General features: G+C 69.0%; 50 protein-coding genes (1 of these 50 running past the window's edge). 8 read left to right on the top strand and 42 right to left on the bottom strand.

Features of this window, described 5'->3' with window-relative positions:
- The 7 genes from AB1634_00990 to AB1634_00960 form a co-directional block, all read right to left on the bottom strand.
- A protein-coding gene (locus AB1634_00990) for a response regulator (GenBank protein ID MEW6218095.1) crosses the window boundary here: on the bottom strand, positions 1-1,345 show its 5' portion. Its footprint begins 1,082 nt before the window's first position; the window shows 1,345 of its 2,427 coding nt (coding positions 1-1,345); it begins with the start codon at positions 1,343-1,345; its stop codon lies off the left edge, out of view.
- Between the two features lie 11 nt (positions 1,346-1,356).
- Positions 1,357-1,830, bottom strand: coding sequence for a response regulator (locus AB1634_00985; GenBank protein ID MEW6218094.1), 474 nt, complete (start codon positions 1,828-1,830; stop codon positions 1,357-1,359).
- Entirely contained in the window at positions 1,827-3,821 is a 1,995-nt protein-coding gene (locus tag AB1634_00980) for an ATP-binding protein (GenBank protein MEW6218093.1), read from the bottom strand. Before AB1634_00980 ends, AB1634_00985 begins: the two co-directional genes overlap by 4 nt.
- Before the next feature lie 166 nt (positions 3,822-3,987).
- Positions 3,988-5,379 (bottom strand): class I SAM-dependent RNA methyltransferase, encoded by a 1,392-nt coding sequence (locus AB1634_00975; protein ID MEW6218092.1) that lies wholly within the window; start codon positions 5,377-5,379, stop codon positions 3,988-3,990.
- A gap of 3 nt (positions 5,380-5,382) precedes the next feature.
- Complete coding sequence (locus AB1634_00970; GenBank protein MEW6218091.1) at positions 5,383-5,904, bottom strand: O-acetyl-ADP-ribose deacetylase; 522 nt, start codon at positions 5,902-5,904, stop codon at positions 5,383-5,385.
- Between the two features lie 16 nt (positions 5,905-5,920).
- Positions 5,921-6,442, bottom strand: a complete 522-nt coding sequence (locus AB1634_00965; protein MEW6218090.1) for a 3-isopropylmalate dehydratase small subunit — start codon at positions 6,440-6,442, stop codon at positions 5,921-5,923.
- On the bottom strand, positions 6,439-7,743 hold the full coding sequence (locus tag AB1634_00960) for a 3-isopropylmalate dehydratase large subunit (GenBank protein ID MEW6218089.1): 1,305 nt from the start codon (positions 7,741-7,743) through the stop codon (positions 6,439-6,441). Before AB1634_00960 ends, AB1634_00965 begins: the two co-directional genes overlap by 4 nt.
- Positions 7,744-8,026: 283 nt before the next feature.
- On the opposite strand from AB1634_00960, the gene AB1634_00955 reads away from it, so the two are divergent.
- The gene (locus AB1634_00955; GenBank protein ID MEW6218088.1) at positions 8,027-9,511 is read left to right on the top strand and encodes a hypothetical protein; all 1,485 of its coding nucleotides are present in this window, start codon (positions 8,027-8,029) and stop codon (positions 9,509-9,511) included.
- A 37-nt stretch (positions 9,512-9,548) separates the two neighbouring features.
- Here the strand turns inward: AB1634_00955 and AB1634_00950 are convergent, their stop codons facing one another.
- From AB1634_00950 to AB1634_00880, 15 genes are all read right to left on the bottom strand, one after another.
- Positions 9,549-11,687: an ATP-binding protein gene (locus AB1634_00950; protein MEW6218087.1), complete on the bottom strand. Its 2,139-nt coding sequence runs from the start codon at positions 11,685-11,687 to the stop codon at positions 9,549-9,551.
- A gap of 69 nt (positions 11,688-11,756) precedes the next feature.
- On the bottom strand, positions 11,757-11,957 hold the full coding sequence (locus AB1634_00945; GenBank protein ID MEW6218086.1) for a hypothetical protein: 201 nt from the start codon (positions 11,955-11,957) through the stop codon (positions 11,757-11,759).
- Positions 11,944-12,762 carry an AAA family ATPase gene (locus AB1634_00940; GenBank protein MEW6218085.1) on the bottom strand — a complete coding sequence of 273 codons (819 nt, stop codon included), beginning with the start codon at positions 12,760-12,762 and terminating at the stop codon, positions 11,944-11,946. The genes AB1634_00945 and AB1634_00940 overlap by 14 nt, the downstream gene beginning before the upstream one ends.
- Positions 12,759-13,814, bottom strand: coding sequence for an AAA family ATPase (locus AB1634_00935; GenBank protein ID MEW6218084.1), 1,056 nt, complete (start codon positions 13,812-13,814; stop codon positions 12,759-12,761). Before AB1634_00935 ends, AB1634_00940 begins: the two co-directional genes overlap by 4 nt.
- Positions 13,815-13,824: 10 nt before the next feature.
- On the bottom strand, positions 13,825-16,545 hold the full coding sequence (locus AB1634_00930; protein MEW6218083.1) for an HDOD domain-containing protein: 2,721 nt from the start codon (positions 16,543-16,545) through the stop codon (positions 13,825-13,827).
- Between the two features lie 211 nt (positions 16,546-16,756).
- The gene (locus tag AB1634_00925; GenBank protein MEW6218082.1) at positions 16,757-17,176 is read right to left on the bottom strand and encodes a PIN domain-containing protein; all 420 of its coding nucleotides are present in this window, start codon (positions 17,174-17,176) and stop codon (positions 16,757-16,759) included.
- On the bottom strand, positions 17,169-17,426 hold the full coding sequence (locus AB1634_00920) for a hypothetical protein (GenBank protein ID MEW6218081.1): 258 nt from the start codon (positions 17,424-17,426) through the stop codon (positions 17,169-17,171). The genes AB1634_00925 and AB1634_00920 overlap by 8 nt, the downstream gene beginning before the upstream one ends.
- 68 nt (positions 17,427-17,494) lie before the next feature.
- Entirely contained in the window at positions 17,495-19,423 is a 1,929-nt protein-coding gene (locus AB1634_00915; GenBank protein ID MEW6218080.1) for a molybdopterin biosynthesis protein, read from the bottom strand.
- Between the two features lie 116 nt (positions 19,424-19,539).
- Positions 19,540-20,826, bottom strand: a complete 1,287-nt coding sequence (gene glp, locus AB1634_00910) for a gephyrin-like molybdotransferase Glp (GenBank protein MEW6218079.1) — start codon at positions 20,824-20,826, stop codon at positions 19,540-19,542.
- 10 nt (positions 20,827-20,836) lie between these two features.
- Complete coding sequence (locus AB1634_00905) at positions 20,837-22,201, bottom strand: hypothetical protein (protein MEW6218078.1); 1,365 nt, start codon at positions 22,199-22,201, stop codon at positions 20,837-20,839.
- Positions 22,198-22,935 (bottom strand): ABC transporter ATP-binding protein, encoded by a 738-nt coding sequence (locus AB1634_00900; GenBank protein MEW6218077.1) that lies wholly within the window; start codon positions 22,933-22,935, stop codon positions 22,198-22,200. Before AB1634_00900 ends, AB1634_00905 begins: the two co-directional genes overlap by 4 nt.
- Positions 22,932-23,726: an ABC transporter ATP-binding protein gene (locus AB1634_00895; protein ID MEW6218076.1), complete on the bottom strand. Its 795-nt coding sequence runs from the start codon at positions 23,724-23,726 to the stop codon at positions 22,932-22,934. The genes AB1634_00900 and AB1634_00895 overlap by 4 nt, the downstream gene beginning before the upstream one ends.
- A complete protein-coding gene (livM, locus tag AB1634_00890) occupies positions 23,723-25,063 on the bottom strand; it encodes a high-affinity branched-chain amino acid ABC transporter permease LivM (GenBank protein MEW6218075.1) in 1,341 nt (446 codons plus the stop codon). The genes AB1634_00895 and livM overlap by 4 nt, the downstream gene beginning before the upstream one ends.
- Positions 25,063-25,977, bottom strand: coding sequence for a branched-chain amino acid ABC transporter permease LivH (locus tag AB1634_00885; GenBank protein ID MEW6218074.1), 915 nt, complete (start codon positions 25,975-25,977; stop codon positions 25,063-25,065). Before AB1634_00885 ends, livM begins: the two co-directional genes overlap by 1 nt.
- A gap of 120 nt (positions 25,978-26,097) precedes the next feature.
- A complete protein-coding gene (locus AB1634_00880) occupies positions 26,098-27,228 on the bottom strand; it encodes a branched-chain amino acid ABC transporter substrate-binding protein (GenBank protein ID MEW6218073.1) in 1,131 nt (376 codons plus the stop codon).
- A 288-nt stretch (positions 27,229-27,516) separates the two neighbouring features.
- On the opposite strand from AB1634_00880, the gene AB1634_00875 reads away from it, so the two are divergent.
- The 3 genes from AB1634_00875 (at position 27,517) to lpxB (ending at position 30,405) form a co-directional block, all read left to right on the top strand.
- Entirely contained in the window at positions 27,517-28,170 is a 654-nt protein-coding gene (locus AB1634_00875) for a PEP-CTERM sorting domain-containing protein (GenBank protein ID MEW6218072.1), read from the top strand.
- A 116-nt stretch (positions 28,171-28,286) separates the two neighbouring features.
- Positions 28,287-29,264, top strand: coding sequence for a Gfo/Idh/MocA family oxidoreductase (locus AB1634_00870; protein ID MEW6218071.1), 978 nt, complete (start codon positions 28,287-28,289; stop codon positions 29,262-29,264).
- On the top strand, positions 29,254-30,405 hold the full coding sequence (lpxB, locus tag AB1634_00865; protein ID MEW6218070.1) for a lipid-A-disaccharide synthase: 1,152 nt from the start codon (positions 29,254-29,256) through the stop codon (positions 30,403-30,405). The genes AB1634_00870 and lpxB overlap by 11 nt, the downstream gene beginning before the upstream one ends.
- On the opposite strand, the gene AB1634_00860 is transcribed toward lpxB, so the two are convergent.
- Positions 30,361-30,879 carry a tRNA (cytidine(34)-2'-O)-methyltransferase gene (locus AB1634_00860; protein ID MEW6218069.1) on the bottom strand — a complete coding sequence of 173 codons (519 nt, stop codon included), beginning with the start codon at positions 30,877-30,879 and terminating at the stop codon, positions 30,361-30,363. The genes lpxB and AB1634_00860 overlap by 45 nt on opposite strands.
- 40 nt (positions 30,880-30,919) lie before the next feature.
- A complete protein-coding gene (locus tag AB1634_00855) occupies positions 30,920-32,275 on the bottom strand; it encodes a M23 family metallopeptidase (protein ID MEW6218068.1) in 1,356 nt (451 codons plus the stop codon).
- A 415-nt stretch (positions 32,276-32,690) separates the two neighbouring features.
- Between AB1634_00855 and AB1634_00850 the strand changes: the two genes are divergently transcribed.
- The 3 genes from AB1634_00850 to AB1634_00840 are packed head-to-tail and all read left to right on the top strand — an operon-like array spanning position 32,691 to position 35,944.
- The gene (locus AB1634_00850) at positions 32,691-33,932 is read left to right on the top strand and encodes an aspartate kinase (protein ID MEW6218067.1); all 1,242 of its coding nucleotides are present in this window, start codon (positions 32,691-32,693) and stop codon (positions 33,930-33,932) included.
- Positions 33,933-33,969: 37 nt separating this feature from the next.
- Positions 33,970-35,580: a citramalate synthase gene (cimA, locus tag AB1634_00845; protein ID MEW6218066.1), complete on the top strand. Its 1,611-nt coding sequence runs from the start codon at positions 33,970-33,972 to the stop codon at positions 35,578-35,580.
- 34 nt (positions 35,581-35,614) lie between these two features.
- The gene (locus AB1634_00840; protein MEW6218065.1) at positions 35,615-35,944 is read left to right on the top strand and encodes a helix-hairpin-helix domain-containing protein; all 330 of its coding nucleotides are present in this window, start codon (positions 35,615-35,617) and stop codon (positions 35,942-35,944) included.
- 403 nt (positions 35,945-36,347) lie between these two features.
- Here the strand turns inward: AB1634_00840 and AB1634_00835 are convergent, their stop codons facing one another.
- From AB1634_00835 to AB1634_00765, 15 genes are all read right to left on the bottom strand, one after another.
- A complete protein-coding gene (locus AB1634_00835) occupies positions 36,348-36,908 on the bottom strand; it encodes a PEP-CTERM sorting domain-containing protein (protein ID MEW6218064.1) in 561 nt (186 codons plus the stop codon).
- 61 nt (positions 36,909-36,969) lie between these two features.
- Positions 36,970-37,524: a VPLPA-CTERM sorting domain-containing protein gene (locus AB1634_00830; GenBank protein MEW6218063.1), complete on the bottom strand. Its 555-nt coding sequence runs from the start codon at positions 37,522-37,524 to the stop codon at positions 36,970-36,972.
- A gap of 221 nt (positions 37,525-37,745) precedes the next feature.
- Positions 37,746-40,814: a S8 family serine peptidase gene (locus tag AB1634_00825; GenBank protein ID MEW6218062.1), complete on the bottom strand. Its 3,069-nt coding sequence runs from the start codon at positions 40,812-40,814 to the stop codon at positions 37,746-37,748.
- Between the two features lie 1,070 nt (positions 40,815-41,884).
- Positions 41,885-42,529: a histidinol phosphate phosphatase domain-containing protein gene (locus AB1634_00820; GenBank protein MEW6218061.1), complete on the bottom strand. Its 645-nt coding sequence runs from the start codon at positions 42,527-42,529 to the stop codon at positions 41,885-41,887.
- Between the two features lie 23 nt (positions 42,530-42,552).
- On the bottom strand, positions 42,553-43,047 hold the full coding sequence (locus AB1634_00815) for a bifunctional nuclease family protein (GenBank protein ID MEW6218060.1): 495 nt from the start codon (positions 43,045-43,047) through the stop codon (positions 42,553-42,555).
- A gap of 14 nt (positions 43,048-43,061) precedes the next feature.
- Positions 43,062-44,399, bottom strand: a complete 1,338-nt coding sequence (miaB, locus tag AB1634_00810; GenBank protein MEW6218059.1) for a tRNA (N6-isopentenyl adenosine(37)-C2)-methylthiotransferase MiaB — start codon at positions 44,397-44,399, stop codon at positions 43,062-43,064.
- Positions 44,396-45,610 carry a TolC family protein gene (locus AB1634_00805; GenBank protein MEW6218058.1) on the bottom strand — a complete coding sequence of 405 codons (1,215 nt, stop codon included), beginning with the start codon at positions 45,608-45,610 and terminating at the stop codon, positions 44,396-44,398. The genes miaB and AB1634_00805 overlap by 4 nt, the downstream gene beginning before the upstream one ends.
- A 105-nt stretch (positions 45,611-45,715) precedes the next feature.
- Positions 45,716-45,943 (bottom strand): DUF4911 domain-containing protein, encoded by a 228-nt coding sequence (locus AB1634_00800; GenBank protein MEW6218057.1) that lies wholly within the window; start codon positions 45,941-45,943, stop codon positions 45,716-45,718.
- Between the two features lie 80 nt (positions 45,944-46,023).
- The gene (gene purB, locus AB1634_00795; GenBank protein MEW6218056.1) at positions 46,024-47,466 is read right to left on the bottom strand and encodes an adenylosuccinate lyase; all 1,443 of its coding nucleotides are present in this window, start codon (positions 47,464-47,466) and stop codon (positions 46,024-46,026) included.
- A 178-nt stretch (positions 47,467-47,644) separates the two neighbouring features.
- Positions 47,645-49,381, bottom strand: a complete 1,737-nt coding sequence (gene recJ / locus AB1634_00790) for a single-stranded-DNA-specific exonuclease RecJ (protein MEW6218055.1) — start codon at positions 49,379-49,381, stop codon at positions 47,645-47,647.
- Positions 49,359-49,943, bottom strand: a complete 585-nt coding sequence (gene amrA, locus AB1634_00785; protein ID MEW6218054.1) for an AmmeMemoRadiSam system protein A — start codon at positions 49,941-49,943, stop codon at positions 49,359-49,361. The genes recJ and amrA overlap by 23 nt, the downstream gene beginning before the upstream one ends.
- An 11-nt stretch (positions 49,944-49,954) precedes the next feature.
- Positions 49,955-50,509 carry a CDP-alcohol phosphatidyltransferase family protein gene (locus AB1634_00780; protein ID MEW6218053.1) on the bottom strand — a complete coding sequence of 185 codons (555 nt, stop codon included), beginning with the start codon at positions 50,507-50,509 and terminating at the stop codon, positions 49,955-49,957.
- Complete coding sequence (miaA, locus tag AB1634_00775; protein MEW6218052.1) at positions 50,506-51,474, bottom strand: tRNA (adenosine(37)-N6)-dimethylallyltransferase MiaA; 969 nt, start codon at positions 51,472-51,474, stop codon at positions 50,506-50,508. The genes AB1634_00780 and miaA overlap by 4 nt, the downstream gene beginning before the upstream one ends.
- The gene (locus AB1634_00770; protein MEW6218051.1) at positions 51,458-52,522 is read right to left on the bottom strand and encodes a hypothetical protein; all 1,065 of its coding nucleotides are present in this window, start codon (positions 52,520-52,522) and stop codon (positions 51,458-51,460) included. Before AB1634_00770 ends, miaA begins: the two co-directional genes overlap by 17 nt.
- A gap of 48 nt (positions 52,523-52,570) precedes the next feature.
- Positions 52,571-53,989: an MBOAT family O-acyltransferase gene (locus AB1634_00765; protein ID MEW6218050.1), complete on the bottom strand. Its 1,419-nt coding sequence runs from the start codon at positions 53,987-53,989 to the stop codon at positions 52,571-52,573.
- Positions 53,990-54,138: 149 nt separating this feature from the next.
- Between AB1634_00765 and AB1634_00760 the strand changes: the two genes are divergently transcribed.
- Positions 54,139-54,483: a histidine triad nucleotide-binding protein gene (locus AB1634_00760; protein ID MEW6218049.1), complete on the top strand. Its 345-nt coding sequence runs from the start codon at positions 54,139-54,141 to the stop codon at positions 54,481-54,483.
- 22 nt (positions 54,484-54,505) lie between these two features.
- On the opposite strand, the gene AB1634_00755 is transcribed toward AB1634_00760, so the two are convergent.
- The 3 genes from AB1634_00755 to AB1634_00745 form a co-directional block, all read right to left on the bottom strand.
- Complete coding sequence (locus tag AB1634_00755) at positions 54,506-55,939, bottom strand: sensor histidine kinase (protein ID MEW6218048.1); 1,434 nt, start codon at positions 55,937-55,939, stop codon at positions 54,506-54,508.
- Positions 55,940-55,950: 11 nt separating this feature from the next.
- Positions 55,951-56,487 (bottom strand): hypothetical protein, encoded by a 537-nt coding sequence (locus tag AB1634_00750; protein MEW6218047.1) that lies wholly within the window; start codon positions 56,485-56,487, stop codon positions 55,951-55,953.
- A 43-nt stretch (positions 56,488-56,530) separates the two neighbouring features.
- Positions 56,531-57,671 (bottom strand): DUF3458 domain-containing protein (locus AB1634_00745; GenBank protein MEW6218046.1); only part of this gene is annotated, 1,141 nt, incomplete at its 5' end.

The following is a 57,671-nucleotide window of genomic DNA, read 5'->3' as shown; positions in this document are numbered from 1 at the left end:
CATGGGCGATGCCGCCGGCCAGGGTTCCCAGGGCCTCCATCTTCTGCATGTGCCGGATCTGGCCTTCCAGGCCCTTGAGCTCGGTGATGTCCTTGGCGGTGTGCACCACCCCGGTGAACTGGTGGTGCTCGTCGAAGATCGGCGAAAAGGAGAGCAGGAAGAACCGCTGCAGGTTGCGGTGATAGACCTCGGCGGTGAGAAAGTGGTGCTCGGCGATGGCCCGCCGGCCGGCGCAGCCGAGGCAGGGCGCGTCGCCCATCCGGAAGGCCTGGTAGCAGTGCTGGCCCACGATCCCGCCCAGGTCCTGCCCGAGCAGCCGGCAGGTGGCCTGGTTGGCCTTGACGATCCGCATCTCCCGATCGAGGATGGTGACCACGTCGCCGATGGCGTCAAAGGTGTTCTCCCAGGCCTGCTTGCTCTGCCGGAGCTCGTTTTCCATCCGCAGCCGGGTCAGGATGCTCCACATGCTGTTCATGAACAAAGACAGCTGGAGGACATCGGCCTCGTCATACGGCGTCTTTTTGTTTCCCACCCCACAGATGCCGACGATGCGGTCCCCGTCCCTGATGGGAACGCTCAGGTGCCGCTGAACGGGGAAGTGCCCTGGGGGGAGCCCGTGGCGGCTGGACTCCGACGAATAGTCATTGTGGATGACGGGCTCGCGGCGGCGGGCGCTGTCCGCCCAGATGCCGGCCCGCGCCAGGGGGTAATGGGACGGCTCCTGGACCTGGCAGGCCTTCTTCACCTCCCGGGACCAGGCATAGAGCGCCGCCGTCCCGGCGTCCTCGTCGAGAAAGTGCAGATAGCCGCCATCGCTGCCAGTCAGGCGCACCCCCTCTTCCAGGGAGGCCTCGATCAGCTCCCGTTCGGAGCTCCAGGGGGTCTGGCTGAGGCTGAGCAAGGCCTCCAGGCGCTCCAGGTTGAGCTTGACCCGGGCCTCGGCCTGCCGGTACTCGAGGATGTGCCCCCACTCCCGCAGGGTTCGCTCGACGATGCGGGGCATGGCCGCCAGGGTGGCCTCGGATTTCACCAGGTAGTCCAGGGCGCCGGACTTCATGGTCGTCACAGCCACTGTCTCGCTGCCGTGGCTGGTCATGATCAGGACCGGATAGGGGGCAGCCCCCTTGCTGTTGGGCAGCAGGTCCGTGCCCTTGCCGTCCGGGAGCAGGTAGTCGCAGATCAGCAGGTCCGGGACGCCGAGAGCCAGGAGGTCGTTGGCCTCCCCCAGGGTGGACGCCACCGACAACCGGACCCGACCCGGCATCCCCTCCAGGGATCGCCGGATCAGCTCGACGTGGGCTGCCTCGTCTTCCACCAGCAGGATATGGATGTCCGGGGGAGCCATCGCACCGTTCCTCAGTCGCGGCCCGGCCGGGAAAAAGGGTAGTAGTTCCAGCCCAGCCAGTAGAAGCCCAGGTCCTCCATCAGCTCCGAGAACTTGGCGAAATCCAGGGGCTTCACCAGGTAGCTGTTGGCATGGTAGTCGTAGGCCTTGGCGGCATCGGCCTCGCTGGCCGAGGTGGTGAGAACCACCACCGGCAGGGTGCGCAGCTCGGCGGACAGCCGGATCTGCTTCAACACCTCCAGGCCGTCGACCTTGGGCAGCCGCAGGTCCAGGAGAATGACATGGGGACGCGGGCTGTCCGCCGGCGCGGCATAGGCGCCCCGGCGCAGCAGATAGTCCAGGGCCGCCTCGCCGTCGGCCACGTGGTGGATGGTGTTGGCGACCCGCTGGTCCTCGAAGCTGCGGATGACCAGCTCGGCATGGGCCGGATTGTCCTCCACGAACAGAATCGTCAGCGGCTCCCCCTGCAATCGCTGCTGGCTCATGACGGCTCCCCCTCCTTCCGGACTGGCACGGTGAAAAAGAACGTCGACCCTTTCTTGTCCCCTTCCGATTCCACCCAGATGCGGCCACCGTGCTCCTCGACGATGCGCTTGGCGAGGGTGAGGCCGATCCCGGTGCCCTCGGCCCGCTGGTCCAGGCGCTCGAAAAGGCCGAACACCTTCCTGGCGTAGCGCGGCTCGATGCCGCTGCCGTTGTCCCGCACCCAGCATAGAACCTCCCCCCCCTCCTGCCGGGCGCCGATTTCCACCCGGGGCTCCGGCTGGTCGCCCATGAACTTGACGGCATTGTCCACCAGGTTCAGGAAGACCTCGGTCAGTCTGGCCTTGTCCACAAAGACAGCGGGCAGCTCAGGCTGGATGAGCACCTGGACGCCCCGCTCCCGGACGCGACCCTCCACCAGGCCCACCGCGGCCTGGGCCAGCTCGCCCACCGGCACCACCTGGGGCGGATGGACAATCCGGCCGATACGGGACAGCTCCAGAAGGTCGTCCAGAAGCTCCTTCATCTGCTCGGCCGCAGTGCGGATATGGGCGATATCCGACCTCATCCGCGTGACATCACCGGCCAGGGCGTCCTTCTCCAGGAGACCGACGAAGCCGGCGATGGTGATCAAAGGACTCTTGAGATCGTGGGAAACGGTGTAGGTGAAGCGCTCCAGCTCGGCGTTCTTGCTCTCCAGCTCGCCGATGAGCCGCTCCCGCTCGGCCTGGGCCTGCTTGCCGGCGGTGATGTCCGTGGCGATGGTGATGCGGGCCAGGCGTCCGTCCACCCAGTGGATCGCCCGGTCCCTGAGGGCATACCAGCGCTGGTTGCGGGTGTTCTGCTGCTCCCAGGCATAGGTGCCCTGCAGCCGGCCGGCAGCGTCGACCAGTTGCCCGTTGCTGCAGAAATCACACGGCCCGGTCTGGTCCTGCTGGATGGTCTGCCAGCACAGCCGGCCGGTGATCTCGCCGAAGGTATCCCGGGTGCACCGGTTGATGAGCAGGATCTCGTGGCTGTCCAGGTCCGCGACATAGATGAGGGCGTCGATGCTGTCCAGCACCACGGCAAACCGCTCGTGGGCCGCCCGCAGTTTCCGCTCCACCTGCTGCCTTTCGGCAATGACCCCGATCTGGTACAGGGAGAAGCCCAGGAGCGGCGCCGCGTAGCCCATGACCTTGCAGGCATGGGCGAAGTCAAAGAAGGGGTCGTACAGCGCCCGGGAGAACGACACCATCCCCTGGCCCACCACGTTGAGGCCAATGGACAGGGCGATCCACCACAGGAGCATGTCCCGGCTGCGCCGGTACTCCAGAAGAAAGGCCGCCAGGGCCAGAAGGAGGATCAGCGCCGCCACGAAGTCCAGGGGCCGGGGAAGAGCGCTCTCCGGATGGACCACCGGGGGCAGCTGCAGCTGGAAGGCGGCCCCGGTGGCCAGGGCCGGGATCAGGATGGCCGGGATCGAGACCAGAAGCGTCTCCTGCCTTGGCCTGGCGCTCTCCGGCAGCAGGCGGCCGGCGGGGATGGCCAGAAGGAGCAGGAGGCCGAAGAGCAGCCGGCCGGTGACATCGGTGGCCGGGATGACGTGGTCGAGATCGGCATGGCCGATATCAGCCAGAAGGTGCATGGCCTCGAACGGCAGGAGCCCATGCACGAAGTCCTCGGCACCGTTCACAAAGAAGGCGAGGCCGATGAAGAGATGGAAGCGATTGCCCAGGGCCGCAAAGCGCGTCACCAGGGAGTAGCCGGTGATGAGCCCCATGAGGGCACCGGCGACTTCGAGGGTGGCGTGGACGTCCGGACTGCCCCGGTAGGACGACCGGGCCAGGACCGGATACCAGAGCCCCAGGCCGGCGACCAGCCCGGCGAGGACGACAAGATACCAGCGCTGCTCGGCCCGGCTGTGACGGGCCAAGGGAGCGGTCTGGCTGCTGGCCAGCAAGGCAGCGCCGGTCCCGTCTGCCGCCTGGTGCCCCTCCCCGGTCATGGCCATGGCCCACCCCCTGGATTGCGGGAAGGCCGGCTTGCGGTCCGTGGCCGGCCAGTCCGGCGGCGGGCCGCAAGCCTCCCTGGCTCCGTTATCCCGCGGGCCAGTCGGACCTGTCAACCAGGATTTCCCGGCCTGATGCACATCTCCGTGCTCAAGGCCATGCGTCTGGTCAGGCAGCAGCCGCCGGCGGCCCGGCCCAGTGGAGGAGAGCCACGGTCTCCAGGTGATGGGTCTGGGGGAACATGTCCAGGGGCTGCAGGCGGTCCAGGGCGTAGCCGGCGGCCAGCAGGGTGGAAAGGTCCCGCATGAGGGTGACGGGATCGCAGGAGACGACCAGGGCCGCCGGGCAGGGGGAGCGGGCCAGGAGCTGGGCCACCTCCGGGCAGCCGCCCCGGGGCGGATCGAGCAGCACCAGGTCGAAGCACCGGCCGGCGGCCTGGAGGCGAGCCAGGCCAGCAGCAGCCTCGGCGGTCTCGAAGCGGGCGCGACCGGCAAGACCACCGGCCTCGGCATTGGCCAAGGCGGCGTGGATGGCGCTCGCCGCCTGGTCGAGTCCGAGAACCTGGGCCCCGGCTCTGGCCAGGGGCAAAGAGAGGTTGCCCATGCCGCAGAAGAGATCCAGGATCCGGCGGCCGGGGGCAGCCTGGGCCAAGGCGAGGACGCAGGCCACCAGGGCCTCGTTCTGGCGGCCATTCACCTGGTAGAAGGAGCCGGGCGCCACCGCCAGTGCCAGGTCCGGGCCGCCGGGGCCCACCGGCAGCCGGATGCGGAGCCGGGCGGCCGGGTCGGTGGACCAGCCGCTGTCCTGGTCCCTCGCGAGCACAGCCACGGCCGCACAGCCGGGGAGGGCCGCCCCAGCGGCCCGGGCCAGCTGCCGCTCCCGGCTGCCGGCCGCGCCCGCCAGGCGGGCGATGACGAAAGCCTCGCCGGGCGGCCAGCCGGCGGCGACCTCCACGGTGGCGGCCCGGCGGGCCAGCTGGCGGGCCGGGCCGCAGTCGGCCCAGACGGCCAGAAGATCGTTCACCGGCGGCGTCGCCACCGGGCAGTGACGAACCGGCGCCAGGGTGTGGGAAAGCGCCCGGCGCATGCCCAGGCGGCCGGCGGCATCGGTGTGCAGGCGCAGGCGCAGCCGGTAGCCCAGAGGATCCGGGGCCGGCACAGGCGGGGCCAGGACGCCGGCCAGCTCGCCGGTCGAGCGGCCCAGGATGTGCTGCCAGGCATCGGTGAGGATGGCGGTCTTGAGATCGGCCTGGGCGGCCGGTGCGGCATGCTGGAGATCGCAGCCGCCGCAGCGGCCGAACAGGGGGCAGGGCGGGGAGACCCGCAGGGGGCTGGGGCTGAGGATGGACAGCAGCCGGGCCTCGGTGTAGTCCCGCCGGCTGGCGATCGGCTGCACCCGCACGGCCTCATCGGGCAGCACCAGGGGCACCAGCACCACCCGGCCGTCCGGGCCGCGGCCCAGGCCGCGGCCGCCGGCCACCAGACGCTCGATCTTCAGGTCGAAGGGTTGGCCGGTGCCGGCCCTCCGGCCAGCGCGGGACCGGGGAGGAGAAGCCGCCACCGCTCAGGCCGGATCCGCGGCCAGGGCGGTCTGGTAGCAGCGCTCGCCGGCCGGGTCGAAGACCGCGAACGTCACCTGGGCCAGAAGCGGCAGGCGGGCCAGGGCGGCCCGGGTCTCGGCCACCGCGATCGCGGCGGCCTGGTCCTTGGGAAAGCCGTAGGCGCCGGTGCTGATGGCTGGAAAGGCCAGGGAGGTGCAATGCTGATCAGCGGCAATGGCGAAGACGCTCTGGTAGCAGCGGGCCAGGAGCTGCGCCTCGCCGGCATGGCCGCCCCGCCAGATCGGCCCCACGGTGTGGATGACGAAGCGGGCCGGCAGCCGATAGCCCCGGGTCAGCCGGGCCTCCCCGGTCGGGCAGCCGCCCAGGGTCCGGCACTCGGCCACGAGGTCGGGGCCGGCCGCCCGGTGGATGGCACCATCCACGCCACCGCCCCCCAGGAGCGAGGAGTTGGCGGCATTGACGATGGCGTCCACCGCCAGGGTGGTGATGTCCGCCACCAGAACGACGATCCTGGCATCCGTCATGGCCGCGCCCTCCGCATCAGTACTTCTGGTCGGCGTACGCCAGCCAGCCGCCGTGGCGCACCAGCTCCCGGTCGAAGCCGGCGAGCTGGAAGGGGAAGGTCAGTGTCTGGCCGTTTTGGCTGGCGGTGAGCTGGCCGGCCTCCGGATCGACGCCGATCGCCACCGCCCCCCCCAGGGCAAAGAGCTGGTCGATGGCCGCGGCCGGCAGCTCCACGGCCAGGAGGCCGCAGTTGAACATGTTCTGCCGGAAGATGCGGGCGAAGCTTTCGGCGATCACCACATTGATGTGATTGACCTCCAGCACCCAGACCGCGTGCTCCCGGCTGGAGCCGCAGCCGAAGTTGGCCCGGGTGACCAGCACCCGGGCGGCCGCCAGCTCGGGGCTGCCGGGCACAAAGCCTGGCAGGCACAGATCCTCCAGGAGGTACGGCTGCAAAGCCTGCTTGCTGATCTCGGTGAGATACCTGGCCGGGATGATCTCGTCGGTGTTGATGTCGCTCCGGTCCAAAAAGATGGCCGGGCCGCCGAAGGCCTTCATGCGGGAGAACCTCCTCGTTGCAGGAAGGGACGCGGATCGCTGATCCGGCCCAGAATCGCGGTGGCGGCCGCGGACTGCGGGCTCATGAGGTGGACCATGCCGCCCTTGCCCATGCGGCCGTTGAAGTTGCGGTTGGTGGTGGAGGCGCACACCTCGCCCGCGGCCAGGACCCCGTTGCTCATGCCGAGGCAGGCGCCACAGGTGGGGTTGGTGACGCAGAAGCCGGCATCGAGGAAGATGTGGATGAGCCCCTCCTCCAGGGCCTGGCGGTAGACCGCCGGCGTGGCCGGCGCCAGGATGCCGCGCACGCTCTCCGCGATCCGCCGGCCCTCCAGAATGGAGGCCGCGGCCCGGAGATCCTCGATGCGGCCGTTGGTGCAGGAGCCGATGTAGACCTGGTCCACCGATGTCCCCGCCAGCTCGGTGACATCCGCCACCTGGTCCGGCTTGTAGCCAAAGGTGACCTGGGGGGCGAGGTCGCTCACCTCCAGGGTCAGCTCGCCGGCGTAGGCCGCATCCGGATCGGAATGCCAGCGCCGGTAGTCGGCGGCAGCGGCCGCCGGCGACGGATAGTCCGCCTTGATGAACGGCCACAGGTAATCGGCCGTGACCCGGTCCGGCAGGCAGATGCCGCAGGTCGCCCCGGCCTCGACGGCCATGTTGCACAGGGTCATCCGGCCCTCCATGCTGAGCCGATCCACCACCGGGCCCACAAACTCCATGACCAGGTCGGTGGCGCCCTTCACCGTGAGCTTCCTGATCACGGCCAGGATGACGTCTTTGGCCGACACCCCCGGCGGCAGCTGGCCCTCGAGCCGCACCCGCAGGGTCTGGGGCCAGCGAAACGCACACACCCCTTTCAGGATCCCCACCTCCAGGTCCGTGGTGCCGATGCCGGCGGCAAAGGCACCGAAGGCGCCGTGGGTGCAGGTGTGGGAGTCGCCCATGATCACGGTGTAGCCGGGGCGGATGAAGCCCTGCTCCGGGAAGAGGGCGTGGCAGACGCCGTTGCGGCCGATGTCGAAGAAGTCGCGGATGCCGTGGCGAAGGGCCCAGTCCCGCAGGATCTTGCCCTGGGTGGCGGTTTTGGAGTCTTTGGCCGGGGTAACGTGGTCAATGACCGCCTTGATCCTGCCGGCATCGAAGACCCGGTCCAGGCCCCGGGCCACGAGGTCGTTGATGGCCACCGGCGTGGTGATCTCGTGGCACATCACCACGTCCAGATCCAGCACCACGGTGCCGGGGAATGGGGTGTCCCGCTGATGGGCGGCGAAGATCTTCTCGGCAATGGTTTGACCCATGGGGGCTCCTCCGAAGGCGTGTCAGGCAGGATCGCCGGCAGCGCCGGCGGCCGCTGGGACAGGATGGACGGCATGGACAGGATGGACCGCATGGACGGCCTGAAGCGGTCCCTGCCGGTCCGGGCCAACAGGCAAAGGTCGAATATATACCCCAGGGCTGGTGGCGGCGTCAAATCGGCGCCCAAGGCCTGGCTTGACCGGCCGCTGGCGGCTCTGCTAGCCTGAAAGCAGCCGTCTGCCGCCAGCCCCTGCCCGCACTTCCCCCACCTTGGAGGGCCTTGCCATGAAGCGTTCTGCTCTGTCTGCCGTGGTGCTGCTGTTCGCCGGTCTGGCCTGGCCCGCCGCTCCGTTGCCAGCGGCCGAGGTGGCCGACTATTTCCAGAGCCGCTTTGGGCTGGGGCTGGACTCCATCTACTGGGGCGAGTTTCACACCCACTCCGCCTTTTCCAAGGATGCGGCCAACTGCGCGCTGGCGGACGGCCAGACGGCCCTGACCCCAGCCCAGGCCTATGTGTATGCCCGGGAGGTGGAGGGCCTCGACTTCCTCGCCCTCTCGGACCACGCCGAGATGCCCAACCCGGCCGGGCTGGGGATGCCGGCCGGCTCCCGGACGCGCTCCGCCTGGCAGAGCCTCTTGCGGATCAATCTCGCCTGCAACAACGAGCTGGGCACCAGGACCTCCGGCTGCGGCTACCAGGCTGGCGCCAGGCCCTTCATCATCTTCCCGGGCTGGGAGTACACCAACACCTACGGCGTACCGGTGGCCGGCTCGGCGGACCAGGGCGGCTATGGCCACAAGAACGTCATCTTCCGGGAGATCCAGCCGGAACGGCTGCCGGCCAGGCGCTATGGCTCCATCGACCCCGCCACCCCGGTGGGCTCCCGGCTGCAGCTCGACCAGGACTACGCCTACGCCGAGACCGCCCAGGACCTGTGGTCAGCGCTCCGGGACGAGGAGGTGGCCGGGGCCATCACCATCGTCCACACCCCGGCCATGGTTCCCGACGACGCCGACCCTCTCCACGACCACCATTCCGACTGGGAGGTCATGGACCGGGAATTCAGCCGGCAGGTGGAGATCTGTTCCAAGTGGGGCAGCTCCGAGGGGCAGCCGCCGGCAGCCGCCGGCTGCGACCTGGCTGATCCGCCCCTGGACGGCCAGGACCTCGCCGCCGGCGAGGAGCTGACGGTGCGCAGCACCCTCTACCAGCGCTGGGTGCTGGCCGGAAGCGCGCTGCACCGTCTGGGCTTTGTGGGCGGCACCGACTCCCATTGGGGTCTGGCGGCCAACGAGACCCCGGACCAGTGCGGCATGGCCTTCCGGGGTGGCCTGACCGGCATCGCCGCCCCGGCCTTCTCCCGCAACCGCCTCTGGCAGGCGGTCTGGCAGCGCCAGACCCTGGCGGTCACTGCCGGGGCCCGCATCCCCACCTTGCTGGCGGTGGAGACCGGCGGCCGCCATCTCCTCATGGGCCATGCCGGACCCCACGACGGCACCATCACGGTGCGCGCCGTCACCCAGGTGCAGCACAGCCCCACCCGGGGCGGTGGCACCATCGACCCCGCCAATGTCCGGATGCAGGTGATCCTCAATGGCTGTCTGGTCCATGAACAGGCCGGCAGCGAGCTGGAGTGGACCGGGACCGGTCTTGATCCCGCAGGGCGGGCCTTCGTCTACCTGCGGGTGCGGGCCGAGTCGGGCACGGAGGGCGAGACCTACCAGGCCTGGACCAGCCCGGTCTACTTGGGGCCGGTGGCCACGCGCTGACCGGCCCCGCCGTTTTCTGGCCCTGAGAGCGGCCAGCTCAGCTGTCCAGGAGTTGGCGGATCCGGCGCAGGAGGTCCATGGGGGAGACGGGCTTGGGGAGAAAGCTCACCCCGTCCCCCAGGATGCCCCGGTCGTGGATGTGGTCGGCGGGGTAGCCACTGGTGAAGAGGAACCGGACCTGCGGATCAATGGCCTTGGCCTCGGCCAGCATCTCCCAGCCGTTCATGCCCGGCATCACCACATCCAGAAGCAGAAGATCGATATCCTGGTGCCGGGCCTGGAAGCAGGCGAGGCCCGCGCTGCCGTCCGCCGCCTCCAGCACCCGGTAGCCGCCTTCCTCCAGCACCCTTCTGGTCAGCTTCCGGACGGCCGCGTCATCCTCCACCACCAGGATGGTCTCGCCACCGGCATAGGCCGCAAGGGGCGCCGGCTTCGCGATCGCCTTGCCGGCAGGGGCGGGCTGGCCCAGCGGCAGAAGGATGCGGAAGCTGGTCCCGGCGCCCGGCTCGCTGGCGACCTCGATGGCGCCCTGGTGCTGGCGGACGATGCCGTAAACAATCGCCAGGCCCAGGCCGGTGCCCTGGTCCTTCCCCTTGGTGGTGAAGAAGGGCTCGAAGATCCGTGCCCGGGTCGCGGCATCCATGCCAGCCCCGTTGTCGGTGACCGAAAGAAGGGCGTGGGGACCGGCCTGCGGCAAGTCTTGGCGCGCAGCCTCGGGCGGATCAACGAGGACCACGCCGGTGGTGATGGTGAGCTGGCCGCCCCGGGGCATGGCGTCCCGGGCATTGGCCGCCAGGTTCAGGAGGACCTGATCCATCTGGGTGGGATCGGCCAGGATCGGCAGGGGCTCAAGGGTCAGCCGAGTGGCGAGGCGGATGTCCTCGCCGATGATCCGGACCAGGAACTTCTCCAGCCGTCGCACGAGCTCGCCCAGGTCCACGGGCTGCGGGTGCAGCTCCTGTTTGCGGCTGAAGGCCAAGAGGCTCCTGGTGAGCTGGGCGGCCCGGCCGGCTGCGGCCAGGATCTCTTCCAGATCCGCCCGCTGGGGATCACCGGCCGGGAGCCGTTCCAGGGACAGCTCGCCGTAGCCGATGATGGCGGTGAGCAGGTTGTTGAAGTCGTGGGCAACGCCCCCCGCCAGCTGGCCGATGGACTCCATCTTCTGGGACTGGTAGAGCTGGGCCTGCAGCCGCTGCCGTTCCTCCTCGGCCCGCTTCCGCTCGCTGATATCGGTGCTGATGTGGATGACCCGGTCGAGCTGGCCCTGGTGGTCGAAGAGCGGGGTGCAGGAGATGAGATGGAAGCCCCCCCGGGTCTCGATTGCCAGCTCGGCGCTCGCAAAGCCGTCGGTCCTGGTCATGGCCAGGAACGGACAGCCGGCGGGTGGCTCGTTGCTGCCGTGGAACAGGTGGTGGCAGCGCTGGCCGAGCATCGCCGCCTCGGCGAAGCCCAGCGTCTCCTGGGCAGCCCGGTTGGCGGCCAGAATCCGCTGGTGGCGATCCAGGATCAGGATCGGATGGCCGGTGGTCTCGAAGACGGTGCGCCAGTCCTCCTGGGCCCGCCGGGTCACCTCCTTCTGCCGCAAGGCCGCAAGGCCAAGGGCCACCAGGTCGGCCAGATCCTCCAGCAGGCTGACCTCGAAGGAATCGAAGGCATCCGGTACTGCCGCATAGACGTTGAGTGCCCCCAGAACCTGGCCCTGGTGCCGCAAGGGCAGGGCGATGGACGAGCCGTAGCCGTGGTCCAGGGCCGCCTGGCGCCAGGGGGCGAAGGTGGGATCGGTGGCGATGTCCCGGCAGATGGTGGGGCGATCGGTGCGGATGGCAGTGCCGGTAGGCCCCTGGCCGAGCGCCGTATCGTCCCAGGTGATGGACAGGCTGTCCACGTAGCCAGGCGTAAAGCCGGCGCTGGCCACTGGCCGCACCCGGTGCTCGGGATCCTCTTGCCGCAGACCGGCCCAGGCCAGCCGGTAGCCGTGGCCCACCGCGAGCCGGCAGACGGCGGTCAGGAGGGAGATCTCGTCCCGGGCCTGCCGGACCGCCTCCTGGCAGGCGCGCAAGGTCCGCCGCGCCAGCTCGGCCCGCCCCAGCTGGCGGCGCAGGGCGGCCAGCTCCCCGGCCGGATCCGGCAGCGATGCGGACAGCCCGGAAGGATCCTGATCGCACTCGGTGGTCATGGCAACGTCTCCAGGCCCTGATCCCGGCGCGGCACGGATGCCGGACGTACGGGCGGGCGGGGTGGCCGGTCAGGCCTTCTGATCGGCCGGGTGAGGCTCCGCGGGCCGGGGTAGGGTGCGGCCCGGATCCCCGGCAGCGCCGGCGGGTGGCCGCTTCCCGGCGCGGCCGGCACCCGCCGGCGTCAGGAGTGCCAGCTCCTGGGCGCTCACCCCCTCCCCGGCGGCGGGGGAAAGCGGCTGTTGCCGCCGCAGCGCCTCAAGCCGGCCCATGGCCCATGGCGCCGGCAGCCCGGCTCAGGATCTCGGGAGTGATGGCGCGGCTGCCGGCGGAAAGGGCCTCGACACAGGCGTTGTACAGCAGGCGGTTGATCTGGCGGGGCAGCCCGCCTGCCAGCTGGTGGGCCGTGGCAAAGGCCTGGCCGTTGACCAGGGACAAAGGCGCCTTGCATTTGAGGAGCCGGTATTTGATGTACTGCTCGGTGTCGGCCGCCGACAGGGGGCCAAGCTGCACAGCGAAGGTGATGCGGCCGCGGATGGCGGCATAGGAGGGGTGGGCCAGACGCTTCAGGATCGGCGTCTCGGCGATCAGGAGCACGGTCGTAAGCTTGGTGGTCTCGGTCTCCAGGTTGGCCAGGGTGCGCAGCACGTGCAGGGCATCGCTGGCCAGGAAATGGGCCTCGTCGATGACGATGACCAGCTGCCGGCCCTGGTGATGGAAGGCCAGGGCCGCCTCCTGCACGGCGGCCAGCCGCTCCGCTACGGTGCGGCCGCCGGTCTTGCGGCCCAGCTCCCGCAGGAGCGCGGCCAGAAGCTCGCCCTTGCCCATGCCCGGATGCACGAAGACCAGGGCCGGGGCCATCCGGGCCCGATCGGCCTCCCGCAAGGCCACCTGGGCGAGCAGGGTCTTGCCGGAGCCGGAGGGGCCGGAGAGAAGGATGAGGGCGTGCCGGTCTTCGATGCCGATCCTGAGGCGTACCAGGGCCGCCTCGTGCTGTTCGGTGCGGAAGAAGAGATCAGTCTCCAGGGTGTCCCGGAAGGGGTTCCTGGCCAGACCCAGGGCCTCGATCCAGCTCATGGGGCCACCCCCGTCGCCGGCGCGGCCAGGGCGGCCAGCCGCTCGGTCAGGAGGCGGTGGTAGCGGGCAAAGGAGGAGTGGAGGCGCACCGAGCCGTCCTCCTGCTGCAGCAGGGCCAGGGCCACTTGGCGGGCGTTGACCGCGGCCCGGGTCTGGGGCCGCAGCAGGGTGAACGGCACCCGCTCCGCCACCGCCAGGCTGACGCTGGCGTCCCGGAGCACATAGCCGCAGCTCGTCACCTGCCGGTCCAGGAAGCGGCCGGCGCAGGCGGCGAAGCGGCTGGCGGCCTCGGCGGCCTGGCGCAGGCTGTCCGCCATGTTGACCACAGAAAAGACCTTGCCGCCGCCCAGGCCCTCCTGGTGCAAGGCCTTCAAGAGACCGTAGGCGTCAGCCAGGGAGGTGACCTCCGGGGTGAGGACAAAGAGCAGCTGATCGCAGGCGAAGAGGAAATCCCGCACCTGGCGCCCCATGCCGGCGCCGGTATCGATGATGATGGCGTCCGCCTGCCGGGCCAGGGTGTCCAGCTCCCGGAGCAGGGCGAAGCGCTCCGGCCGGCTGCTGTCCGCCAGGGCCAGGACCCCGGTGCCGCCGGCCACGACCCCGATCCCCTCCGGGCCCTCGGCGATGATCTCGGCCAGGCCGCAGCGGCCGGCCAGGACATCAGCCAGGGAGCGCTCCGGCCGCAGGCCGCACAGGAGGTGCACGTTGGCCATGCCCATGTCCGCGTCCAGGAGCACCGTCATCCGTCCCTGGCGCTGCCATTCCACGGCCAGATTGAGGGCCAGGCTCGTCTTGCCGACCCCGCCCTTGCCGGAGGTGACGGCCAGCACCCGGGCCACGCGCGGCTGCGGCAGCGCCACGGCCGCCGCGCCGGCATGGCGGGCGTGGATGGCCTTGAAGGCGGCCACTGCCTCTGGCACGAAAAGCAGGCGCCCCCCCACCAGAACCTTGGCTGGCAGCTCGCCGCTGTGCTCGGACTCGTAGAACCGCAGCTCCGCCTCCTCGAGGCCGGTCTGCCGGGCGAGATCGGCGATGGTCAACAAAGGGGCCAACGGCAACGCCTCAACCGGCCCCGGCCTGGGCCAGGGCCGCCTGGATGGTGGCGGTGAGATCATCCATGGCCAGGGGCTTCCGGAGGCAGGCAAAGGCGCCGCGCTCCTGCAGCTCCCGGACCTCGCCGGGGCTGGCCAGGCCGCTGGCCACCAGCACCTGGGTCTGCGGAAAGGCGCGGCGCAGGAGATGGACCATCTCCTGGGTGTCGGGGCCCGGCAGGCCGATGTCCAGGAGCAGCAGGTCGAAGGGCCTCTGGCGCAGCCGGCTGGCGGCCTCCACCCCGTCATCCACCCCCTCCACCTCGAAACCGGCCGTAGCCAGGCCCTCCTCCAGACTTCGCCGCAACGACCGGTCGCTGGCGGCCACCAGCAGGCGCCGCCGGACCGGCGCCGCCGGCTCCTCCCCGGATGGCGACTCCTCCGCCAGGGCCGCCTTCAAGGCCCGGAGACGGTTGGCCTTGTCCAGGGGCAGGCCGGCGGTGAAGACGCTGCCTGCCCCCTCCTTGCTGGTCACCCGCAGGAAGCCGCCATGCTGCTCCAGGATGGCATGGGCGATGGCCAGGCCAAGGCCTATGCCCTCTCCCTGGCTGCGGGTGGTGAAGAAGGGGTCGAAGATCCGCTCCAGCAGCGGTCTGGGGATGCCGGCGCCCGTGTCGGTGACCCGCACCGCCAGCATCGCCCCTTCCACCTGGGCAGCCACATGGACGGTGCCGCCCTTGGGCATGGCCTGGCGGGCGTTGGCGATGAGGGCGGCAAACACCTGCTCGATCTGGACCGGATCCACCATCACCGGCGGCAGATCGGGCGGCAGGTGGGTCTCCAGCTGCACGGTCGGCTCCTGGCCGTGCCCGGGCAAGGAGCTTTCGACCTTGGCCAGGATGGTGCCCAGGGACACCGGCTGGCAGTTGGGACGCGATGGCCGGGCAAAGCGCATGATCGCCTCGATGATGGTGGCGATACGCTCATGCTGCTCGGTGATCACCTGGAAGCGGGCCTGGGCCTCCGCCGCCTGCGGCCAGCCGGCCAGCTGGCGGGCCAGTATTTGCAGATTGAGGCTGGCAATGGTCAAGGGGTTGTTGATCTCGTGGGACATGCCGGCGGCCAGGCTCGCCACCGAGGCCAGGCGCTGGGAGATGAACAGCCGCCGCTGGCGCTCACCGGCCTCCCGGGCCGCCTGGGCCAGCTGGTCGCTCTGGCGGAGCAGGCGCTCCTCCAAGAGCAGCCGCTGGATCACCCCGCTCACCGTGGCCGCAAACCGCGTCACCTCCTGGCGACTGAGCTCCGCGGCCGAAGGGGAGCCGGCAAAGTCGACCAGGAGCTGGCCCAGGATCGGGCTGGCCAGCCAGGGGGATGGCCGCTCCGCCCGCAGGAAGGTGGAGCAGAGGGCGGAGCCGGCCACCATCACCAGGAGGCCCGATTGGACCTGGCTGCCCGCCTGGTCCTCGGCCAGGGCCTGGCCGAGGAGTCGCAAGGCCTCGGCCTCGATGGCCGAGCGATCACTGGCGGCGGCCGGGGTCGGGGCAGCGGCCAAGACCGGCATCCGGATCTCGTGCCGGGCCTGGCCGTCCACCATGACGCCGCAGAAGCCCTCGCCATCGGACTCCCGGATCATGGCCAGGACCCGGGACACCCGGAAGACCTCCTGGGCGCCTTGCGCCAGGATGCGGGCGGCCTCGCTGGCCGTGGCCGCGGTGGTCAACCGGCGCACGGTGGCGGTGGTGGCGGCCAGAAGGGTGTTGGCCTGGCGCGCTTGGCGCAGCTCCTCCTCGCAGGCCACCGCCTGGCTGCCCAGGCGCCGCCGGGCCTCGCTGGCCAGGCGGCCGAAGGCGGCCTCATCCCAGATGCCCAGGGCATATCCCAGCTCCTGCACCCGGTCCTGGGTGCTCTTCACCACCGCTTCCAGATCGGCTGCGGTCATGCCGTGGGCCAGGAGCAGGGCATCCAGGGCAAAATGGACCTGGTCGTGGCAGGAGGGCTCGCTGGCCAGAAAATAGCTGGAGCCCACCTGCTGGGCGACACAGACGAGATCCGCGAAATGGACCAACTGGTGGATGTGAGCGAGATCCGGGGGAATGACACCGCTCACCGGCTGGTGGTGCAGCCACATGGCCGCAGCCAGCGGGGCCGGGAAGCGCCAGCGCTCGGCCAGCAGCCGGCCCAGCTGGCCGTGGTCCAGGCCGAAGCAGGTTTTTTCCAGGTCCAACGGCAGGCCGGTGGCGAGTGGCTGGGAGCCCTGCTGGGAGAGTGCCTGGCACAGCTCGCCAAACTCCTTCGGGGCCTGGAGATAGAGCACAAGCTTGCCCAGGTCGTGCACCAGACCGGCCATGTAGGCTGCCTCTGGCTCGGCGAAGCCGAGACGGGCGGCCAGGGCCTCGGCGGTGCTGGCAACGCCGATGGAATGCAGCCAGAAGAGGGGCAGGCGCGGGGCCTCGTCTCGGATCAGCCCGGAGAAGCTGTCGAACACCGTGGCCGACAGAATGAGAGCCTTGACCACCTTGAGCCCGAGGAGGGCCGTGGCCCGGGACAGACTGCGGACCGTGCCACTGCCATAGAGGGGCGAGTTGGCGTAGGCCAGGATCCGGCTGCTCATCACCTGATCCTTGGCCAGAACCGCGCAGATGGCCTCCAGGCTGACCGTGTCGTCTTCCGCCAGGCGCATGGCCTCCAGGGCCAGGGCCGGCAGGGTCGGCAGGCGGTCGATGTCGATGAGGAGTCTTTTGGGGCCGGTCACGGTTCCACTGGTGCTCGATTGGAGGCCCTCCCGGCGGGAGGAGAAGGACAGGCTACGCGCAGGTCCCGCCGCCGGCCGGCGCGGGCGCAGACGTGATGGGGCCATCATACAGCATAAGAGGGGGCAAGGGCAATGAGGGAGCGCAGCTGGAGCTCCCGGCGAGGGTCACCCCTTGGGAGCACGCGGCGTAGCTGCCACCAGGGGCGGGGTGTCAGAATGCGGGAGGCTGGATCCGGAAAGGCTTCCTGGGGGACAGCCGGTAGGTGGAGAAGCCTCGCAGGTCCAGGGTAAAGATATCGCGGATCTGTCGCTCCTCGGCCACGGCCACCAGAGTGGCGTCCGCATAATCCATGGGGATGTCAGCATACTTGGCCATGAGGCCCAGACATCGCTCCAGGAGCGCCTGAGACATGGGGAGCAGCTCGGCTCCCCCCTGGAGAACAAGCTCCAGGGCCGGCTGCTGGGCCTGGAACGATGGCCCCAGGAGGTACACCACCTCGGTCAGGACAGCCTCGGTGGTGAAGAGTCGCCCCCGGAACCCTTGGAAGAATTCCAGACACCGAAGGTGGCTCCTCTCGCTCCGGTCGAGCAGGGCCACAAAAGGACCTGTATCGAGAAGCAGGTCAGCCATCGCGACGCAGCTTTCTGGCCAGATGCTGCCGGTGGGCTTCTCCCAGGTCATTGATGCCGGTCGCCACGGCGCCCATGAGGTGGCGCACCTTGTTGAACGGGCACGGCTCATCGGCCGCGGTTTCGGCCCTGATCAGCTGTTCCAGCGCCTCGCGCACCACATCCGACTTCCGGCAGTGCCGCTTCTTCGCGATGGCGGCAAGCTCGGCAGCAATCTGGCCCGGCAGTCTGACGGTCAGTTGTGCTTGCATGGCAGTCCTCCCGGCAGCGTCATGCAATACTATGCCGTTAGCATTGCACGGTCAAGCCACTTCCTCTGCTACTGCTCGTATACGATGCGGCCGCAGTCCCGGAGGTCATAGCCGCCCAGGCTGGCCAGGGTCTGCCGCAGCTCCCGGCTTTCCCGGAGGATGGCGAGCAGGGCCTGCACCTTGGCCTCGGCCAGGTGGGCCTTGGGGATGATGAGGTCGTAGCGCTCCTCGGCGACCGGCAGAAAATCGAGCCCCAGGGCCACGGCGGCAGCGCGGATGGCCAGACCGGTATCGGCGGCACCGGTGGCCACTGCCGAGGCCACCGCCATGTGGGTGTACTCCTCCCGCTGGTAGCCGGCGACGGCCGCCGGCTCGATGGCCAGGCGCTTCAGATGCAGGTCGGTCAACAGGCGGGTGCCGGCCCCCCGCTGGCGGTTGATGAAGCGCACCTCTGGCCGGACCAGGTCGGCAAAGCCGGTGATGCCCAGGGGGTTGCCGGGCCGGACCAGGAGGCCCTGCTGGCGAAAGGCCAGGTTGACCAGCACCAGGGGCAGGCCCGGCAGGTGACGCTCAAGATAGGGGACATTGAACTCGCCGCTGGCCTCGTCCAAAAGGTGGCTGCCGGCGCAGTGGGCCTCGCCCCGGCGGATGGCCATGATGCCGCCCAGGGAGCCGACATGGGCCGAGGCCAGACGGCAGTAAGGCCTTTGCCGGTGGAGCAGGTTGGCGATGACATCGAGGGCGTTGTCGTGGCTGCCGATCATGACCAGGGTGTTTTCCACCTCGTGCTGGGGCCGCAACAGCTCCACCTCCACCGTCTCGCCAGCCCCGATCCCCTCGGCTCCCGGCGGAATGGCCAGGATGCCATCCGCCTGCACCAGGCTCATGACCGCCCCGGCGCCCCGGCCGGACGGGGTGGCGAGGAGCTTGTCCCCGACCCGGCCCAGCTTGACCCGCACCAGCTCCAGCACCCCGAGCCGGGAGGCCAGGGGCCGGGAGAGGACGGCGAAGGCCCGTTCCGGCGGCAGGCTGGGGCAGCCGTGCAGGAGGTCGATGATCCCCCGGACAAAGAGGCGCAGGCACAGGAAGGTGGAGACCGGATAGCCGGGCAGGCCGATCACCGGCTTGCCGGCCACCGTGGCCAGGATCACCGGCTTGCCTGGCTTGATGTTGACGCCGTGCACCACCACCTCCCCCAGCTCGGCCAGGACCCGGGCGGTATGGTCCTCGCTGCCGGCCGAAGCACCGGCATTGACCAGCACGAGATCGTGCTCGGCCGCAGCACAGGCGACCGCCTGCCGCAGGCGGGCCGGATCATCCGGGGTGATGGGCAGCCGCCAGGGCGTAGCGCCCCACTCGGCAACCAGGCCGGCGATGATGCGGCTGTTGAGCTCGATGATGTTGCCGGGGCGTACGGGCGCCCCCGGCTCCACCAGCTCGCTGCCGGTGGGCAGAATGGCTACCCGTGCCTGGCGCCGTACGGCGACCTCGCCGCAGCCGGTGGCCAGCAAGGCCCCCAGGTCCACCGGCCGCACCCTTTGCCCCTCCGGCAGCACCAGCTCGGTGGCGACGATATCCTCGCCAATGGCCCGGATGTGCTGCCAGGGGGTGGCGGCGGCCACGATCTCCACCGCATCTTCCCCCACCGGCTGCACATCCTCGATCATGACCACGGCATCGAAGCCGTCGGGAAGCGGATGGCCGGTGTTCACCGCCACGAACTGGCGGCCCTCCACCAGCCGCACCGGGGAAGCCTCGCTGGCGCCCACCGTCTCCCGCACCCGCACCGCGATGCCGTCCATGGCGGCCCCATGGTAGAAGGGCGCCGACTGGCGGGCGAAGACCGCCTCGGCCGTCACCCGGCCCAGGGCCTGGTCGGCGGGCACGGTCTCGGCCGGCAGCGGCCCCAGGGCGCCGTGGCGGCCCAGGGCCTCGTACCAGAGACGCAAGGCCTCTTCCAGGGGCTGGTTGTCGAGAAAGCGGTTCGGACGATTCATGGGCATTCAGAGCCGCATCAGGCGGGCCGGGAGGAAGGGCCGGCGAGGAGCCCCACGACCGTAGGGGCAGCGTGCCCGCTCCCCCCCTTTGTCAAGCACCACCCCGATGCGCCGGGTCACGCGAACAGCTGCACGGCCACCATCTCGCCGGCCGGGATGCCCTCCCGGCTCTCGGGGACCACTACCCAGCCATCGGCCCGGACCAGGGTGGAGAGGCTGCCCGACTGGCCCAGGACCGGCCAGGCGGTGACCTCGCCGCTGCCGGCCTCGTCGGCCAGGGCCACCCGCACATAGTCCCGGCGGCCGGCGGCGGAGCGGATGTGCCGCATCAGGCGGGCGGGCAGGCAGGGCCGCCGGGGTGGGGCCTCCTCGCCGGCCAGCCGCAGGATGAGCGGTCGGACAAAGACCTCGAAGGCCACGGCGGCCGAGACCGGGTGGCCGGGCAGGCCGAAGACCGGCTTGCCGGCCGCCAGGCCAAAGATCACCGGCTTGCCCGGCTTCATGCGCACGCCATGGACCAGCACCCCGGGCGGGCCCAGGCGGTCGATGATCCTGGCCCCCAGGTCCCGGCTGCCCACCGACGAGCCGCCGGAAAAGAGCACCAGATCGGTCTCGGCCAGGGCCTGGGCCAGGGCGGCCAGAAGTCGCTCCTCCTCGTCGGGGAGGATGCCGTACCGCTGCACCGCCGCCCCCAGGCCAGCGGCCAGGGCGGCCAGGGTGACCGAATTGCAGTCCCGGATCCGGCCTGGTCCGGGCGCCTCTTCATAAGGCACCAGCTCATCGCCGGTGGCCAGAATCCCCACCGTAGGCTGCGCCCGGACCGAAAGCCCGGTGACCCCCAGGGCAGCCAAGAGCCCCAGATCCTGGGGCCGCAGCCGGCGGCCGGCCGGCAGCACCTCCTGGCCTCGGCCGACATCCTCGCCCGGGAGCATGACATGGCGGCCCGGGGCCACCGGCGCCGTGACCTCGATGAGGCCCGCGTCCACCGGCACCGCATGCTCCAGCATCAGCACCGCATCGGTGCCCGGGGGCAGCAGGCCGCCGGTACTGATCGTGAAGCAGGCACCGGGGGCCGGTCCTGCCGCCGGCTGCACGCCCATGGCCACCTCGCCCGTGACCGCCAGATAGGCCGGCAGCCCCTCCGAGGCGCCGAAGGTCTCCGCAGCCCGCACCGCAAACCCGTCCATGGTGGAGCGCGGATGGGCTGGCAGGTCCTCGGGGGCGGTCACGGCGGCGGCGCTCACCCGGCCCAGGGCCGCCAGCAGGGGCACCGTTTCCCGGCCGGCCACGGCCGGGGGCGCCGAGGCAAGGATCCGCTCCCCGGCCTCGGCCACGGTCAGGTTCATGGCCCGGCCCAGCATGTCCCGGGTCGGTTGTCCTGTGAGGAATTCCTTGTTGGACATTCTGCGGCTCTTAGGCCATGGCGATCTTGGCGAGCACCTGCTCGAGGTCGGCCAGGCTCTTGCCCAGGGGCTCCGTGACCGCCTCGCCGTCCTCCTTGACGAAGACGATCTCCATCTCGGCGATGAGCTGGGTGAGATCCTGGCGGTAGCGCTCCAGTCGCCCTTTCAGGAGGCGGGCCAGGTGGCTGCGCCGGGCGCAGCCCTCCAGCAGCCGTTCCAGCTCCGCGGCGCTGGTGACCAGGGTGGCGGTGGAAAGGACCTGGATGACCCGGGGCAAGAGATGCCGGCGGTCGGCCATGGCGGCGGCGGACGGAATGGGCATCCAGGAGAGCATCAGGGTCAGCATGCCGAAAAAGCCGGAGAACAGGCTGTCCAGGATCTCGTTGGCCATGGCCTCCGGCTGCATGGGGCCGGCGGTTACGGCCAGCGCCGCCACCGCCCGGGGCACCTCCCGCTCCAGGGCAGTGGCGATGGTCTCCAGGCGCTCCAGCACCCCGAAGGTGGCCCTGACCCCTTCTATGTGGTAGCTGCGCTTGGACAGGCTCCAGACCAGCCGCTCCACGGTCTCGGCCATGCGGGCCACGCCGGTGAGCACATCTCCGAGGCCGATGCCCGCCACCGAGGCCAGGGCCGCCTCCACCTCCGCCAGGCTCTCGAGATCCTCCCGGCAGCGGCTGACGTAAACCTCCACCTGGCCTGCGATGCGGTCCAGCAGGCGGCCGATGACCGCGGCAAACCCTTTCACGATGTCCACCGCCATCATGGGCAGCCGGCCCTCCCGCATGAGGTTGTCCACCGTCAGGGTCAGACGGCTCCGCAGGGCCTCGACCCGGTCCAGATGGTCGGCGAGGGACTTGTGCCGGACCGCAAACCACAGCGCGGCGGCCGCGGTGACAAAGCGCCGCCGGTCCTGCTCCTGGTGCAGGCGCAGCTCCGCCAGCTGCACCAGGGCCTCCATGGAGACCTGGTTGCGGACCCGGGCGGCCGCAGCCTCCAGCAGCTTGGCATGGCTGGTCAAGGCGTCCAGGTCGGCCTGGATCTTCCGGTAGCCGTCCCGGATCACCCCGAGGATGACCCCGATCTCCTGGCCCCGCTGCACGTCGGCCAGGGTCTTGTCCACCAGCCGCCGCAGGTTCTCCACCTCCAGCGGCAGGGCCGCGAGCCGGCGGCGGCAGGAGACCTGGGCCGCCTTGATCACCTCCGGCTCCATGCCCAAAAAGCCGAAGAAGAGGCTGTGCCGGTCCACATCCACCATCAGCCATTCCTGGAGCTGCGGCTTCCCCTGGACCGCCGTCACCTGCTCCCGGATCCCGGCCAGGGCGGTCCCGAGCTGACCCAGGAAGCCCGCCAGATCAGGGCGCTCTGCCGGGCTCATGGCACCCCTCCCAGATAGGCGGCCCGCACGGCGGGATCGGCCAACAGCTCCGCCCCGCTGCCGCTCCTGACGATGCGGCCGGTTTCCATGCAATAGGCCCGGTGGGCGATTGCCAGGGCCAGGGCCGCGTTCTGCTCCACCAGCAGGATGGCTGTGCCCTGCTGGTGGATCGCGGCCACTGTGGCAAAGATCTGCCGGATGACCAGGGGCGCCAGGCCCATGGAGGGCTCGTCCAGGAGCAAAAGCCGGGGCCGGGCCATGAGCGCCCGGCCGATGGCCAGCATCTGCTGCTCGCCGCCGGACAGGGTGCCGGCCAGCTGCCGGGCCCGCTCCGCAAGCACCGGGAACAGGGCCATGATCTGCTGCCGATCCTCCCGGATGGCCGGCCGATCCCGCCGCAGATAGGCCCCCAGCTCCAGGTTCTCCGCCACGCTCATGCGGGGGAAGATGCGGCGGCCCTCGGGCACCTGGGCGATGCCCATGGCGGCGATGGTGTGGGGGGGCAGGTTGTTGAGCAAGTGGCCAGCGAAGCGGATGCTGCCGGCCCGGGGCGCCGGCTGGCCGCAGATGGTCATGAGGGTGGTGGATTTGCCGGCCCCGTTGGCGCCGATGAGGGCCACGATCTCACCCGCGGCCACCGACAGCGAGACGCCCTTCAGGACCTGGACGTGGCCGTGGCCAGCCTGGACGTCCTCCATCTGGAGCAATGGCTGGGACGGGGCGCTGGCGGTCATGCGGCCGCACCCAGATAGGCGGCGATCACCCGGGGGTCGGCGGCCACCTCCCGCGGTGGACCGGCGGCAATGATCTGACCCCGGTCCATGACCAGCACGGTGTCGGAGATGGCCATCACCAGCCGCATGTCATGCTCGATGAGCAGCACGGTGAGGCCGGATTCGCCGGCCAGCCGGCGGATCAGGGCCTCCATTTCCCGGGTCTCGCTGGGATTGAGTCCGGCCGCCGGCTCGTCCAGCAGCAGGAGCAGGGGCTCGGTGGCCAGGGCGCGGGCGATCTCCAGACGCCGCTGATCACCGTAGGGCAGGGTCCGGGCCAGTTCCTGGGCCCGGTGGGCCAGGCCCACCCGGGACAGGCAGGCAAACGCCCGGCGGACGATCCGCTCCTCCTCCTGCCGCACGCTTGCCGGCCGGAAGATCGCCCCCAGGATGCCGGCCTGGCTGCGGACATGCTGGCCGACCATGACGTTCTCCAGGGCGGTCATGCTGGCAAAGAGGCGGATGTTCTGGAAGGTGCGGGCAAGACCCAGACGGGTCACCTGGTGGGGCTTCCGGCCGGACAGCCGCCGGGGCCGAGCAGAAGAGCCCAGCCACCAGACCTCGCCGCCGGAGGGCTGGTAGAGACCGGACAGGCAGTTGAAGACCGTGGTCTTGCCGGCGCCGTTGGGACCGATGAGGGCGGTGATCCGTCCCCGGGGGATGGCAAAGGAAAGCTCGCTTGCCGCCACCACGCCGCCGAAGCGCTTGCACAGGCGCTCCACCCGCACCAGATCCTCGCCGCCGGCGGTCATTGGCGGTGCACCTCGGCCAGGCTCTGGCGGTCCTGCTCCAGGCTGCGGCGATCGTCCGGATGGAGGTCGTAGATGCGGCGCCGGGCTGGCAGCAAGCCCTCGGGCTTGACGATCATGAGCCCCACCATCACGGCGGCGAAGATGAGCATGCGGAAGCCGGCCAGCTCCCGCACCAGCTCCGGGATGATGACCACGGCCAGGGCGGCGCAGGTTACGCCGGCGGTGGAGCCCATGCCCCCCAGCACGACGATGGCCAGGATGGTGGCCGACTCGATGAAGGTGAAGGATTCGGGATTGACAAAGCCCTGGCGGGCGGCATAGACGGCGCCGGCAAGGCCGGCCCAGGCGGCGCCCAGGCCGAAGGCCGCCAGCTTGGTCAGGGTGGTGTCGATGCCCATGGCCGCGCAGGCGATCTCGTCCTCCCGCATGGCCACCCAGGCCCGTCCCAGCCGGGACTCCTTGAGGCGCTCCACCACGAGCATGGTGCCGGCCATAAGCCCCAGCACCAGAAGATAGAGGAAGATGAGCCGGTGGCCGGCATCGTAATCGAGGCCGAAGAACTGGTGGAAGGTGTGGCCGCCGTCCCGGGCGACCCGGCTCATCTCCAGGCCGAAGAGGCTGGGCCGGGGGATGCCCATGATGCCGTTCGGCCCGTTGGTGAGGGAGTCCCAGTTGTTGAGCACGATGCGGATGATCTCGCCGAAGCCCAAGGTGACGATGGCCAGGTAGTCGCCCTTGAGACGGAGCACCGGAAAGCCCAGCACCAGACCGGCGAGACCGGCCGCCAGGCCGCACACCGGCAGGGCCATCCAGAAGGACCAGTCGCAGTACTGGTACAACAGGCCGTAGCCATAGGCGCCCACCGCGTAGAAGGCCACATAGCCCAGATCCAGAAGACCGGCCAGACCGACGACGATGTTGAGGCCCAGACCCAGGACCACATAGATGCCGGCCAGGGTGGCGACGTCGATGGCGGTGCGGGAGACGAAGGGCGCGAAGGGGAAGGCTGCCGCCAGCCCGAAAAGGACGGTCAGGGTCAGGGCTGGCCAGCGGCGGCCCTGCTGCCAGGCCCTGGCCAGTCGCTGCCGGCCGTGGCTGGTCAGCTGGGAAAGACGCAGGCCCAGATGATGGCAGCCGGCGACAAGAACGGCCAGACGGGCCAGGAAGACGCCGGCGACGATGATCCCCAGATCGTCCAGCTGCCAGTGCAGCCGCGGCTGCCGCTCATAGCCTGGCACCAGATCAAAGGCCACCAGCGGGCTGGCCAGAAGGCCCAGCCACAGGGCGTCCCGGAGGGCGGTGGCCAGGGCCCGGCAGCGGCTGGGGCGCCCGGCCATCAGACCTTCTCCATGTGGGGCCGGCCGAGGATGCCGGTCGGCCGGACGATGAGCACCAGGGCCAGGATGCCGAAGGAGAAGACATCCTTGAGCTCGGTGCTGAGGTAGGCGGAGGTCATGGCCTCGATGAGGCCCAAAAAGACGCCGCCCAGCATGGCGCCGGGCACCGAGCCGATGCCCCCCAGGACCGCGGCGGTGAAGGCCTTGATGCCGGCCAGAAAGCCGATGGAGAAGTTCACGAGCCCGTAGTGCAGCGACACCAGCACCCCGGCCAGGGCAGCCAGGGCCGAGCCGAGGATGAAGGTCTGGCCAATGGTGCGGTCCACATCCACCCCCAGCAGGGCGGCCATGACCTGATCCTGCTCCAGGGCCCGCATGGCCATGCCGGTCCGGGTGAGCCTGATGAAGAGGCCCAGGCCCGCCATGACCGTCACGGTGACGGCCACCAGGATCGCCTGGACATAGCTCACCTGGATGGGCAGCCGGGAATCGGCCAAGAAGACGAAGCCGCCCGGCAGAAGCGGCGGCAGGGCCAGGTCCTTGGCGCCCTGGGCCAGCTGCACCGCGTTCTGGAAGAACAGAGACATGCCGATGGCCGAGATCAGGGGGGACAGCCGCGGCGCCCGCCGCAGCGGCCGGTAGGCGATCCGCTCCATGGTCCAGCCGTAGGCCGCGGTCACGACCACCGCCACCAGCAGGGCCAGGAAGAGGGCCACCGGCGTGGAGGAGATGCCGAAGACCGCTGCCAGACCGATGGTGATGATGCCCAGATAGGCACCGATCATGTAGATCTCGCCGTGGGCAAAGTTGATCATCCCCAGGATGCCATAGACCAGGGTGTAGCCGATGGCGATGAGGGCGTAGATGCTGCCCAGGGTGATGCCGTTGGCGAGCTGTTGAACGAAATAGAGCATGGACCATCCCGGAGCGGCAGGCCCCGCTCTTGCCGCGGCGCCGGCGCCAAACGACCGCCCCGAAGGAGCGGTCGCTGGCGCACCGGCCAGGAGGCCTGGCAGCGGAACGAAGACGGCGGGCTATTCCGGCAGCTCGGCGTAGGTGCCGCCCTGCCAGCGGTAGATCACGTAAGGGCTGGCGGACAGATCCCCCTTGGCGTCGAAATGGAGGGTGCCGAGCACCGTCTCGAAGGGGTGAGCCTTCATGAAGGCGCTGACCTTGCCGGCGTCGGTGGAACCGGCACCATCCATGGCCGCGGCCAGGACCTGGAGCGCCGCATAGCTCAACAAGGTGTACCCCTCGGGATCATACTGCTCCTGGTCCCGGAACTCCGCCACCAGGGCCTGAGCGCCCGGCAGCTTGCGGGGATCCGACTGGAAGGTCATGAGCACCCCGTCGGCGGCCGGGCCGGCGATGTCGGCAAAGGCCTTGTCGACAATGCCGTCGCCGGACATGAAGGGGGCGGCCAATCCCTGGTCCCGGGCCTGGCGGAGCAGCAGGGCCGCCTCGGCATGCAGGCCGCCGAAGTAGATGAAATCGACCCCCTGGGCCTTCATCTTGCTCACCAGGGCCGAGAAGTCCTTGTCGCCGATGGAGATGCCCTCGTAGAGCACCTCGGTCTTGCCGCGGGCCGCCAGGGCCTTCCTGGTCTCATCGGCCAGGCCCTGGCCGTAGGTGGTCTTGTCGTGGATCACCGCCACCCGGCTGGCCTCGGAGCGCTCGGCGATGTAGCGGGCCGCGGAGCCGCCCTGCTGGTCGTCCCGGCCGCAGACCCGGAAGAGGGTGGCAATCCCCCGTTCGGTCACCGCCGGATTGGTGGAGGCCGGGGTGATCTGGAGCACCCCCTCCTCGGCGTAGACCTCCGAGGCGGGCAGGGTGGAGGAGGAGCAGAAATGGCCGATCACCGCCGCCACGCCCTGGTTGGCCAGATAATTGGCCACCGCCCGGGCCTGCTTGGGGTCGCAGGCATCATCGCCCGGCACCAGCTCCACGCTCTTGCCCAGGATGCCGCCCCGGGCGTTGACATGCTGGACCGCCAGCTTCGCCCCCTTGCTGAGCTGGGCGCCGAACTGGGCGTAGGAGCCGGTGATCGGGCCGGCCACCGCGATCCGAATGCTGTCGGCGGCCGCCGCCGGCCGGGCCAGGAAGAGGCCGGCAGCCGCCAGGCTGGCGGTCAGGGCCAGTCCCTTGACGATGCGCAGCATGGTCATGGCATACCTCCTTCGGGGGATGGACAACTGGACGGCCCATGAGGCCAACAGCGCAAGAAGGCGCCGTTTTTGGTCCATTTCCTACGGCTGGGCCAGACTACCCGAAGCCCCGCCGGCTTGTCAAGGCGCCGCGGCAAAGAGCTTACTCCGGCACCGAGCCTCGGACCGCGGGCGCCCAAAGGGCCATTCTTTTGCCTTGACAGTCTGTTCATCCTTTGGTAGATGCGTTAAGCGGTGGGGAGTCTTTTGTCGAACTGCATCAACAACGAAGAAAAGGGGGACAAAACGATGACAAGAAGCAGAACGAGATTCACCCTGCTCATATGCGCCATGGGCCTGTTCGGGCTCCTGGGCCTTGGTGCCGCCACCTCGGCCCAGGCCAGCACCTACAACTTCCTCAACCTCACCGCCAACGATCCCGGCAATGCCGCGGCCGGCGAGGCGCAGCTCGGCCTGGAGGTGACGGACCTGGGCGGGCAGCAGGTGCTTTGGCGGGTCTCGAACACCGGCACGGTGACCTCGGTGGTGGAGCAGGTCTTCTGGGACCTGCCGGCCAGCCTGTCTTACGAGCTGGAATTCGGCGGCGGCGGGGGAGGCGCTGTCAGCTTTTCTGAGGACAACCATCCAGGCAACCTGCCAGGGGGCAACAGCATCGGTTTTGAGACCAGCGTCTCGTTCAGTGCCGACTCGCCGGCCCCCACCAAAGGCGTTGGGCTGGGGGAGTACGCGGATTTCCGGATGACGATGGACGGGCCCGCGACCTATGCTGACATCATCGCCAGCCTTGCCACCGGCGAGACCAGGCTCGGCCTGCATGTGATCAGCTTCCCGAACGGGGGGAGTGAAGGGTTTGTCAATGCGGTGCCGGTGCCGGGCAGCCTGCTGCTGCTGGGCTCCGGTCTCGTGGGCCTGCTGGGGCTGCGCCGGCGGCCCCGAGGCTGAATCTTTCCGGACCGCCATTCCCGGACCAGTCGGCTGGTCTTGGCCCGTGCGCTGCTGCCAGCAGCCCACGGGCCTTTCTTCGTGGTGTGCCTGGCATGACAGGGGGGTCTTGCATCGTGACGGACATTCGGGTGGGGGTGATCGGGGTCGGCTATCTGGGCTATTTCCATGCGGAAAAGTACGCCCGCCTGCCCGGGGTGCAGTTGGTGGGGGTGGTGGACCGGAGCGACGAGCGGGCGGCCCAGGTGGCCGAGACCTTCGGCACCCGGGCCTTCCGGGACTACCGCGACCTTCTGCCCCTGGTGGACGCGGTGAGCGTGGTGGTGCCCACCGTGGCCCACTACCCGGTGGCCACCGCCTGCCTTTCCGCCGGACGGCATGTGCTGCTGGAAAAGCCCATGACCACCACCCTGGCCGAGGCCGACGAACTGATCGCCATGGCTCAGCGGCAGGGGCTGGTGCTGCAGATCGGCCATCTCGAGCGCTACAACCCGGCCCTCCTCGCCATGGAGGGCCACCTGACCCGGCCGATGTTCATCGAGAGCCACCGGATCGGGCCCTTCAAGCCCCGGGGCACCGACGTGGATGTGGTTCTGGATCTCATGATCCATGACATCGATATCGTCTTGTCCCTGGTGCCGGCTGACCTGTCCTTCATGCACGCGGTGGGAGTGCCGGTGGTCACCCCCAGCACGGACATCGCCAACGTCCGGATGGTGTTCGCCAACGGCTGCACCGCCAACCTCACCGTCAGCCGGGTCTCCCGGGAGACCATGCGCCGGGTGCGCATCTTCCAGCCCAAGACCTACATCTCCGTGGACTACGCCACCAGGAAGATCTTTGTCGTCCGGCTGGCCGACACCCTGGGGCCGGACGGGCTGCCGGACCGGGAGGTCCAGGAGCTGGCCTTCGGCGACCACGATGCCCTGGCCGCCGAGGTGGCGGATTTCGTGGACGCCGTCCGCCGCGGCCGGCCGCCGAAGGTGGACGGCGCCGCCGGCCGCCGCGCCCTGGCTGTGGCTCTGGAGATCATGGCCCAGATCCGGGGGCAGATCGATCGCTACCGCCAGGAGCTGGGCCTCGGTGCGCCCTGACCAGCCTCCCCGGGTGATGATCGTGGCCGGCGAGGCCTCCGGCGACCTGCACGCCGGCGCCCTCCTGCGGGCCATGCAGCAGCAACGGCCAGGCCTCGCGGCCTCCGGCATGGGCGGCCCGCAGCTGGCCGCCGCCGGCTGCCGCCTCCTGGTGGACGCCGGTCGCCTGGCCGTGGTGGGCCTGGTGGAGGTCCTGGGGGTGCTGCCCGGGATCCTGACCGCCTGGCGCCGCCTGACCGGCGAGCTGCGGCGCCAGCGGCCCGACCTCCTCATCCTGGTCGACTACCCGGACTTCAACCTGCTCCTGGCCCGCCGCGCCCGGCAGCTGGGCATCCCGGTCTTCTATTACATCAGCCCCCAGATCTGGGCCTGGCGCTCCGGTCGCGCCCGGAGCATCCGCCGCCTGGTGGATCGCATGGCGGTGATCCTGCCCTTCGAGGCCGCCTTCTACCGCCGCCGGGGGATGCCGGTGGACTTCGTGGGCCATCCGCTCCTGGACACGGTACGGCGGACCATGCCCCGGGCCCGGATGCGGCAGCGTCTGGGGGTGGAGCCGGACCAGCCCCTCGTCGCCCTGCTGCCCGGCAGCCGGCGCCGGGAGCTGGCGGCCCTGCTCCCCGATTTCCTGGCCGCCGGCCGCCTGATCAGCCAGACCCTGCCCCGGGCCCGGTTCCTCCTGCCCCGGGCCCCCACCCTGGGGCCAGACGACCTGGCACCGTTTCTTGCGGCGGCGGGGGACCTGGACCTGCTGGTAGCGGCGGATCTGGGCTACGACGGCCTGGCGGCAGCCGACTTCGCCCTGGCCGCCTCGGGCACCGTCACCCTGGAGCTGGCCATCCTCGGCGTGCCCATGGCGGTGGCCTACCGCCTGGCCCCCCTGACCTGCTGGCTGGGCCGGCGGCTCATTCGGGTGCCCCACATCAGCCTGGTCAATCTGGTGGCCGGACAGGCGGTGGTGCCGGAGCTGCTGCAGGAGGCGGTCACGCCGGCAGGCCTGGCGGCTGCTGCCTTGTCGGTCCTGGCCGACCGGCAGCAGCAGATGACGATGCGGGAAGGTCTTGCCCGGGTGCGGAGTCTGCTCGGGGAGGCCGGGGCCTCAGAGCGGGCCGCCCGCCTGGCCCTGGGGCTCATCGCCCCGTGAGGCCGCAAGCGGCCAGCCCAGCTGGCGCAGGCCCTCGTAGAGGACGATGCCGGCGGCCACCGCCAGGTTGATGCTGCGCACCTCCGGATGGGCCATGGGGATGGTCAGGCAGCGGTCGGCGTAGGCGGTGAGAAGATCGTCCGGCAGGCCCTTCGTCTCCTTGCCGAAGACCAGAAGATCGCCGGGCGCAAAGCGGGCCGCGGTGTAGGGCCGGCTGACCTTCTTGGACAGAAGGTGCAGCCGGTGGCGCTCGCTGGCGGCGAGGAATGCCGCCAGGCTTTCCCAGTAGCGGATCCGCACCAGGTGCCAGTAGTCGAGACCGGCCCGCTTCAGGGACCGGTCGTCGGTGCGGAAGCCCAGGGGCCGCACCAGATGGAGACAGGCACCGGTGGCGGCGCACAGGCGGGCGATGGTGCCGGTGTTGGGAGGGATCTCCGGCTCCACCAGGACGATGGACAAAGGCGAGCTGATCACGACCTGGCGCGATCGGCGGGTACGACGGAGCAGGCCGAGGCTACAGCAGCTTCAACGGGCTTTCCCCGCGGTACAAGAGCCGCTCCTCGTCCAGGATCCGGGAGTCGGAGCCGGTGGCCAGGCGGGACCCCAGGTTGCGGGCCAGCTGCTGGAAGGCGGTCCGGTCCTTGCCGCCCAGGATCAGGCGGGGCCGGAACTGGTGGGACAGGGGGTCGCGGAAGGTGCCGTTCTCCTCGATCCGGTAGTCGACGTGGGGGCCGGTGGACATGCCGGTTGAGCCGACGAAGCCGATGATGTCCTTCTGCTGCACCCGGCTGCCCCGCTTGATGCCGCTGGCGAACCGGGACAGGTGGGCGTAGGAGGTCTTGAAGCCGCCGGCATGGGCGACGATCACCTGCTTGCCGTAGCCGCCGTTGTAGCCGGCAAAATCAACCACGCCCCCGGCAGTGGCCTGGATGGGGGTGCCGCTGGGGGCGGCGAAATCCACCCCGAGGTGGGGCCGGATGCCGCCCAGGATCGGATGCTTGCGGTAGCGGGTGAAGGTGGAGGTGACCCGGCCGAAGGGCACCGGCGAGCGCAGGAAGGTGGTGCCCACGCTTTCGCCCCTGGCATCGAAGTAGAGGGTCTCCCCCTGGCTGGTGTAGGCGTAGCCCTCGTGGATCTTGCCCTCGTTCTCGTAGCGGGCGGCCAGGATCTGGCCGAAGCCCACCGTCTCCTCGCCCTTGCGGTAGCGCTCCACCACCAGGGCGAAGCGGTCTCCGGGCTGGGGCTCGGTGTTGAAGTCGATGGCCGAGCCAAAGATGTCGACAAAGGCAAAAAGGAGGGCGTGGGAAAGCCCCTGGGCCTCAAAGGCCTCAAACAGAGAGCGCTCCACAGTGCCGGTCAGGCGGACCGTTTCGCGCACCAGCTCCACCGGCAGCCGCTTGGTCTCGTACCGGTCTCCGGTCCGGCACACCGTGTAGGTCTCCAGGGCGCCGGCCTCGAAGCGGCAGGCGGCAAGATCGCCCTCCGGATCCAGGGTGACCTCCAGGCGCTGGCCCGGACGCAGGCGGCGGAAGTCCAGGTGGTCATCCAGAAGGTCGATGATCTGCCGTTGCCGCTCACCGGACAGGCCGAGACGGCCGAGAAAGGCGGCAAAGCCTTCTCCCCGCTCCAGCTCGCCGGCCAGGACGGTCTCCCGGGGTGCCGGCGGCTCGGCCTCCGCACCGGGCCGCACCGGGCTGGTCGCCAGACTGGGCTGCTCGTCGAGCTGCAGGAGCATGGGCACCGGCTGGGACCGTTGGTCAGCGGCCGGCGGCAGCCTGGGCTTCTTGTCGTAACGGATACCGATGAAGGTGATGCAAAGGGAAAGGAGAACGATGACGGCGGCGGGGTGATTTTTGAGGAGTCGGGTCATGCGGTGTCTTCCTTGCCGGTCTGGAGATTGGCGGCTTGGGGATCGGCACCGGACAGTCCGGAACCACTTCGGGGTCGTATAACAGAACGGGCGGAGGATGGCAAGACACTTTTTGCCCTGTGCAGGCGCCGGGAAAGCATTCTTGGGCCGCTCTTCCTCCATCTTGGTGCTGCGGCATCTGCACAAAGCCCCCCGCCAGGGGACTGCCCCAGGCACCTGCTGGCGTGCCGACAGCTCGGCCGGCACGCCTGCCCGACGATGGAGGCCTGCTTTTTGTCTTTGATTTTTTCTCCGGCCGCGGTAATTGTTGGGGCTTGCCAAGGCTGCCCCCGGCATGGAGATGGCAGCCACTGTGGCCGATGGCTCAAGACCGGCCCTGGTCCGCGATCATGGAGGACAGGAGAACAGGACGCAGATGTCACTCATCGTGCAGAAGTTCGGCGGCACCTCGGTGGCCAATCCGGACAAGATCAAGGCGGTGGCCGCCCGGGTGGCCGAGTACAAGAAGAAGGGACACGACATGGTGGTGGTGCTGTCCGCCATGGCCGGCGAGACCAACCGCCTGGTGGCCCTGGCCCAGGCCATGCAATACCGGCCCGACCCCCGGGAGATGGATATGCTGCTCGCCACCGGTGAGCAGGTGACCGTGCCGCTTTTTGCCATGGCCATGAAGGCCCTGGGTCTGGACGCCGTCTCCTTCCTGGGCTCCCAGGTGCGCATCCTCACCGACGCCATGCACACCAAGGCCCGGATCCTGGCCATCGACCAGGCCCGGATCCGGGACGAGCTGGCCGCCGGCCGGGTGGTCACCGTCGCCGGCTTCCAGGGGGTGACCGGCGGCGGCGACGTCACCACCCTGGGCCGGGGCGGCTCCGACACCACCGCCGTCGCCCTGGCCGCTGCCCTGGCGGCTGACACCTGCGAGATCTTCACCGATGTGGAGGGCGTCTACACCACCGATCCCAACCTGTGCCCGGAAGCCAGGAAGATCGACCGCATCTCCTACGATGAGATGCTGGAGCTGGCCAGTCTCGGCGCCAAGGTGCTGGATATCCGCTCGGTGGGCTTTGCCAAGCGCTACAAGGTGCCGTTGCACGTCCGTTCCACTTTTGTCGCGACCCCCGGAACCTGGGTGGTGGAGGAGGATCAGCTCATGGAGTCCATGCTGGTATCAGGCGTCACCTACAGCAAGAACGAGGCCCGGATCACCATTGCCAAGGTGCCGGATCGGCCCGGCATCGCGGCCCGGATCTTCTCGCCGGTCTCCAAGGCCGGCATCCTGGTGGACATGATCATCCAGAACACCCGGGCCGGCGAGATGACGGATCTCACCTTCACCGTGCCCCGGGGCGACTACGAGACCGCCCTGGAGATCGTCAAGAAGGTGGCGGACGAGATCGGCGCCGAGCAGGTCTCCGGCGCCGAGCGCATCGCCAAGGTCTCCATCGTCGGGGTCGGGATGCGCAACCATCCAGGGGTGGCCACCACCATGTTCCAGACCCTGGCGAAGGAAGGCATCAACGTCCAGATGATCAGCACGTCGGAGATCAAGATCTCCTGCGTCATCGACGAGAAATACACCGAGCTGGCCGTGCGGGCCCTGCACGAGGCCTTCGGCCTCCATGCCGGCAAGGCCCCGGTGGCGGCGGGAGCCTGAGGGGAGGGACGGAGGACGCTGGGGGAGGGAGACGAGCATGGCCGAGCGCATCAGCATCTACGACACCACCCTGCGGGACGGCACCCAGGCCGAGAACTTCAACCTCTCCCTGGAGGACGCGGTCCGCATCTGCCTGAAGCTCGACGAGCTGGGAATCGATTTCATCGAAGGCGGCTGGCCGGGCGCCAATCCCAAGCACGCCGAATTCTTCCGGGAGATCCGCAGCTACCAGCTCCGGCATGGGGTGGTGACCGCCTTCGGCTCCACCCGCCTCCACCGCAACCCGGCCCACGAGGACGCCAACCTCAAGGCCCTGGTGGCGGCCCGCACCGAGGCGATCACCATCTTCGGCAAGACCTGGGACGTCCACGTCCGGGACGCCCTGCGCATCGGCCTGGACGACAACCTGGCCCTCATCGAGGACTCTCTGGCCTTCCTCCGGCCCCAGGTCCGCCATCTGTTCTACGATGCCGAGCACTTCTTCGACGGCTACAAGCGCAATCCGGAATATGCCCTGGCCACCCTGGATCGAGCGGTGGCCGGCGGGGCCGACTGTCTGATCCTCTGCGACACCAATGGCGGCACCTTGCCCTTCGAGGTGCCGGAGATCATGGCCGCGGTGCGCCGCCACCTGGGTGAAGGGGTCGCCCTGGGTATCCACGCCCACAACGACTCGGAGACCGCGGTGGCCACCTCCCTGGTGGCGGTGACCCAGGGTGCCTCCCAGGTGCAGGGCACCTTCAACGGCTACGGCGAGCGGTGCGGCAACGCCAACCTCACCTCCATCATGCCGGCCCTGACCCTGAAGATGGGCTACACCTTCTTCGCCGCCGACCAGCTGACCCGTCTGGCGGAGGTCTCCCGTTTCGTCAACGAGCTGGCGAACCTGCCGCCCAACAAGTACCAGCCCTATGTGGGCGCCTCGGCCTTTGCCCACAAGGGCGGCGTCCACGTCAGCGCCGTGCAGCGCAACCCCCTGACCTACGAGCATATCGAGCCGGAGCAGGTGGGCAACATCCGCCGGGTGCTCATCTCCGAGCTGTCCGGCCGCAGCAACATCCTGTCCAAGGCCAAGGACTTCGGCATCGATATCGCCAGCACCGATCCGGTGGTGGCCGGCATCCTCGCCGATCTCAAGACGTTGGAGAACCAGGGCTTCCAGTACGAAGGCGCCGAGGCCTCCTTCGAGCTGCTCATGCGCCGCGCCATGGGCACCCACCGCCGCTATTTTGATCTGTTGGGGTTCCGGGTCATCGATCAGAAGGACCGGGACGACGATCATCCCCAGGCCGAGGCCACCATCCGCATCAAGGTCGGGGGCGACACCGTCCACACCGCCGCCCTGGGGGAAGGCCCGGTGAACGCCCTGGACAAGGCCCTGCGCAAGGCCCTGACCCGCTTCTACCCGGATCTTGCCCAGATGAAGCTGGACGACTACAAGGTGCGGGTGCTGCCGGGTGTGGTCGGCACCGGCGCCCGGGTGCGGGTGCTCATCGAGTCCTCGGACCACGAGGCCCAGTGGGGCACGGTGGGGGTCTCCCACGACATCCTGGAGGCCAGCTGGCAGGCCCTGGTGGACAGCATCACCTACAAGCTCATGCGGGACGAGCAGAAGCGTGCCGCCACAGTCCAGCCTCGGGAAGGATAGGGGACCCGACTACCGCCCGCTGGTGCTGGCGGCCTTGGCGGTCCTCGTTGTGATGGCCGGGGCGACCGGCCTGCTTGCGCCGCCCTGGCACCGCCGGCCGCCCCCCCGGCCAGCGCCCCCACCCATTCTCGACCCTCTGCCGGCTCGCCTGCTGCCCCTGTTCTTTCAGCCGATTCCCCTCAACCGGGCCGACGTGCCGGCCCTGGTCGCCATCCCGGGGATCGGCCCGCAGCTGGCGGCGCGGATCGTCGCCCGCCGGCAGGCCCGGGGCGGCCGCTTCGACTCCCTGGACCAGCTCCTGGAGGTGGATGGCATCGGACCTGCCCGGCTCGCCGAGCTTCAAGGAAGCCTGATGCTGGACTGAGTTGCCAGGCGCGAGGCGCACCCGAACGGCACCGGCGCCGGGTGCTGAAATCCCGCGGGCAGCCGGGGCGGCGCCGGGGGATGAATCCCCCGGCTATGGTATCTGCTCTCGCTGCGCGAGGCTTTCAATCGATCCCTTCCGTACAGAGCCACGGAGTGGCGTACCCGTGGTAGGCCGGTCTTTCAAGGCCGGCCGGGCGAGCCGGCGGGATCGGAAGAGGCGGGGGCGACTCGGATGGATGGAGCGCAACGCCAAGACGCTCGCGGCTGGCGGGGCACCGATCCAACGCAAGAAGGGAGGACCGGCAGCGCCGCGGCCGTGGAGGCAGGTACGACTTGAGGCGGCAGGGCCCTAAGCCCAGCCGCCTCGTCGGGCAGAGACAGCGGGAGAGGGGGCCGTCCGGCTACTTGCGGCGGCGCAGGGAAAGAAGCCCGAAGAGGCCCGAGCCCAGGAGCAGTACCGAGGCGGGCACTGGCACGGGGCTGGCATCGTGGATCATGACCATGGTGCCCGAGCTCGGCTGGCCGACGATGTCGGATACCAGGTAGGCATCCACGCCCGCCAGGGGCAGAACATCATACTGGAGGTTGGTCACCACACCCCCGCCACTGAGCATCCCGAATTTGATGCCGAAATCAGGGGTGGCCCCCAGGGAGACGGTCATCGCGTTCGGGGTGAAGCCCATGTACCAGGTGCCGCCAATGTTGCTGAAGTTCACCGTCCGCCGGGTGTTGGTGGGGGTGATCACCCACAGGGCGGATCCAGGGTTGCCCCAGTCGTAGAACGCCATCCGGGGATTCTGGGCGTCCTGAGCGACCAGCACCAGGGCGAACGTCAGAACGTCGTCCTGGGCGTTGTTGAGGTCGTTGGGAATCCAGGCGCCGCCATAGGTGTAGGCGCTCGCCGAGCAGGGCCGGAAGGCCGCCGCCAGCAGCACCAGAGCGATCATTGCCAGCCATCGCATTTTTCGCATCATCTTGTCCTCATCTCGATAGGTTGGTTGCACAACTCGCACCGGAGGAGGCCTAGCTGTCCTGGCGTCGCCGCAGGCCGACCAGGCCCAGCAGCCCGGACCCCAGGAGCCACCCCGCAGCAGGGAGCGGAACGGCATTCACCTGGGCGCCCAGGTAGTCGACGGTCATCCGCTCGAAATCCACGGCCGAATAGAACTCACCCAGGGGCAGATCGTTGGTCGCCAGGGTGATGTCCACGGTACCCCGGATCACCGCGTTGAAGAGCAGGGTGCCCACCAGCCCCGGGCCTGAAATGCCGTTGTCATGGCCGAAGCCGATGCCGTTCAGCTCACCGGGCAGCTCGTCCGGGGCCCGATCGTAGAAGGGCATGCCGATGCCCCCCGGGGTGTAGGACACGTAATCCAGCACCGCATCGTTGTAGAACAGATCGACTCCACCGCCGAAGGTCGCCTCGTCAGTGAAGTCCATGAACATCTGCAGGGTGACCGGATCGCCGACCATCACCGTCTGCGAGGTCGGTGAAAGCCAGATGGTGGCTGCCTGGACGCCGGCCGCCTGGCCGCTGAGCGCCAGCGCCGCAGCCGCGGCAAGGACCATTTTTTTCATTGCCATATCTCCTCGTTCGGGTACGCCATGGTTGATCCAGGGGTCTGACCTCGAAGCCCTTGCCTGAAGGAACCCGTCGTCGCTCGTCGCGCCCTTTCCTCCTTTGCTGGGGTTGAGGGTAGAGCAGGCCGGGCCAGCGCCCTTTGCTCGTGCACCACTCGGTTCGAAGCGCCGGTGCGAGGCCTTGCGAGGGCCTCGCACCGGCCGGGCTCCAGGGGACCTCACGGCACCAGGCCGCTGGGGCCCGGGGGCCGGAGCCAGAAGGACTTCAGTCTCGCCAGGTCGGCGAAGTTCACCATGTTATCACCGTTGAGGTCGGCATCCGGATCGGCAGTGAGCCATTTCGACTTCAGATAGGCGAGGTCGGCAAAGTTGACCACACGGTCGCCATTGAAGTCGGGATCACACATGTTGCCGAAGCCATCGCTGTTCGTGTCGCGCTGGCTGGCGTTCGCCACCAGCGTACAGTTGTCGCAGGCATCCCCCAGGCCGTCGCTGTCCGCGTCGACCTGGCTGGGGTTCACGTGGGCCGGGCAGTTGTCCAGGTCGTCCGGCACCCCGTCGCCGTCCTGGTCCGGTTCACCCAGGGCGGCAGCCAGATTGAGGCGGCCGTCCGTGGCCACCTGGCCGGCCAGGCTGGCCAGGGGATCCACTCCGTCGAGAATGCGCTGGCGGCGCTCGGCGGCGCTGTCGCCCGGATGCTCGGCCGCGGCCAGGGCCACCGCACCGGTCACATGCGGGGTCGCCATAGAGGTGCCGCTCCAGGCCTGGTAGCCGTGGACCGGGGTCGCGCTGACCGGCCCCACCGCCACGTCATCGACGTAGGCACCGTCGCCGGTGATGGTCGCGTCGGAGGTGAGCACAAAGGCGACGTCGAAATCAGGGGTCAGGAATGCATTCGGAATCGGCACGACATAGTCCCGCCAGGCGCCGCCTGTGGACCCCGTGACCCCGCCCATGTACACCCACTCACCGCCGTTGTTCGCCTGCACGTGCTCCCAGCCGGCCCCGCCGGACTCCAGGTCGTCCGAGAAGGCGTAGGTGCCACTGCCATAGCTGTAGAGGGAGACGTCGTCGATGTAATAGCCATCCTCGGTGATGCTGCCGTCGCTCCACAGGTTGAAAGCCACCCGGGCCTGGCTGGTGATGCATTCGGTGGCCAGGCTCGCGTAGATGCCGTACCAGCCGGCAAACTCGCCGGTGAGCGAGCCGAGGTAGGTCCACATCCCGCCACCGTTGCCGCTGCAGTACACGTCCAGATAATCCCAATCGCTCTCGGCTGCCCCGGTAAGAGCAAAGTCAAGCTCGACCCCGGCCGAGCCACCGCCCGAGCTGGCGTTGTAGTGCGCCCAGCCACCCTCTCCGAATTCCAGGGTGTCCCGGAAATGGGTGACGTCGAGGTCCCAGTCGTAAACCCACACGTCATCAATATGGTAGCCGTCGTAGGTGATGCTGAAGTCACTGTCCAGGACAAAAGCCATCCGGAACTGGGCGGTACGAAACTCGGGGGGGATGGCCGGGAAGCCCACCCAGTACCACTGGTCGCTGGCGTCACCGGTCAGATAGTAGCCGCTGTACGTCCAGGAAGCCCCGCCGTCAGCGCTGTAGTACACCAGCAACGAGTCGTAGTCGGCTTCAAGCTGCCCGGTAAGCATGAAATCGAGCGCCACCAGATTGGTCTGGGAAGCGCCGGACAGGTCGATCACCGGGCTCATGAGGACGTTGTACGTTTCGTTGGAGTAGTTGCCGCCGGGGCTGTCCGACCAGGCGTACTCGCCGTTGTAGCTCAGCTCGCTGGTCAGCTGCCATTCCTCGAAGTCGGCACCACCGCCCAGGTCGACGACGGGACTCAGGAGCCAGTTGCTGGTGTTGTTCGAATAGTTGCCGCCGGGGCTGTCGGACCAGGCGTGGGTGGGGCTTAAAGCCTGCTCCTCGGTCAGGGCCCACTCCTCGAGCCCCGCGCCGCCCTGAAAGAAGTAGACGTCGAGCCAGTCGTAATTGCGCTCGAGGTCAAACCGGGAGGAGAACCCGAGGCCGTACTGGCCGGAGACACCGCTCAGGTCCACGGGGTTCGCATAGATGGCGGCGAAGGTGTCGTTGGCGTACTCGCCACCAGGGCTGTCGGACCAGGCGTGGGTGGGGCTTAAAGCCTGCTCCTCGGTGATCGCCCAGGGGGCATCCGCCTGCCACCACTGGGTCATGCCGGACTCCATGTCGTCGGCAAAGGGTCCGCCGGGCAAGAGGCTGTAGTCGATCCAGGAGACGGTGCTCAGCACCTCCTGGCCCGGAGCGCCCAGATCGACGGAGGTGGGCCCGTAGTTGGAAAACCCGGCCAGGTTGTCGGACGAGTCGGTGGCCGCCACGCTCAGGAGGTTGGGACAATCATAGCTGGACGGGTAATGGGGCTCCGTGTCGTTGTTCGTGCCGTCGTTGCCCGCCGCAGCCACAAAAACCACGCCGGCGGCGCCCAGGGTCTCGATGGCGGCCTTCTCGATGGCATCGAAACAGCCGTAACAGCCGAAGGAGGCATTCACCGCCACCACGTTCTCGCCCCGCAGCCGCATCATGAGGATGTAGTCCAGGGCCTCCAGCTCGGCATCGGTGTACATGTAGCCGTCAGCCGCAAAGCCCTTGACCGCCATGACCCGGGCATTCCAGTTCACCCCGGCCACCCCTTGGCCATTGCCGCCCTCGGCGGCGACCGTGCCGGAGACGTGGGTGCCGTGGCCGTGATCGTCCATGGGGTCAGTGTCGCCGTTCCCGGTATCGATGCCGAAGACGTCGTCCACGTAGCCGTTGCCATCGTCGTCGACGCCGTTGTCCGGGATCTCACCCGGATTGCGCCACAGGTTGTCGTCGAGGTCCGGGTGGAGGTAGTTGACCCCCGTATCGAGAACCGCGACCACCACATCCGACGAGCCTGTCTGCCTGTCCCATGCCTCCGGGCCGTCCACATCCGCGTCCTCAACCCCGCCGGTCTGGCCCAGGTTGTGCAGCGGCCACTGCTCGCCAAAGAGAGGGTCATCGGGAAGCGTGGCGCGAAGCTCCTTCCGGTAGTTGAGCGACACGCTCTCCACCTGAGGATGCCGCCGGAGGGCCGCCACCAGACCGGCGGCGCTCTTGCCGGGGGCTCGAAACAGGGCGATCTCCTGGCCGTGTGCCTGGGAAAGGGCGCGGAACCGCTTGGCCTGCCCCAGCCCGTGGGTCGCCGCCACCTCGGTCATCCGGGCCCGGCCGACCCCCTTCTTGAAGCGGACGATGACCTCACCTTCCTTGTATGCAGGCCGCAAGCTCTGGTCCTGCACCTGGGCACCGGATTTGGCAGGAGGCAGAGTGGCCAGCCCGCGGGCCGATTGCCCGTTCAGGTCCGGGCCACCATCCGAGGTCCGCAGCTGCAGCCTGGCCCCCTGGGGGACCTGGGACTGGGGAAGGATGCGCGCCGGTGCGCCGGCCTCGGGCAGCTGGACCTGGGCGCCGGGCAGGCGTGCCGGCCGTGGCGTGGCGCCGGGCTTCGAGCCCACTGCAGGCGCGCTCGGCCCCTGTGGCAGGTGAACGCGTGACCGCCCGCTCAGCTCGGCAGCAGGCGGGGCCGCAGTCGGCTTCGTGGACCCGCCCGCTCTGGGCTGGCCGGTCAACGCCCGTTCGCCGGTCTGCAGCTCCAGGCGGGGAGCATGGGGGAGGTCCCGGGGGGCGGCCGGCGCTGGTTGGGACCAGGCCGGGGCCACCGATCCCAGCAGCAACGCTGCCGGAATCGCCACGGCCGCGTACCTCCGGGAAACACCGCTCAGCGACATCCTCGTCTTCTTCATCACGGGTATTCTCCACGTTACGATCAATTGGCACGCAAAGGCCGCTCCACTGGCCTCGGTCGACACGGCTCACGAACCGGAAAAGCAGGGCCTTCCCACCACCTCCTTCCCCTGGCATCCGGTTCACCGGCACAGCCACTGGCAGGCCACGTGGACCTGGATGCCACCTGGTGATAGTAGTCATACCTCCTATATTTCCCGGACTACTCCTCAATTTCCGGCAGGTATACACTACTTGGAGTGATCGAGTCAAGCGCAAAACATACTGACTGGGGACACCCGTTCCGATCGGGACGGGAGCGGACAGGCTGAGGGCTCGGCAGGAAACGGGCAGCCCGCTCCGGCAACGGCCACCAGAGCGCTTTCGGCGGTCGCGCCGGTCAAGCGGGATGCTGTTGGATGGGGGGAGGGGACAGCGGCAACTCCATTGCCGGCCGGGTCGAGTGGGTGCCGCTCGGCGCGCCACCCATCTTCACTGCCTGCGCTGGCGCGCAAGGGACGAGGGGGCGTGGAATCGGGGCTGGGGGCCCGGCAGGGAACGGGCCGACCGCTCAGCGGCCGGCGGCGAGCGCGGCCATGTCCCGGCGCAGCTTGAGGTAGTGCTCGCGGGTGAGCCCCGCACCCAGGGCCACGGTCTCGGCAAAGGCGGGGGTAAGAAAGTCGCCGGGCGCGTGGCCGTCGGCGCAAACCGCGAGCCGGGCGCCGGCGGCCACTGCCAGGCGGGCAACATGGCCGTTGGTGAGGGAATGGCCCTTGCGGCCGGAGATCTCCAGGAAGACGCCGCGGCTGACCGCCAGGCGGACCTCCTCCTCGCTGATGAAGCCGGGATGGGCAAGAAGGTCCACCCCCGCCTCGATGGCGGCCAGGTTGGTGCCGGGGGCCACCGGCTCCACCGGGGTCTCACCGTGGCCGACCACGATCCGGGCGCCCAGGGCCCGGGCCCGGGAGACCAGCTGGCCGAAAAGGCCCGGCGGCACATGGGTGATCTCCACCCCGGGGATGAGCCGGGTGCGGGTATGGCCGGCCAGCTCGGCGGCCAGCCGAGCCAGGCTGGGGACAATGATCTCCAGGTTGGAGGAGTCGGCATGGTCGGTGATCGCCACCGCCTCGTAGCCCAGGACCTCCACCCGGCGCACCAGCTCCGCCGGCAGCAGCTCGCCGTCACTGAACAGGGAATGGGTGTGGAGATCCAGCATGGGGCACCAGGGCAGGGAAGGGGTCACATCTTGTACTTGCCGAAATCCGGCGGCAGCTTGGCCAGGAGCTCCCGCCACCTCTTGTCGTCTCCCTCGCCGGCCTCGTCCGCCTCAGCCTTGTCGGCCCCCAGGGCGGCCGGCACCCCCTCGTCCACCAGAATCGGGACTTGGCAGCGCAGGGCCAGGGCGATGGCATCGCTGGGCCGGGCATCCACCCGCAAACGGCGGCCGCCGGCAGTGACCAGGTCGATGAGGGCGTAGAAGGTGTTGTCCCGAAGCTCGGTAATCTCGATCTGGGTCACCGTGGCCCCCAGCGCAACAAGGACGTTCCGGAGCAGGTCGTGGGTCATGGGCCGGGGGAAGGCGACCTGCTCCAGCTGGGTGGCGATGGCCGTTGCCTCCAGGACCCCGATCCAGATGGGCAGCACCGCCTGGCCATCGATCTCCTTGAGCCAGACCACGGGGGTGTTGGTCTCCGGATGGATCTGGATGGCGGCGACGCGCATGATAAGGGCCATGAGTGGCAGCTCCTTCAGGTGCCGGCGGCGAAGACGACCCCGCGCAGGGAATGGGCACAGGCCTCCTGGACGCGGACCGGCAGGACGGTCCCCGGGGTGATCCCCTGGGCGAGGAAGTTGACCACCAGATTGGTGGGGGTGCGGCCGGTCCACTGGCCGGCCTGGCGAGCCGGGCCATCCGCCATGACCGGGATGGTCTGGCCCACCAGCTCGGCGTGGCGCTCCCTGGTGATCGCCGCCTGTGACGCCTGGAGACGGGCCAGACGGTCCTGCTGCGTTGCCGCCGGCACCTTGTCGTCCATGGCGGCAGCCCGTGCTGGCGGGCGGTCCGAGTATTTGAACGAGAAGGCGCCATGGAAGCGGACCTCTTCGACCAGGCGCATGGTCTCCTGGAAGTCCGCCTCGCTCTCCCCTGGGAAGCCGACGATGATGTCGGTGGTGAGGGCGACATCCGGCCTCGCCTGGCGGAGGGCCGCCACCCGTTCCAGGTAGGCCTCCCGGGTATAGCGACGGTTCATGCGGGCCAGGATGCGGTTGGCGCCGGACTGGACCGGCAGGTGCAGGTGCGGGCAAAGGACCGCCAGGTCGGCAAACAAGGCCACCAGATCGTCCGAGAGGTCCTTGGGATGGCTGGTGGTGAAGCGCAGCCTGGCCAGGCCGGGCACGGCGGCAACAAGCGTCAATAGGCGCGGAAAATCAACCTGTTGTCTGCCATCCTTTCCGTAAGAGTTGACGTTCTGACCCAGCAAGGTGACCTCCCGGACGCCGTGGCGGCACAGGTGCTCGATCTCGGCCAGGATGTCGTCGGCCGGCCGGCTGATCTCCCGTCCCCGGGTATAGGGCACCACGCAGTAGGCACAGAAGTTGTTGCAGCCCTGCATGATGGTCACGAAGGCCTTGTGGCCAGGGCTTGCGCCTGCGGATCGCGGCAGGAGCATGGGGATCCTGAAGTCGGCCGCCAGAGCGGTTTCCACGCGGGGAGCGCCGCCGGCCTCCAGCTCCCTCAGCAGCGCCGGCAGGCGGTAGATGCCCTGGGGCCCCAGCACCAGATCCACGTGGGGCATCCGCTCACAGAGGGCAGCGCCCTCCTGCTGGGCCACACACCCGGAGACCGCCACCTTGAGACCGGGCCGGCGGCGCTTGCTTTGTCCCAGGCGGCCCAGGAGGCTGTACACCTTCTCCTCGGCCTTGCGTCGCACCGAGCAGGTGTTGATGATCACCAGGTCGGCCTCGCCCATGGCGGCCGTGGGCTGGTAGCCGGCCTCCTGGCAGAGATCGGCCATGAGTGCCGAATCCCGCTCGTTCATCTGGCAACCGAAGGTCTCAATGTAGACCCGCCGTCCGTGCTTCACCCGGCACCACCTCCGTCCAGCACCCCGCAGGCCCAGTCAAGCTCCACCAGAGCGCGGTTGTAACCGTAGAGCGCGTTGAAGTAATTGGTGCGGGCCTGGGTAAGGAGCGTCTGGGCATCCAGGACCTCGGTGGAGGTGGCCAGCTGGGCCTGGTAGCGGGCCTGGCTGAGCCGGTAATTCTCCTCGGCCTGCTCAATCGCCTTCCGGGTCACCCCGATGTTGCCCTCCGCCTCCAACAGGGCCAGAAAGGCCTGCCGGACCTGAACAATCACCCCGTCTTTGATCTGGTCCACCGCGATCTCGGCCTGGCGCCATTCCTGCCGGGCCTGCCCCCGGGCGTCGTCCCGTTGCCCCCAGGACCAGAAGTGCCATTCCAGGCTGGCCTGCACCGTCTTCACCTCCTCCGGTCCGGACGGATAGGGGGAAGCGAAGGGCTCGTCGCCCTGCTTGAGGTACTGAGCCGAAAGGGTGACGGCGGGCCGGAACGGGGCATCCGCCAAGGTGATGCCTTTGTCCGCCCGTTGCACCCCGACCCGGGCGGCCTGGATCTCGGCCCGCCGTTCCAGGGCAAGGGCCAGCACTCCCTCCCAGGTGCGGTTGTGGGGGGCATAGGTGAGGATGTCTGCCACGGCCAGGTCCTGATCCGCAGGCCGGAGCAGAAAGATGTTCAGCCGGGTCCGGGCCAGGGCGGTGCCAAGCCGGGCCCGGGCCCAATCCTGGCGCCCCTGGGCCAGCTGCACCTCACTCAAGAGGAGATCGTTTTTGGGGATAAGGCCCGCATCGAAAAAGGCCTGGGCATCCCGGACGTGGGCCGCCAAGCGCTCCACCGCCTGCTCCGCCTCCGCCTCCACCTTGCCGGAACGGAGCAGCTCGAAATAGGCGGCCGAGACATCCCGGACCACATCCTGCCGGGTGCGGCCGAGATTGAGGCGGGCCTCGTCCACCTCCAGGGCTCGCACATCAACGGTCGTGACCAGGGCCTCGCCCCGGTATACCGGCTGACTCAGGCTGAGACTGTAGCTGAAGTAGCCCTCAGGCCCCAGCAGGCTGGCGTCCGGCTGGTGACGGGCTGTGTACGCCGCCCCCAGGCCGGGGTAAAGATCCTTGCGGGAGACGGACAGGGCCGCCTCCCGCGCCGCCACCTGCGCTTGGCGCAAGGAGAGGTCCCGGCTGCGGTCCAGGGCCTCGGCGACGCAGCCGGGCAGGTCCATGATCCCGGCCTCCGGGCCGGCAGCCCAGGGGCCGGACGGCGGGGTCGCTGCCAGACAAAAACAGAAAAACAATGAGTTGACGTAAGAAGATCGCATGATGTCAAGCTATGCTCGTGGCTCCACCTGCTCCCAGCCGATAGTCTCAGCCAGACAGCCCAGCAGGCTCAGCAGCTCGGCTTCCTGGTCCGGCGACACCAGGATTTCGACGATTCCCAGACGGTTGTCCTGGGTGGTCAGAATCGCCAAGCCGTCGTAGCCCTCGAGGATGAAGCGCAGAAAGCCAATACGCTCCGGAGCAATGCGGGCTCGGTGCCGGCGGCTGGCGTCGGTCATCTTCTTACCACAGTTGGCAGTCGAGCGGCAAACGCTTCTCCGCCAGACCCTGGGGGGCAAAGACAGGGGAGACAAAGGGGCTAGACAAGAATGGTGCTGTCCACGCCGCCCAGCAGGTCCTGGTATCGGGCGAGCCTTGGCGTCACCACCTCTTCCAGATACTCCTCGGTCTGTTGCGGCGCCCGGCCGACAAACTGGCTGGCATCGCCGGCCATGGCCTCCAGCTCGGCGCGGTCAAAGGGGACCCGGGGATCGCCGGCCAGCCGCTCGATGAGGTCGTTGTCACCACCCTCCTCCTTGACCCGGCGGCCGGCCGCCAAGGAATGCTCGCGGATGACCGCATGGATCTCCTGCCGGCTGGCCCCCGCAGCCACCGCCGCCATGAGAATCCTTTCCGTGGCCATGAAGGGCAGCTCCATCCGAAGATGCCGCTCGATTTGTTTCGGAAAAACAACCATTCCATCAACGATATTCAGGTAAAGGCGCAGAATGGCATCCGTCAAGAGAAAGGCCTGCGGGATATCCATGCGGCGAATAGCCGAGTCGTCCAGGGTTCGTTCCAGCCACTGATTGGCGTGGGTCGCGCGAAAGGCTGCCGGCAGGGCCATGAGCTTGCGGGCCAGAGCGGTCATCCGTTCCGAGCGCATGGGATTGCGCTTGTAGGCCATGGCCGAGCTGCCCACCTGCTGGCGCTCGAAGGGCTCTTCTTGCACCTTGAGATTGGCCAGGAGCCGGAGGTCCACCGCGAATTTGTGCGCCGAGGCCCCGATGCCGGCCAAGGTCTCGGCGATCCGGGTGTCCAGCTTGCGGGGGTAGGTCTGGCCAGTGACCGGAAACACCTCGGAAAAGCCGAGCTTTTTTGCAACCAACAGGTCGAGTTGGCGAACTTTTTCGTGGTTACCCTCAAAGAGCTCCAGAAAGGAGGCCTGGGTGCCGACAGTGCCTTTGGCGCCCCGGGCTCGGATCTGCTCCTCCATCTGCTCCAGGGCGTCGAGATCCATCAGCAGGTCCTGGAGGTGGAGGGTGTGGCGCTTGCCCACGGTGGTGGGCTGTGCCGGCTGATAATGCGTATAGCCTAAGGTTGGCAACTCTTTGTATTGCCGGCAAAAATTGGCAAGCTGGCCGACAACGCTCACCAGGGCCTTCTTGAGCAGGGCCAGGGCCTGGCGCTGGATCATGAGGTCGGCATTGCAGACCACGAACTGGGAAGTGGCGCCCAGATGGATGATGCCGGCCGCGGTCGGACACTGCTGGCCGAAGGCGTGGACATGGGCCATGACATCATGGCGGATCTCCCGCTCCTTGGCGGCGGCCACCTCGAAGTTGATCTCCGTGGCGTGGGCCTTGAGCTCGGCGAGCATGGCCTCGGTCACCAGCCGTTCCAGGCCCAGCTCGTGCTGGGCCTCCGCCAGGGCGATCCAGCAGCGGCGCCAGAGGGTGAAGCGGGTGCGCTCGGAGAAGAGCTCCTGCATGGCCCGGCTTGTGTAGCGACTGACCAGAGGGTCCTGGTAGATGTCCTTCATGGCAGATCCTGCTCCTGGAAAGCTACAACCTCATGTTCTCTGCGCGACGCCCCGAATTGGGGCACTTCTTCGCTGGCAGCTCGCGCAAGGACCCTGGGCAATTGCGTCGTATAATATGCATTATGTAAAGTTTTGACTCGGCCTGGATGGCTGGTTGGCGGAGCCGGGCTCCTTCCCCTTACCCCAGGAAACGGACCGCCGACAGCTGCATCTCCCAGCGTTGGATGCCCCGGAAGCTGTTGCGGCGCAGGTGGAAGGCCAGCTGGGCGGCCTCCCCTTGCAGCCGGGGGGCGTAGCCCGCCATGCCGAAACCGATGCCGGTCCAGCGGCGGCCGTCTTCCTGCACCGCAAACCGCAGGTGGGATTTCACCGGGGTCGCTTCCGTCAAGCGGACCCCTTGTGCCGTGGCGAAGACCGGCTCGGGATTGCCGCGGCCAAACGGACCCAGCCGAGCATAGCTTTCCAGAAACTCCGGCCGCCCCAGCTCGGCGAGCCCCGCCTGCCAGTCGATCCACAGCCCATCCGCCGGCGGCAGGTCGAGCAGGCGCTCGGCGGCCAGGCGGTCGATGCGGGCCCGGAATGCGGCCAGATCCTCCAGCCGCAGGGAAAGCCCTGCGGCCATGGCATGCCCGCCGTAGGCCGCCAGCAGCTCCCGGCAATCGTGCAGCAGCTCGTGGAGATTGAGACCAGGGACCGAACGGCCCGAACCCTTGAGGAAAGGGCCACTGCCGCTCATCAGGATGCACGGCCGGCCGAAGATCTCCACCAGACGGGTGGCCACCACACCCAGGACCCCCGGATGCCAGGCCGCGTCATGGAGCAGCAGCAGCGACGGCTGGCGGGCCAGCTCCTGCCGGGCCAAAGCCACCGCCGCCCCGGCCACCTGCTCCTGAATGAGGCGCCGCTCCTGGTTGTCTGCCTCGATGCTGGCCGCCAGGCTGGCAGCTTGGCACGGATCCGTGGCGGTGAGGATCTCCAAAGCCTTGCCCGCATCACCGATCCGGCCTACGGCGTTGAGCCGGGGCGCCAGCCGGAAGGTGATGTCCTCCACCGCCGCCGGACCGGCAAGGCCGGCCGTGGTGGCCAGGGCGGTCAAGCCCGTCCGGGGCCGGGTAGCAAAGGTCTCCAGGCCGGCCCGCACGAAGATCCGGTTGGGTCCGCGCAACGGCACCAGATCGGCTACCGTGCCGATGGCCACCAGATCCATGAGGGCCTTGAGGTTGGGGATCTCGCCGGGCTCCTGCCAGAAGCCATCGCGTCGCAGCCGGCTGCGGATGCCCATGGTCAGGTAGAAGACTACCCCCACCCCGGCCAGCTCCTTGTACGGATACGGACAGCCGGGCTGGCTCGGATTGAGAATGGCGTCCGCGGGCGGCAGCCGGGTGGGCGGCTGGTGGTGGTCCGTGATGATAACCCGATAGCCCAACGCCCGGGCCTGGGCGACCTCGTCGTAATCCGAGATGCCACAGTCCACGGTGATGAGGAGCCCCGGGCCATGGCGCTCGTGGAGCCTGGCCAGCACCGTCGGCCGCAGGCCATAGCCGTCGTGGAACCGGTGCGGCAGCTCCCAGGCCACGTCAGCGCCCAGCTCCCGCAGGAACAGACACAGCACGGCAGCGCCGGTGATGCCATCGGCGTCGTAGTCGCCCACCACGATGATCCGTTGCCGCTGGGCAAGGCCGTCCAGGACCAGATCCACCGCCTCGGCCATGCCTTTCATCAGCTCGGGCGGCGGCAGATCCTGGAGGGAGGGATGCAGGAAGGCCTCAGCCTGCTCGGGGCTGTCGATCCCGCGCCCCCGCAAGAGGACCGCGATGGCCAAGGGCACGCCCACCGCCTCAGCCAGGGCCTGGCAGGGCTGCTGATCCCAGTCCCGGGTCAGCCACGGCCGCTCAGGGCTTGACGCAAAGGTCATGATCGATCTCGGCTTCAGAAAAGATTTCTGCCGTGAATGCCTGAATAAGCGTTCCTTTCTTCATCCAGGCGTCCGGCGGCAGGCCTGCCTTGCGGCAGGTCTGGCCCAGGAAGGTGACCCGGTCCCAGCCATAGTGGCTGGCCACTTGGGGCAAAAGCACGCCCCGAGCCGGACCGCGACTGATCACCAGGCCGTGATGGCCCACCTGGACCTGCCGGGGATCGTCCACCAGCTCCATGGGGGAGAGCACCGAGATCTCAAGGCGCACCAGGCGCAGCTCCTGCGCCGAAAGGGCCGGGAAGCGCGGGTCGTGAAACGCTGCGGCAAGAGCCATCTCCCGGATCGTTTCCACCAGGGGCCGGTCCCCCACCAGGTTGCCGATGCAGCCGCGCAAGGCCCCTTCCACGGTCAGGGTGACAAAGGCGCCGCAGGGCTCTGCCAGGGCGGAGGTGGCCGCGGGTGCCGCCGGGGGCGCCCCGCCCAGAAGGGCGTGGCGGATGACCTGTCGGGCATACCGCAGCAGGGCGGCTTTGTCGGCTGCAGCCAGGGGCGGCAAGGCCATGGCCAATCCCCCTACCTCTTCCCAACCCCATGGTTGGGCTGGCCCAGAAGGGTGGCGCCGATCAGGATGTACTGGAATCCGGACAACAGGGTCATGAGGGCCGTGAGGTTGACCAGAGAACGGCTCAGGAACCAGTACGGGGCCAGGAAGTCGTGGGCCAGATAGAAGAAGACGGTCACGAGCTGACACAGGGTGGTCAGCTTGCTGGCGAAGGTCGGCCGGATGGACACCTTCTTCTCCACCAGCATCAGGACCAGGATGCCTCCCATGATGATGACGTCGCGACTCACCACCACCACGGCCAGCCAGGCGGGCAGAAGGCCGATCACCGCCAGGGTGACAAAGGAGGTGGACAAAAGCAGCTTGTCGGCAATGGGATCGGTATAGGCCCCCAGGGTGGTCTTCTGGCGCAAGGCCCGGGCCAGCAGGCCGTCCAGGCCATCGCTGATCCCGGCCGCCGTGAAGGTCAGGAGGGCCAGATCGAACCGGTGCTCGATGACGAAGATCACGAAGACCGGGATGAGCAGAATGCGCAGCAGGGTCAGGATGTTGGGCAGGTTGATCACCCGCGGGCCCTCGTGCCGGACCGCGGCGCTGCCAAAAACTGGCTGATCCGCTGGGCGATCCCCTCGCCATCGCGGGGATGGTGCCAGACGGTCTCGGCCTGCCGGCGGAACCAGGTCAGCTGGCGCTTGGCGTAGCGGCGGGTGTCGGTGGCGAGGCGTTGGAGGCATTCCTCCCACGACCAGACCCCTCCCAGGTAGGTCAGAACATGACGGTAGCCGATGGATTGCATGGACTTGAGGCCGGCATCATACCCCATTCCCAGGAGATTTTCGACCTCGTTGACAAACCCTTGCTCCATCATACTGGCCACCCGGCGCTGGATCCGTTCGGCCAGCTCCCTCCTCTCCCGGGTCAGCCCCAGGACCAGGATCCGCAAAGCTGCGGGCGCCGGGCCTTGCCGGGCCAGGTGCTCGGACCAGCTGCGGCCGGTTGAGGCATGGATCTCCAGGGCCCGCAGCAACCGCTGATGATCATGGGGGTGGATGCGGGCCGCAGCCTGGGGGTCGACGGCCGCCAACTCGGCGTGGAGGCGGGCCTCCCCTTCCCCGGCCAGCCGGTCACGAAGCTCCTGCCGCACCCGCTCGTCCAACGCCGGCATGGCGAAGAGGCCCTGGCTGAGCGCCCGCAGGTAGAGCCCGGTGCCGCCCACCAGGAGGGGCCAGGCTTGCCGGCGGCGGATCGCCGCCATGGCCTCCCAGGCGTCGGTCACGAAGGCCGCGGCGTGGTATGGCTGGTCCGGATCCACCACGTCGATGAGGTGGTGGCGTACCCGGCGCCGCTCGGCGAGGCTGGGCTTGGCGGTACCGATGTCCATGAACCGGTAGACCTGCATGGAGTCCATGCTCACGATCTCGGCTCCGAGACGCTCCGCCAGCTCCAGGGCCAGATCGGTCTTGCCCACCGCCGTGGGCCCCACCAGGGCCACCACCGGCATCGACTCGGGCAGCTCACTCCCCTCGGCCATGGCTGGCCACCTCCTTCTGGCCGGGTTGGACCAGGTCCAACAAGCCCTCCTCTGCCAGAACCTGCAGGAGGGCTGCGGTGAACGGGCCGGCATCCCGGCCATCCAGATGAGAGCCGTCCGGACAACGGAAGCCAGCCAGCGACGGGTGGTCGGCGTAATGGAGAGCCGGCGCGATCCCGGAGCGCGCCAGCTCATCCCAGTATCGCTGCCGGGGCCAGGTCGCCTCCTCCAGCTCCCGCACCCGGCCATCGGAGGGCAGGCGGACAAACACCACCTGGCCACCCCGGCCATGGAGGCTGCCGGCCAGCGCCCCGATCATGGTCAGTCTTTCGGCAAAGGTGGAGGGATCCAGAGGCCGGGCCGTACGGGCCATCTCCTCCTGGCGCTGGGCACGGCTGGCTGCCAGGCGCTGGCGGTCACCGGCGGCGAAGTCCGCCGCCCGGAAGCGATCCAGGCGCATCGGGGCATAGGGTGGACGGGGCGCGGCGCCATCCGCCCAGGCAGCCCATACCCGACCCGGCTGCAGCCCGGGATAGCGGAAGACCAGGCGTGACTGGCACCAGACCCCCAGGCGGGTGTTGAGGCGATCCGCCCAGGTGGCCTGGTCCGCCTTGCGCACCCACTTGGCCGCCCGGCCCTTTTCAGAGCCGGCATCGGCCAGCCACTGGGGCAACAGGGAGCAGAGCACCAGACCGGCAAAGGACGGATCCTGGGCTAAGTCCGCCAGGACCGGCCACGGCGGGCTGCCATCGATCGCCAGCATGAAGCAAGGCCGTGTCGTCCGCTCGGTCACCAGAGCCGGATCCACCGCCAGCTGGATCCGGGATGCGCCCACCAGGACGATGGCGGCTGGCGCGGTGCGGCTTGCCTGGCGGCGGACCAGCCCCCAGATCCCCGCATCATCCTCCACCGTGGGCCGGAATCCCTGGCCACGCCAGTAGCCCTCCCAGCCAATGAGGGCGGTGCCGGCCAGGAGCAGGGCCACCAGCCACACCCGGGGCCAGGACGGGCTCGGCCGGGACGGAGCGTTCTCCACGCGCTCGCTCATGCCATCCACCACAGGGGCTCGCCTCCGCGGTTGCGCGCTCCTCGGCGCTCAGAACTGGAAATAGATGAAGGCCCGGTCCTCCCCGGGTGCCAGGGCCAAGGCCACCAGGAGAAAACTGATCAGGAGGATCAGAAGCGGGGCCGGCAGGCCTTCCAGCCGCTCGATCAGATCCCGGTGGCGCAGCCACCACTGGCCAGCCAGTAGGGCGATGGTCAGAAAACCGACCAGGGCCATCTCGGCAGCCGGCACCAGCCCGCCCGCCACCGGCCACAGGAGGCGGCAGAACAGCTCGCCGGCGCTGGCCAGATCCGGGGCTCGGAACAGGGTCCAGGCCAGACAGGTCAGGAGACCGGTGCCCAGGACCAGGAGAGGATGGCCCCAGGCCGGCAGCACCCGGGGCCGGCGGGACCACCAGGTTCGTACCCCGTGCTCGCCTGCCAACAGGAATCCATGCAGGCCGCCCCAGGCCACGAAATGCCAGGCAGCGCCGTGCCACAGCCCACCCAGGAGCATGGTGATCATGAGGTTGAAGCCGGTCCGGACCGTTCCCTGGCGGCTCCCGCCCAGGGGGATGTACAGGTAATCCCGCAGAAAGGTGGACAAGGAGATGTGCCAGCGCCGCCAGAAATCCGAGAAGCCGCACGCCGCGTACGGACTGCGGAAGTTGACCGGCAGGTGGAATCCGAACAGCAAGGCTACACCCATGGCGCAGGTGGAGTAGCCGGCGAAATCAAAGAAGATCTGCCCTGCAAAGGCCAGGGTACCGGCCCAGGCGTCCAGGCTGCCGGCCTGCTGCGGTTGGCTGTACACCCGGTCCGCCACCGGTGCCAGCCAGGCATCGGCCAGGACCATCTTCTGCACCAGGCCCATGACCAGAAGCAGCAGCCCCCGGCCGGATTCGGCGCCGCTCGCCCTTCGGCGGGCCGAAAGCTGGGGCAGAAAATCGTGGGCCCGGACAATGGGACCGGCCACCAGCTGCGGGAAGAAGGTGACGTAGACGGCGAAGTCCACGAAGGAGTGCCAGGGGCGGGAACGGCCCCGGTAGATGTCCATGGTGTACGACATGGACTGGAAGGTATAAAACGAGATACCGACGGGCAGGACGATATCCACGGCCGGCGGCTGGAAGGAGATGCCCAGGCTGCCCAGCAGGAGAGCGCTGTTGTCCAGGAAGAACTGACCGTATTTGAAGTACCCCAGAAGACCAAGATTGGCCACGAGACTGGCGACAAGCCCCAGCCGCCGCCGGCGCTGCGTCGGGGCACCGGCGATCAGCCGACCCGCCACCCAGTCGACGAGGATCGACACCCAGAGCAGGAGGACGAAAGGCGGGCTCCAGGCTCCGTAGAAGACGTTGTTGGCCACCAGCAGGAAGGTCTTGGCCAGCCGCCACGAGCGCCCAACAAGGAGGTAGCCGGCCAGGACCACCACAAGAAAGAGCAGGAAGACCAGGGAGTTAAAAACCACGCCTCAGAAACCCCGGCTCGAGCTTTGGGGAAGAGCACGCCGCTTGTCCGCCGAAAAGATTGCCAACGGTCTCTCCGGGCTGGTACCCTGGCGGCCGAGGATCAGCCGTGTCGGTCCAGTCAGAACCTCATCCATCGGAGGTGTCAGCTGTGTCGGATTGTCTGTTCTGCAAGATGGTGCGCGGTGAGATCAAGCCGGACGTGGTCCTGGAGGATGACCAGGTTCTGGCCTTCCGGGACATCCGGCCGCAGGCGCCGGTGCACATCCTGGTCATCCCCAAGCGGCACATTCCCACCACCAACGACCTGGGTGCCGGCGACGCGGCCCTGGTCGGCCACCTGTTGCTGACCGCCGCCGCCATCGCCCGCCAGGAGGGCATCGCGGACTCCGGCTACCGGACGGTGCTCAACTGCAACGCCGATGCCGGCCAGGAGGTCTTCCATATCCACCTGCACCTGTTGGGGGGGCGGCGGCTGACCTGGCCGCCGGGCTGATCGCGGCCTGCCGGGCCGGCCGTCAGGCGGGCAGCTCGCCGCCCGGGTCCGGTTGGGGCAGGGTCACGGTCACGGTGGTCCCCTGCCCCGGCAGGCCCTGGATCCGGATCGAGCCGCTCAAGGCCCGTACCCGCTCCCGAATGCCGATCAGGCCCAGGGAGCGGGGATTGGCCAGCTCCTCCGGCTGGATGCCCCGGCCGTCATCCCGCACCGTCACGGTCACCCCTTCGTCATTGGCCGCCAGCTCGATGTGCACGCTCTTGGCCCCGGCATGGCGGGCCACATTGGTGAGCAGCTCCTGGACCACCCGGAAGATGGTGGTGGCCACGTCGTCGCCCAGCGCCGGGTCTTCCGGCACCGCCTCGACGGTGGCGCGGATCTCGGTGATCCGCTGAAAATCCTCGGCCTGCCAGCGCAAGGCGGCCACCAGCCCTAGATCGTCCAGGATGCCTGGCCGCAGCTCCGAGCACAGACGGCGTACCGTCTGGACGGTATCGTCGATGATGGCGGCCATGGAGCGGGTCTTTTCCAGCAGGGCGGTTTCGGCGGCGGGCAGGCGCTTTTCCACCCAGACCACCCCCATCTTCAGGGCGGTGAGGGCCTGCCCCAGGCGATCATGGGCCTCCCGGGCGATACGGGTCCGCTCATCCTCCCGCACCTGCTGGAGATGCGCCGACAGGTTGCGCAGCTCCACCTGCATGCGCTCCTTTTCTTCCACCTCGCGACACAGGCGCTCGTTGGCCGCGGTCAGCTCCACCGTCCGGGCTTCCACCAGCTCTTCCAGTTGGGCCCGACTGCGGCGCAGCTCCGCCTCGGCGGCGTCCCGGGCGGCAAAAGAGCGGCTGGCTTGACGGGCGCTGACCAGCGCCGCCAGGCTGAGGGCCAACGTTACCCCCAGCACCAGGAGTGAGGAATGGGTGATGAGCCGGTTCACCCGCTCCCAGCGCGGGGTGATGTCGTAGTAGATCTCGAAGGCGCCGGCAAAGCCGTCCTGGTGCATGATGGGCACATAGGTTTCCACCACGTCCCGGGTCACCCGACGATCTTCCAGACTCAGGGTGTCCTTGCGCACGATCTTGGTGTACGGCTGGCCCTGAGCCACGATGTCCCGGAAGTACGACTTGTCGTTCCAGGTGCCGACCTCCAGGGGCTCGGTGGAGAACAGGATCTCCCCTTCCCGCGAGAAGATCTTGATCTTCTGAATCCCGAAATCCCGGACGATGGACAGCACGCCGCGGGCCAGGCCCGGCGGCAGGCTCTGGCGAGAGACCACCCCGACCGGATCCAGAAGGGAGGACGCGATGTGGCTGGCCACCCGGATCGCCTCCTCCTCAGCCTCCAAGGCAGCGGCACGGGTGAAGGCCGGATAGAGAATGGCGGTTGTGTAGAAGGGGAGGAAGGCCACCGCTGCCACCACCACCAGCAGGATGTTGCGCAGGAATACGGATCGGAACATGGACCTCAGGGTCACAGCCCGGCCGCCTGGGCCCGGGCCGCCTTGGGAAACATCATCCGCAGCACCGCTTCGTCGGCCAGCACCTCGAGATACTCGTCATAGGCGGCAGCGAACCAGCTGCCGGCAACACCCCGGTCCAGTATGACGGCAGCGGCCTGTTCCCGCAAGGCCGGATCACGCTCATCCACCGCCCGGCACACGGCGTGGAACAGCCCCTGGCGATCGGCCTCATAGGCCGCCGGCTCCTTGGCCAGAGCCAGCACCGCCTGTTCCAGATCCGGCGGGGGGATGAGGCGCAGCAGGAGGGCCGTATCCCGAACGTCGGCGGCCCGGAGCAGCCGGGTGAGAAGCTCTCTGTCCAGGCTGGCCAGCAGTTCCTCAAGAAGCTGTCTCCTGGTATCCGCGTGGAGCAGCAGCAGGCGGATATACGGAGTGACCTCCTGATCAGCCAGACGGCCGCGGACCAGGGCCTGGGCCAGCCAGCGGACCTGGGCCTGGGGGCTGCGGGCGATGAAGGGCAGGAGGCTTTCGTACCAGCGGCTGCTCATGGCGCGCTCCGGGCCGGAAGGCGGCAGGCTCCCCTTGTGATGTTCAGCCCAAGGCCTTCCGGGCCACCTCGTACACGGCCGGCGCCAGGTCGGGTTGGGCGAGAATCCGGTTCAGCGCTTCCTGCATCAGCCCCTGGCGCCGGTGATCGAAGCGGCGCCAGCGGTTGAGGGCGTGCAACAGCCGGGCCGCCAGCACCGGATTGGTGCGGTTCAGGGCGAGGACCTGGTCGACCAGGAACCGGTAGCCCGCGCCGGATGGATCGTGGAAGCGCAGCTGGTTGCCCAGGGCGAACACGCCTACCAGGGCCCGCACCCGGTTGGGGTTGGCCAGGGTGAAGGCCGGATGCCGCGCCAGGGCCGCCACCTGGGCCATGGTCTCCGGATGGCTGGCCCTGGCCTGCACGGCAAGCCACTTGTTGAGCACCAGGGGATCCGCCTGCCAGTCGTCATAGAAGCGCGCCAGGGCGGCCTGGCGCTCCGGACACGGCTGGTCGGCAAGGATGGCCAGGGCGGCCAGCCGCTCGGTGAGATTTCCCCCGCCGACCGCCTGATCATAACAGCGGGCGCGGACGGACGCATCGTCGCTGGCCATGAGGATCTCCAGACAGAGGCTGCGCAGGCTGCGCCGGCCCATGGCAGCGGGCTCCGGCATGTACGGGCCGGGATCTGCCAGTCGCTGGTGCCAGTCCAGGAGCCGGGGAGCCACGTCCCTGGCCAGGGCAGCCCGCACCGCCTCCCGGGCGGCATGGATCGGTTCCACCTCCACCACCGGCAGGCGGTCGCCCACCATGATCTCCGACGGCAAGGTCAGGCACAAGGCGGCCAGTTCCTCCTCGCCGCCAGCCCGCTCCAGGATCTGGCCCCAGGCGGCTACAAAGTCGGCGGGCACCGCCAGAGGCAGGCCCTGACCGCTGGCCGCCACCAGCCGGACGAGGATCCGCATGGCCATCTCCTGCCCCGCCTCCCAGCGGTTGTACGGGTCCTGGTCATGGGCCATGAGAAACAGCAGGTCCTGCTCGTCAAGGTCCGTGACCAGGCGCACCGGCGCGGAAAAGCCCCGCAACAACGACAGGGTGGGCCGCTCGTGAACGTCCAGAAAGGTGAAGACCTGGCGGCGGCGGCGCAGGTGCAGGACCCTGTCTCCCGCCCCGGCCGCGGCCGGCGCGCCGGCCCGGCGCAGGGGC

Source organism: Thermodesulfobacteriota bacterium, from assembly GCA_040755095.1.
GTDB lineage: Bacteria > Desulfobacterota > Desulfobulbia > Desulfobulbales > JBFMBH01 > JBFMBH01.
The sequence above is the reverse complement of the archived record's forward strand: the minus strand, read 5'-3'. Positions and strand labels throughout refer to the sequence as shown.

Coding starts and splice junctions, on each gene's coding strand:
- AB1634_00985 (MEW6218094.1), bottom strand. CDS start 1,830: ATGAGCCAGCAGCGATTGCAGGGGGAGCCGCTGACGATTCTGTTCGTG.
- AB1634_00980 (MEW6218093.1), bottom strand. CDS start 3,821: ATGGCCATGACCGGGGAGGGGCACCAGGCGGCAGACGGGACCGGCGCT.
- AB1634_00970 (MEW6218091.1), bottom strand. CDS start 5,904: ATGACGGATGCCAGGATCGTCGTTCTGGTGGCGGACATCACCACCCTG.
- AB1634_00965 (MEW6218090.1), bottom strand. CDS start 6,442: ATGAAGGCCTTCGGCGGCCCGGCCATCTTTTTGGACCGGAGCGACATC.
- AB1634_00960 (MEW6218089.1), bottom strand. CDS start 7,743: ATGGGTCAAACCATTGCCGAGAAGATCTTCGCCGCCCATCAGCGGGAC.
- AB1634_00955 (MEW6218088.1), top strand. CDS start 8,027: ATGAAGCGTTCTGCTCTGTCTGCCGTGGTGCTGCTGTTCGCCGGTCTG.
- AB1634_00950 (MEW6218087.1), bottom strand. CDS start 11,687: ATGACCACCGAGTGCGATCAGGATCCTTCCGGGCTGTCCGCATCGCTG.
- AB1634_00945 (MEW6218086.1), bottom strand. CDS start 11,957: ATGGGCCGGCTTGAGGCGCTGCGGCGGCAACAGCCGCTTTCCCCCGCC.
- AB1634_00940 (MEW6218085.1), bottom strand. CDS start 12,762: ATGAGCTGGATCGAGGCCCTGGGTCTGGCCAGGAACCCCTTCCGGGAC.
- AB1634_00925 (MEW6218082.1), bottom strand. CDS start 17,176: ATGGCTGACCTGCTTCTCGATACAGGTCCTTTTGTGGCCCTGCTCGAC.
- AB1634_00920 (MEW6218081.1), bottom strand. CDS start 17,426: ATGCAAGCACAACTGACCGTCAGACTGCCGGGCCAGATTGCTGCCGAG.
- AB1634_00915 (MEW6218080.1), bottom strand. CDS start 19,423: ATGAATCGTCCGAACCGCTTTCTCGACAACCAGCCCCTGGAAGAGGCC.
- glp (MEW6218079.1), bottom strand. CDS start 20,826: ATGTCCAACAAGGAATTCCTCACAGGACAACCGACCCGGGACATGCTG.
- AB1634_00905 (MEW6218078.1), bottom strand. CDS start 22,201: ATGAGCCCGGCAGAGCGCCCTGATCTGGCGGGCTTCCTGGGTCAGCTC.
- AB1634_00900 (MEW6218077.1), bottom strand. CDS start 22,935: ATGACCGCCAGCGCCCCGTCCCAGCCATTGCTCCAGATGGAGGACGTC.
- AB1634_00895 (MEW6218076.1), bottom strand. CDS start 23,726: ATGACCGCCGGCGGCGAGGATCTGGTGCGGGTGGAGCGCCTGTGCAAG.
- livM (MEW6218075.1), bottom strand. CDS start 25,063: ATGGCCGGGCGCCCCAGCCGCTGCCGGGCCCTGGCCACCGCCCTCCGG.
- AB1634_00885 (MEW6218074.1), bottom strand. CDS start 25,977: ATGCTCTATTTCGTTCAACAGCTCGCCAACGGCATCACCCTGGGCAGC.
- AB1634_00880 (MEW6218073.1), bottom strand. CDS start 27,228: ATGACCATGCTGCGCATCGTCAAGGGACTGGCCCTGACCGCCAGCCTG.
- AB1634_00875 (MEW6218072.1), top strand. CDS start 27,517: ATGACAAGAAGCAGAACGAGATTCACCCTGCTCATATGCGCCATGGGC.
- AB1634_00855 (MEW6218068.1), bottom strand. CDS start 32,275: ATGACCCGACTCCTCAAAAATCACCCCGCCGCCGTCATCGTTCTCCTT.
- AB1634_00850 (MEW6218067.1), top strand. CDS start 32,691: ATGTCACTCATCGTGCAGAAGTTCGGCGGCACCTCGGTGGCCAATCCG.
- cimA (MEW6218066.1), top strand. CDS start 33,970: ATGGCCGAGCGCATCAGCATCTACGACACCACCCTGCGGGACGGCACC.
- AB1634_00835 (MEW6218064.1), bottom strand. CDS start 36,908: ATGCGATGGCTGGCAATGATCGCTCTGGTGCTGCTGGCGGCGGCCTTC.
- AB1634_00830 (MEW6218063.1), bottom strand. CDS start 37,524: ATGAAAAAAATGGTCCTTGCCGCGGCTGCGGCGCTGGCGCTCAGCGGC.
- AB1634_00820 (MEW6218061.1), bottom strand. CDS start 42,529: ATGCTGGATCTCCACACCCATTCCCTGTTCAGTGACGGCGAGCTGCTG.
- AB1634_00815 (MEW6218060.1), bottom strand. CDS start 43,047: ATGGCCCTTATCATGCGCGTCGCCGCCATCCAGATCCATCCGGAGACC.
- AB1634_00805 (MEW6218058.1), bottom strand. CDS start 45,610: ATGGACCTGCCCGGCTGCGTCGCCGAGGCCCTGGACCGCAGCCGGGAC.
- AB1634_00800 (MEW6218057.1), bottom strand. CDS start 45,943: ATGACCGACGCCAGCCGCCGGCACCGAGCCCGCATTGCTCCGGAGCGT.
- purB (MEW6218056.1), bottom strand. CDS start 47,466: ATGAAGGACATCTACCAGGACCCTCTGGTCAGTCGCTACACAAGCCGG.
- recJ (MEW6218055.1), bottom strand. CDS start 49,381: ATGACCTTTGCGTCAAGCCCTGAGCGGCCGTGGCTGACCCGGGACTGG.
- amrA (MEW6218054.1), bottom strand. CDS start 49,943: ATGGCCTTGCCGCCCCTGGCTGCAGCCGACAAAGCCGCCCTGCTGCGG.
- miaA (MEW6218052.1), bottom strand. CDS start 51,474: ATGGCCGAGGGGAGTGAGCTGCCCGAGTCGATGCCGGTGGTGGCCCTG.
- AB1634_00770 (MEW6218051.1), bottom strand. CDS start 52,522: ATGAGCGAGCGCGTGGAGAACGCTCCGTCCCGGCCGAGCCCGTCCTGG.
- AB1634_00755 (MEW6218048.1), bottom strand. CDS start 55,939: ATGTTCCGATCCGTATTCCTGCGCAACATCCTGCTGGTGGTGGTGGCA.
- AB1634_00750 (MEW6218047.1), bottom strand. CDS start 56,487: ATGAGCAGCCGCTGGTACGAAAGCCTCCTGCCCTTCATCGCCCGCAGC.